Origin of the sequence: Hydrogenoanaerobacterium sp., from assembly GCF_032017025.1 — a bacterium.
GTDB lineage: Bacteria > Bacillota > Clostridia > Oscillospirales > Ruminococcaceae > Hydrogenoanaerobacterium.
In genome coordinates this window covers 71,677-126,700 of sequence record NZ_DALZQO010000007.1, presented here as the reverse complement: position 1 = coordinate 126,700, position 55,024 = coordinate 71,677, and the positions used below count along the sequence as shown (strand labels likewise).

Annotated in this window: 50 protein-coding genes and 2 pseudogenes; 33 read left to right on the top strand and 19 right to left on the bottom strand. The window is 44.4% G+C overall.

Translation table 11 applies throughout. From position 1 onward, the window contains the following. Window positions 1-55 precede the first annotated feature (55 nt). The 7 genes from RTV33_RS06435 to RTV33_RS06405 form a co-directional block, all read right to left on the bottom strand. Window positions 56-874, bottom strand: a complete 819-nt coding sequence (locus tag RTV33_RS06435) for an amidohydrolase family protein (RefSeq protein ID WP_312642671.1) — start codon at window positions 872-874, stop codon at window positions 56-58. Window positions 875-883: 9 nt separating this feature from the next. Further along, a complete protein-coding gene (mscL, locus tag RTV33_RS06430; RefSeq protein WP_312642670.1) occupies window positions 884-1,297 on the bottom strand; it encodes a large-conductance mechanosensitive channel protein MscL in 414 nt (137 codons plus the stop codon). Between the two features lie 73 nt (window positions 1,298-1,370). Continuing rightward, window positions 1,371-2,339: a D-2-hydroxyacid dehydrogenase gene (locus RTV33_RS06425; protein WP_312642669.1), complete on the bottom strand. Its 969-nt coding sequence runs from the start codon at window positions 2,337-2,339 to the stop codon at window positions 1,371-1,373. Window positions 2,340-2,360: 21 nt separating this feature from the next. Then, window positions 2,361-4,130: an ABC transporter ATP-binding protein gene (locus RTV33_RS06420; protein ID WP_312642668.1), complete on the bottom strand. Its 1,770-nt coding sequence runs from the start codon at window positions 4,128-4,130 to the stop codon at window positions 2,361-2,363. Between the two features lie 154 nt (window positions 4,131-4,284). Further along, the gene (locus tag RTV33_RS06415) at window positions 4,285-5,463 is read right to left on the bottom strand and encodes a DEAD/DEAH box helicase (protein WP_312642667.1); all 1,179 of its coding nucleotides are present in this window, start codon (window positions 5,461-5,463) and stop codon (window positions 4,285-4,287) included. A 134-nt stretch (window positions 5,464-5,597) separates the two neighbouring features. Next, window positions 5,598-6,983, bottom strand: a complete 1,386-nt coding sequence (locus RTV33_RS06410; RefSeq protein WP_312642665.1) for a response regulator — start codon at window positions 6,981-6,983, stop codon at window positions 5,598-5,600. Window positions 6,984-7,004: 21 nt separating this feature from the next. Further along, the gene (locus RTV33_RS06405; RefSeq protein ID WP_312642664.1) at window positions 7,005-8,783 is read right to left on the bottom strand and encodes a histidine kinase; all 1,779 of its coding nucleotides are present in this window, start codon (window positions 8,781-8,783) and stop codon (window positions 7,005-7,007) included. Window positions 8,784-9,050: 267 nt separating this feature from the next. On the opposite strand from RTV33_RS06405, the gene RTV33_RS06400 reads away from it, so the two are divergent. From RTV33_RS06400 to RTV33_RS06345, 12 genes are all read left to right on the top strand, one after another. Beyond that, on the top strand, window positions 9,051-9,992 hold the full coding sequence (locus RTV33_RS06400) for an ABC transporter permease subunit (protein WP_312642662.1): 942 nt from the start codon (window positions 9,051-9,053) through the stop codon (window positions 9,990-9,992). 16 nt (window positions 9,993-10,008) lie between these two features. Continuing rightward, a complete protein-coding gene (locus RTV33_RS06395) occupies window positions 10,009-10,908 on the top strand; it encodes a carbohydrate ABC transporter permease (protein WP_312642660.1) in 900 nt (299 codons plus the stop codon). Between the two features lie 35 nt (window positions 10,909-10,943). After that, window positions 10,944-12,554, top strand: a complete 1,611-nt coding sequence (locus RTV33_RS06390) for an extracellular solute-binding protein (RefSeq protein WP_312642658.1) — start codon at window positions 10,944-10,946, stop codon at window positions 12,552-12,554. Window positions 12,555-12,638: 84 nt separating this feature from the next. Continuing rightward, window positions 12,639-14,291: a DUF4091 domain-containing protein gene (locus RTV33_RS06385; RefSeq protein ID WP_312642656.1), complete on the top strand. Its 1,653-nt coding sequence runs from the start codon at window positions 12,639-12,641 to the stop codon at window positions 14,289-14,291. Between the two features lie 4 nt (window positions 14,292-14,295). Next, window positions 14,296-15,558, top strand: coding sequence for a Gfo/Idh/MocA family oxidoreductase (locus RTV33_RS06380; RefSeq protein WP_312642655.1), 1,263 nt, complete (start codon window positions 14,296-14,298; stop codon window positions 15,556-15,558). Window positions 15,559-15,568: 10 nt separating this feature from the next. Next, entirely contained in the window at window positions 15,569-16,567 is a 999-nt protein-coding gene (locus tag RTV33_RS06375) for a hypothetical protein (protein ID WP_312642653.1), read from the top strand. A 17-nt stretch (window positions 16,568-16,584) separates the two neighbouring features. Then, window positions 16,585-17,238, top strand: a complete 654-nt coding sequence (locus RTV33_RS06370) for a right-handed parallel beta-helix repeat-containing protein (RefSeq protein ID WP_312642651.1) — start codon at window positions 16,585-16,587, stop codon at window positions 17,236-17,238. 136 nt (window positions 17,239-17,374) lie between these two features. Continuing rightward, complete coding sequence (locus RTV33_RS06365) at window positions 17,375-18,865, top strand: glycoside hydrolase family 31 protein (protein ID WP_312642649.1); 1,491 nt, start codon at window positions 17,375-17,377, stop codon at window positions 18,863-18,865. A gap of 166 nt (window positions 18,866-19,031) precedes the next feature. Next, window positions 19,032-19,838 (top strand): acyltransferase domain-containing protein, encoded by an 807-nt coding sequence (locus tag RTV33_RS06360; protein ID WP_312642647.1) that lies wholly within the window; start codon window positions 19,032-19,034, stop codon window positions 19,836-19,838. A gap of 198 nt (window positions 19,839-20,036) precedes the next feature. Beyond that, window positions 20,037-20,909 (top strand): AraC family transcriptional regulator, encoded by an 873-nt coding sequence (locus RTV33_RS06355; RefSeq protein ID WP_312642646.1) that lies wholly within the window; start codon window positions 20,037-20,039, stop codon window positions 20,907-20,909. Window positions 20,910-21,094: 185 nt separating this feature from the next. After that, on the top strand, window positions 21,095-21,649 hold the full coding sequence (locus tag RTV33_RS06350; protein WP_312642645.1) for a TetR family transcriptional regulator: 555 nt from the start codon (window positions 21,095-21,097) through the stop codon (window positions 21,647-21,649). Window positions 21,650-21,662: 13 nt separating this feature from the next. After that, window positions 21,663-22,721 (top strand): radical SAM protein, encoded by a 1,059-nt coding sequence (locus RTV33_RS06345; protein WP_312642644.1) that lies wholly within the window; start codon window positions 21,663-21,665, stop codon window positions 22,719-22,721. A gap of 86 nt (window positions 22,722-22,807) precedes the next feature. On the opposite strand, the gene gnpA is transcribed toward RTV33_RS06345, so the two are convergent. The 5 genes from gnpA to RTV33_RS06320 all read right to left on the bottom strand — a co-directional run bounded on the left by gnpA (window position 22,808) and on the right by RTV33_RS06320 (window position 28,533). After that, complete coding sequence (gene gnpA, locus RTV33_RS06340) at window positions 22,808-24,982, bottom strand: 1,3-beta-galactosyl-N-acetylhexosamine phosphorylase (RefSeq protein ID WP_312642642.1); 2,175 nt, start codon at window positions 24,980-24,982, stop codon at window positions 22,808-22,810. An 11-nt stretch (window positions 24,983-24,993) separates the two neighbouring features. Next, window positions 24,994-25,173, bottom strand: a complete 180-nt coding sequence (locus RTV33_RS06335; protein ID WP_312642641.1) for a DUF6903 family protein — start codon at window positions 25,171-25,173, stop codon at window positions 24,994-24,996. A gap of 27 nt (window positions 25,174-25,200) precedes the next feature. Continuing rightward, a complete protein-coding gene (locus tag RTV33_RS06330; RefSeq protein ID WP_312642640.1) occupies window positions 25,201-26,088 on the bottom strand; it encodes a carbohydrate ABC transporter permease in 888 nt (295 codons plus the stop codon). Between the two features lie 13 nt (window positions 26,089-26,101). After that, window positions 26,102-26,995 (bottom strand): sugar ABC transporter permease, encoded by an 894-nt coding sequence (locus tag RTV33_RS06325; protein WP_312642639.1) that lies wholly within the window; start codon window positions 26,993-26,995, stop codon window positions 26,102-26,104. 179 nt (window positions 26,996-27,174) lie between these two features. After that, complete coding sequence (locus RTV33_RS06320; protein WP_312642638.1) at window positions 27,175-28,533, bottom strand: carbohydrate ABC transporter substrate-binding protein; 1,359 nt, start codon at window positions 28,531-28,533, stop codon at window positions 27,175-27,177. A gap of 323 nt (window positions 28,534-28,856) precedes the next feature. Here RTV33_RS06320 and RTV33_RS06315 point away from each other — a divergent pair, with 323 nt between their 5' ends. Beyond that, the gene (locus RTV33_RS06315) at window positions 28,857-29,702 is read left to right on the top strand and encodes a helix-turn-helix domain-containing protein (RefSeq protein WP_396327230.1); all 846 of its coding nucleotides are present in this window, start codon (window positions 28,857-28,859) and stop codon (window positions 29,700-29,702) included. Window positions 29,703-29,813: 111 nt separating this feature from the next. Here RTV33_RS06315 and RTV33_RS06310 read toward each other — a convergent pair whose 3' ends face one another. Next, window positions 29,814-30,692 (bottom strand): pirin family protein, encoded by an 879-nt coding sequence (locus tag RTV33_RS06310; protein WP_312642636.1) that lies wholly within the window; start codon window positions 30,690-30,692, stop codon window positions 29,814-29,816. A 431-nt stretch (window positions 30,693-31,123) separates the two neighbouring features. Here RTV33_RS06310 and RTV33_RS06305 point away from each other — a divergent pair, with 431 nt between their 5' ends. From RTV33_RS06305 to RTV33_RS06260, 10 genes and pseudogenes are all read left to right on the top strand, one after another. Continuing rightward, window positions 31,124-31,432 carry a hypothetical protein gene (locus RTV33_RS06305; protein WP_396327229.1) on the top strand — a complete coding sequence of 103 codons (309 nt, stop codon included), beginning with the start codon at window positions 31,124-31,126 and terminating at the stop codon, window positions 31,430-31,432. 269 nt (window positions 31,433-31,701) lie between these two features. Next, window positions 31,702-31,936 (top strand): annotated as a pseudogene (locus RTV33_RS06300) (single-stranded DNA-binding protein). After that, on the top strand, window positions 31,893-32,555 hold the full coding sequence (locus RTV33_RS06295; protein ID WP_312642679.1) for a hypothetical protein: 663 nt from the start codon (window positions 31,893-31,895) through the stop codon (window positions 32,553-32,555). Before RTV33_RS06300 ends, RTV33_RS06295 begins: the two are co-directional and overlap by 44 nt. A gap of 65 nt (window positions 32,556-32,620) precedes the next feature. Continuing rightward, the gene (locus tag RTV33_RS06290; RefSeq protein WP_312642634.1) at window positions 32,621-33,106 is read left to right on the top strand and encodes a hypothetical protein; all 486 of its coding nucleotides are present in this window, start codon (window positions 32,621-32,623) and stop codon (window positions 33,104-33,106) included. Next, entirely contained in the window at window positions 33,093-33,530 is a 438-nt protein-coding gene (locus RTV33_RS06285; protein ID WP_312642632.1) for a hypothetical protein, read from the top strand. The genes RTV33_RS06290 and RTV33_RS06285 overlap by 14 nt, the downstream gene beginning before the upstream one ends. Continuing rightward, window positions 33,523-34,083, top strand: a complete 561-nt coding sequence (locus RTV33_RS06280) for a hypothetical protein (protein WP_312642630.1) — start codon at window positions 33,523-33,525, stop codon at window positions 34,081-34,083. Before RTV33_RS06285 ends, RTV33_RS06280 begins: the two co-directional genes overlap by 8 nt. A gap of 59 nt (window positions 34,084-34,142) precedes the next feature. Next, complete coding sequence (locus tag RTV33_RS06275) at window positions 34,143-35,252, top strand: hypothetical protein (protein ID WP_312642628.1); 1,110 nt, start codon at window positions 34,143-34,145, stop codon at window positions 35,250-35,252. Window positions 35,253-35,331: 79 nt separating this feature from the next. Beyond that, window positions 35,332-35,925, top strand: a pseudogene (locus tag RTV33_RS06270) (ParA family protein); the annotation flags it as partial. 36 nt (window positions 35,926-35,961) lie between these two features. Next, a complete protein-coding gene (locus RTV33_RS06265; RefSeq protein WP_312642626.1) occupies window positions 35,962-36,240 on the top strand; it encodes a CD1845 family protein in 279 nt (92 codons plus the stop codon). Window positions 36,241-36,399: 159 nt separating this feature from the next. After that, a complete protein-coding gene (locus RTV33_RS06260) occupies window positions 36,400-37,461 on the top strand; it encodes a hypothetical protein (protein WP_312642625.1) in 1,062 nt (353 codons plus the stop codon). A gap of 55 nt (window positions 37,462-37,516) precedes the next feature. Here the strand turns inward: RTV33_RS06260 and RTV33_RS06255 are convergent, their stop codons facing one another. Together RTV33_RS06255 and RTV33_RS06250 are read right to left on the bottom strand one after the other, a co-directional pair. Next, the gene (locus tag RTV33_RS06255) at window positions 37,517-38,965 is read right to left on the bottom strand and encodes an ATP-binding protein (RefSeq protein ID WP_312642624.1); all 1,449 of its coding nucleotides are present in this window, start codon (window positions 38,963-38,965) and stop codon (window positions 37,517-37,519) included. Then, a complete protein-coding gene (locus tag RTV33_RS06250) occupies window positions 38,962-39,960 on the bottom strand; it encodes a hypothetical protein (protein ID WP_312642623.1) in 999 nt (332 codons plus the stop codon). Before RTV33_RS06250 ends, RTV33_RS06255 begins: the two co-directional genes overlap by 4 nt. Window positions 39,961-40,041: 81 nt before the next feature. Between RTV33_RS06250 and RTV33_RS06245 the strand changes: the two genes are divergently transcribed. The 5 genes from RTV33_RS06245 (at window position 40,042) to RTV33_RS06225 (ending at window position 45,091) form a co-directional block, all read left to right on the top strand. After that, window positions 40,042-41,454: a relaxase/mobilization nuclease domain-containing protein gene (locus tag RTV33_RS06245; protein ID WP_396327231.1), complete on the top strand. Its 1,413-nt coding sequence runs from the start codon at window positions 40,042-40,044 to the stop codon at window positions 41,452-41,454. Window positions 41,455-41,960: 506 nt separating this feature from the next. After that, window positions 41,961-42,224: a CD3324 family protein gene (locus RTV33_RS06240; RefSeq protein ID WP_312642620.1), complete on the top strand. Its 264-nt coding sequence runs from the start codon at window positions 41,961-41,963 to the stop codon at window positions 42,222-42,224. A 298-nt stretch (window positions 42,225-42,522) separates the two neighbouring features. Further along, window positions 42,523-43,044, top strand: a complete 522-nt coding sequence (locus RTV33_RS06235; protein WP_312642618.1) for an AAA family ATPase — start codon at window positions 42,523-42,525, stop codon at window positions 43,042-43,044. Window positions 43,045-43,059: 15 nt separating this feature from the next. Continuing rightward, on the top strand, window positions 43,060-43,299 hold the full coding sequence (locus RTV33_RS06230; RefSeq protein ID WP_312642616.1) for a nucleotidyltransferase domain-containing protein: 240 nt from the start codon (window positions 43,060-43,062) through the stop codon (window positions 43,297-43,299). Between the two features lie 94 nt (window positions 43,300-43,393). Then, complete coding sequence (locus RTV33_RS06225; RefSeq protein ID WP_312642614.1) at window positions 43,394-45,091, top strand: recombinase family protein; 1,698 nt, start codon at window positions 43,394-43,396, stop codon at window positions 45,089-45,091. On the opposite strand, the gene rlmD is transcribed toward RTV33_RS06225, so the two are convergent. From rlmD to RTV33_RS06205, 4 genes are all read right to left on the bottom strand, one after another. Beyond that, window positions 45,001-46,359, bottom strand: a complete 1,359-nt coding sequence (gene rlmD, locus RTV33_RS06220; protein ID WP_312642613.1) for a 23S rRNA (uracil(1939)-C(5))-methyltransferase RlmD — start codon at window positions 46,357-46,359, stop codon at window positions 45,001-45,003. The two genes, RTV33_RS06225 and rlmD, sit on opposite strands and share 91 nt — an antisense overlap. Before the next feature lie 159 nt (window positions 46,360-46,518). Next, window positions 46,519-46,968, bottom strand: coding sequence for a GNAT family N-acetyltransferase (locus tag RTV33_RS06215; protein ID WP_312642611.1), 450 nt, complete (start codon window positions 46,966-46,968; stop codon window positions 46,519-46,521). A gap of 54 nt (window positions 46,969-47,022) precedes the next feature. Beyond that, complete coding sequence (locus tag RTV33_RS06210) at window positions 47,023-48,243, bottom strand: ABC transporter permease (protein ID WP_312642609.1); 1,221 nt, start codon at window positions 48,241-48,243, stop codon at window positions 47,023-47,025. A gap of 14 nt (window positions 48,244-48,257) precedes the next feature. Then, a complete protein-coding gene (locus RTV33_RS06205) occupies window positions 48,258-49,685 on the bottom strand; it encodes an efflux RND transporter periplasmic adaptor subunit (RefSeq protein ID WP_312642607.1) in 1,428 nt (475 codons plus the stop codon). Window positions 49,686-50,139: 454 nt separating this feature from the next. Between RTV33_RS06205 and RTV33_RS06200 the strand changes: the two genes are divergently transcribed. The 5 genes from RTV33_RS06200 (at window position 50,140) to RTV33_RS06180 (ending at window position 54,944) form a co-directional block, all read left to right on the top strand. Next, on the top strand, window positions 50,140-50,946 hold the full coding sequence (locus RTV33_RS06200; RefSeq protein WP_396327228.1) for an ABC transporter ATP-binding protein: 807 nt from the start codon (window positions 50,140-50,142) through the stop codon (window positions 50,944-50,946). 4 nt (window positions 50,947-50,950) lie between these two features. Next, complete coding sequence (locus RTV33_RS06195; protein WP_312642605.1) at window positions 50,951-52,438, top strand: hypothetical protein; 1,488 nt, start codon at window positions 50,951-50,953, stop codon at window positions 52,436-52,438. Continuing rightward, entirely contained in the window at window positions 52,425-53,816 is a 1,392-nt protein-coding gene (locus RTV33_RS06190; RefSeq protein ID WP_312642603.1) for an ABC transporter permease, read from the top strand. Before RTV33_RS06195 ends, RTV33_RS06190 begins: the two co-directional genes overlap by 14 nt. A 143-nt stretch (window positions 53,817-53,959) precedes the next feature. Further along, window positions 53,960-54,712: an exodeoxyribonuclease III gene (locus RTV33_RS06185; RefSeq protein ID WP_312642602.1), complete on the top strand. Its 753-nt coding sequence runs from the start codon at window positions 53,960-53,962 to the stop codon at window positions 54,710-54,712. A 13-nt stretch (window positions 54,713-54,725) separates the two neighbouring features. Then, window positions 54,726-54,944, top strand: a complete 219-nt coding sequence (locus tag RTV33_RS06180) for a DUF1653 domain-containing protein (RefSeq protein ID WP_396327227.1) — start codon at window positions 54,726-54,728, stop codon at window positions 54,942-54,944. Window positions 54,945-55,024: the final 80 nt, after the last annotated feature.

Sequence of the window (55,024 nt, the reverse complement as noted above, 5' to 3'; positions counted from 1 at the left end):
TTAAGCCCTTATAGGGCTCGTGCAAGCCACCCCTTTTAGGGGTGGTCTTGACTGACTATACGGTAACTTGAAACAGACGCTCAAAGTTTTGATATAGAATCTGATCGTTCTCTTTATCGGTAAGGTTCAGCTTTAAAAAGCGGTCGAGCTCGGTTGCATGGTCCCACATGGGGAAATCGGTGCCAAACAACAGCTTCGCTGCGCCAAAATGGTGAATCAGCCCCACAGCCTCGTCGGGGGTAAGCTTCCAAAGACTGCTGGAGGTATCAAAATAGACATTGTCACACAGCAAATATTTTGCTGCATCGCTCCAGCGCTGGTAGCCGCCGAAATGTGCCGCAATGCAAACAAGGTCGGGCAGCTGCTGCATCACGTTGCAAAGGCGCTGTGGTGCAGAAAAATCGTAGCGGTCATCGCCCATATGGAACAGAATGGGCAGCCCTGCGTCACGAATTTTGCGGTAGACAGGAATCATGCGGGGGTCATCGATGTTAAATTTTTGAAAGTCGGGGTGTAGCTTGGCTCCGCGCAGCCCCATTTGGCATACGCGTTCTATTTCCTGTTCCCAATCGGTCTGCTGCGGGTGCAATGCCCCAAAGCCCAGAAACTGCGGGTATTTTTGGCACTTTTCAAAGATAAAATCATTGATGGAACGTACCTGCTCCGGCTTGGTGGCGACAGAACAAACCAGATATTTTGCTACGCCGATTTTACCGCCGCTTTGCACCAGCGCATGCGGAAACCCAATTCGCTCTATGCCTATGCCATAAAACTGCCCTACCGAAGCGGTGGCTTTTTCTGCAATTTTACCGGGATAGATGTGGGTGTGCGCATCTGTAATCTTCAGTATTCTTCCGTTGTGTATGATTTGCATGGTATCTCCCTACTTCTTATCCTTGAGCAGATCACGGATCTCGGCAAGCAGCTCTGTCTCGGTAGGGGCAGGGGCGGCGGGGATTTCCTCTTTTTTCTGCTTGTCTTTTTTTCGGTTGATGACCTTAATTGCTATAAAAATAGAGAATGCAATGATTAAAAAGTCGATAATATTTTGGATAAAGCTACCGTACAGGATTGCTGCCTCAGGTTTTACGATTTCACCGGCAACAATCTCCGCCGGGCTGAGGATATACTTCATCTTATTAAAGTCCATACCGGCGGTAATAAAGCCGAAAAACGGCATGATAATGTCGTTTACCAGCGAGCTTACAATTTTGCCGAATGCACCGCCGATGATAACACCGACAGCCATATCAAGTACATTACCTTTAAAGGCGAATTTTTTAAAGTCTTTCCACATGAGAAACCCTCCAAAGTTGATAGATTTGTTTTGTTTCTTTTATTATAAAACTGTTTCCCCCAAAAGCCAAATGTTATTTATTCGAAACTTTGTAGCCGGTTGTAAAATCGACGGGGTTCATCAGTTTTTCGCCTGCGAGATAAGCAGAAAGGTTTTGCTCGGCAATGCGCAGAATGCGTTGGTGGGTTTCGCCGTCGTGGTAGCCGCCCGATACATGCGGGGTGATGATAACGTTCTCCAACCCCCACATACGGTGGTCGGCAGGCAAAGGCTCAGGGTCGGTTACATCCACTGCAGCCCCTTTTAAATGACCGCTTTCCAGCGCGTTACAAAGCGCTTCGGTATCAACTGCACTGCCGCGCCCCACATTAATTAAAACCGCACCCTGTTTGCAGAGCGATAGGCGCTCTTGGTTCATCAACCCCTTGGTAGCGGGGGTTTCGGGCAGGCAAAGTGCTACTACGTCGGCACGGGGCAGCAGTGCGTCGAGCTGTTCGGTCAGGTACAATTCATCTATAAACTCAGGCTTTGCAGTACCGCTGCGGCGCAAGCCAATGGTATAGCCGCCGAATGCCTTGATGCGCCTTGCAAATTCACTGCCGATATCCCCAAGTCCCACAATCAGCACGGTAGAGCCATAGATAGATTTGGTGCTGCCAAGGTCCTTCCACAAACCTTTGTGCTGGTGGTCGCGGTAACGGTGCAGGTCTTTGTACAGCGTCAGCAGTACGCCAACCATATATTCCGAAATTGCAAGCCCATATGCCCCCGTTGCGTTGCATAGCTTTACGCCTGCCGGCAGCACGCCCTCGGGGATATAGCGGTTTGCACCCGCGCTGTTGAGCTGCAATAGCTCAAGATTCGGCGAATCTTTGAGCATAAAAGCAGGCGGAGAACCGAGAATGATGTTTGCTGCCTGCACCTGTTCTTTGGTAACGGTTCGTTCTTTCGCGTAGGTGAACTCAGCGTCCGGTGCTATTTGCTCCAGATGCTTTTTATGCGCATCATCCATCGGGATGAGAACCAATACTTGTTTTGACATGGGTAAAGCTCCTTTCGGTGATCAGCTGTTATTGCCGAGATCGGACATATTGTATAAATGAGAGTAAATGCCTTGCTTTGCGAGCAGCTCTTCGTGGCTGCCCTGTTCTTCAATGCCATTTTCGGTGAGCACCAATATGGTGGCGGCATTGCGGATGGTGGTGAGACGGTGCGCAATGGTAAAGGTGGTGCGCCCGTGCGCCAGTTTTTCCAGTGACTGCTGCACAAGGCGCTCGCTTTCGTTATCCAGTGCCGAGGTTGCTTCATCCAGAATCAAAATCGGTGGGTTTTTGAGGAATACCCGAGCAATGCTGATGCGCTGCTTCTGCCCGCCCGAAAGCTTCACTCCGCGTTCACCCACGTAGGAGCTGTAACCGCCGGAAAGCCCGAGGATAAACTCATGTGCACCCGCAAGCTTTGCCGCCTCAATAATCTCCTCTTCGGTAGCGCCCGGTCTGCCGTACGCAATGTTTTCGTACACAGTGCCTGAAAACAGGTAAACATCCTGCTGCACCACACCAATTTGTGAGCGCAGCGAGTGCAGCGAAAAATCGCGGATATCTTTGCCGTCAATGAGGATTCTGCCTGCGGTAACATCGTAAAAACGGGGGATGAGATTGCACAGCGTGGTTTTGCCACCGCCCGAAGGGCCTACCAGTGCGATGTTATCGCCCGGCTTTACGTGCAGGTGGATGTTTGAAAGCACGTTCTCCTGATCATTTTCATAGTGGAAATCGACATGCTCAAAGCGAATATCACCGGCGACGTCCTTCAGTTCCTGAGCATCGGGCGAATCGGTAATGTCCACAGGGGTATCCATTACCTCCAAAAAGCGCTCAATACCGGTCATGCCGCGCTGAAATTGTTCGGTAAATTCTACAATACGGCGGATGGTGGTGAGCAAAGTGGTCACATACAGCAGATAGGCGATGAGGTCAGCGGGGGTAATTTTACCTTTTATCATAAATAAAGCACCCGCCACCACCACGGTGATGTACATAATGCCGTCAAACAGGCGCGTGGTGCTGTGAAACCCTGCCATGTAGCGGTACATATCTTTTTTTATCCCGAGGAAATCACCGTTGCCCTGCTCGAACTTTTCCTCCTCAATCTCCTCGTTGGCAAACGATTTTACCACGCGCACACCCAGCAGGCTATCCTCCACCTGCGAGTTGAGCTCGCCGATCTGATGGCGCGATGCTTTAAACGCGCGGCGCATTTTTCGGTTAAAATGCGTGCAGCACACCAGCATAATGGGAATAACGGAGAAAATAATCAGCGTGAGTGGTAGGCTCATAGAAGAAAGAATGATGAAAGACACCACGATTTTTACGCCTGCAATAAAAAACTCCTCGGGGCAGTGGTGTGCAAACTCTGTAATTTCAAATAAATCGCTGGTGAGGCGCGCCATAATCTGCCCGATTTTGGTGTTGTCGTAATAGGAGTAGGGCAGGCGCTGCAAATGTGCAAACAGGTCGGTACGCATATCCGTTTCGATATGCGCGCCCATCATATGCCCTACGTTTGCCATGTAATAATAAGCCGCCGTATCGATGATACGCAGCACAAGGTACAGCGCACCGGTGGTGAGGATGAGCTGCACGGTAAGGCTTTGCGGGTCGTTTGCGCCCGTGTTGGTGATGTAGCGCACAATCAGCGGAAGAACCATTTCACAAACGGTGGTGAGCGCAGCGCAAACCAAGTCAAGGGCTAAAATACCGCTGTACTTTTTAAAGTAAGGGGCAAAGCGTCTAATCAAGGTACTTGTCTTCATACTTCTGGTGTTGTTCATGATAACCCGCTTCCCAAAGCTTTTAAAAACGACAAATTTTTGTTTGCCTTTGTTTTCTGAAAAGCTCTAACATAATTGATAAAATAAGTATACTATAAAATTGGGTAAAGGAAAAGATGAAAAGCATCAGCTCCTCATCTTTTTACGGTTGCATTTATCGGATAACGGTTGCTTCCAGCCCTGCAGGCTTTTGTACCGGCAGTTCCACAAGCTCCCGGTTTTCGCCGAATTTTAACGGAGTAACATCTGAGCCGGTGTATTTGAGCATGTCACGCAGACGGTTTTTTTCATCGGCCGAATAAAAGATATACGAAACCCCTTGGCGTTTCGCTCTGCCTGTACGCCCAATGCGGTGGGTGTAATACTCGTTTTCGTTGGGCATTTCAAAGTTAAACACAGCATCTACATCGTCCACGTCAATGCCGCGCGCTGCAACGTCGGTTGCAACGAGAAAATCAATCTTCCCCGATTTAAACTGAGCCATAATGCTGTTGCGTGCGGCTTGGTTCATATCGCCGTTTAGGCACTCGGCTTGCAGCCCCCGTTCCGACAACTGATTCCGCAGTGCCTCGGTGCCGTATTTGGTGTTGCAGAATAAAATAGCCTTTTTAATCTCCTTCAGCCGAATAATATCGATGACATCCTCCAGCTTTTGGCTGCCCTGTGTCTCCATGCTGTACTGGGCAATCATCGGCTTGCTCTCCTGCACCGGCAGCACCACCAGTTCCACTGCATCGCGCTGATACAACCAACCAATATCCATAACAGGGCGGGAGATGGTTGCCGAGAACATTGCCATAATTTTATTCTTGGGCAGCTTGTCCAAAATAAAACGTACATCTTTAAAAAAGCCCATGTCGAGCATTTCGTCTGCCTCATCAAGCACAATGTTCTGCACCTTGTTTAGGCGCAGCGTACCACGTTTGAAGTGGTCAATAAGCCTGCCGGGGGTGGCAACTACGATCTGGGGGTTGTTTTTTAGTGCCGCAAACTGTTTGCCAATCGGCTGCCCGCCGTATACTGCAACCACTTTGAGCCCTGCCTTAAACTGCGCCAGTTCACGCAGCTCATCTACAATTTGTGTGCACAGCTCACGTGTGGGGCAAAGCACTAATGCCTGCAGGCACTGCTGGCTCATATCAATTTTTTCAATGATGGGGATACCAAATGCGCAGGTTTTGCCTGTGCCGGTGGGGGCTTTTGCAATCACCTCGCGTCCATCGAGCATGACAGGAATTGCCTTCTGCTGAATTTCTGTCATTTGGGAGAAACCCATTTTCTCGACTGCTTTTAGTATCTCTGCCGAAACCGGAAGTTCGTTGTAGTTTATCATTCCGCCTTGTTTCCTCTCTAGTATCAAACAAAATCTATCTAATTAATATTAATTATACCACAGGCAAAGGCTTCTGCAAAGGGGGAACAATCTTTCGTCTAGCCGGTTGTAACATTTTACCAGAGGGGCTAATTTTATAACGAACCATTAAACCTACCCGGAGTTACACCGACAACTTTTTTAAATTTTTTGATAAAATAAAAGTAGTCGTTAAAGCCTACGGCTTCGCTGATTTCATTGAGGCTTAGGTTGGTGGTCTGCAAAAGCTGCTTTGCTTTTCCAATACGCAGCTCCGTCAGGTATTGAGAGTAGGTGAGGCCGGTCTCGTTTTTTACCAGCTGGCTTACATAGGAGGAGTTCATGTGGAACAGCTCTGAAAGCTTTTTTAACGAGATATCCTTCTCGTAATTTTCATTGAGGTATTTGATAATCTTCATAAAAGAGGACGCGGAGGAAGCATCTTGTGTTTCTCGCATGGGCGGTACGCACAGTGTATTCAACATTTCTGAAAGGATATCCTCGAAGCAGCCGTACTCCACAGCAAGCTGTTCATATCCGTACAGATAATACTCTTCCCCCTCCAGAATTGTGCCTAACAGTTTGCTGGAATAGATGTAATTATAAAACCGAAATGCAGAGCGCAGGTTAAACAACATCGAACAGTTTGCCGTCTGCAACTTTTCTAAAAAGGCTTTTAGCTGTTCCGGCGCGATTAGTGCCTGCTTCATCTGCGAGAACAGATCGTCTGTAAGCGGCCCCTCTACCAGTTTTTCACACACGGTAGGCGTGCTGCTAATAAAAAACTGGTATGCCATGATGGTGGTGTCTGAAATAGCATCTTTTAACTGGCTCGGCGCAACAGCAGCAGGCCAGATGCCGATTCCGCCTTTTTCGCCTGTATAGCAAATCAGTTCATTGGCGGCTTTTCTGTTTAGCGGACGTGAGGAGAAATATAGGTATTTGTGTTTGCCGAGTTTGAGGGTAAGCTCCGCACCGAGTTGTTTGGCAATATTATGTACCCTCACCGAAACTGCAATATAGTAACGCGGGGCAACCACCCCTAATTCCTCAAAAATCTCGGCAATTTGATGCTCGTTGCCTTCTTCAATGCTGTCCAGCAGGGAATCGCCGTTTAAAGTGGTTTCTTTGCGTATATTTTTTACCGCGATGCGCAAAAACGCAATCATTTCATTTTCTATAATCGGCTTAAGGCAATACCCCAGCACCTGCAATTGAATGGCTCGTTTTGCATAATCAAAATCGGCATAACCGCTTACAATAATAATTTGTATGTTCGGATTGATTTCATGGAGGCTTTGGCAAAGCTCCAATCCGTCGAGCCCCGGCATGCGGATATCGGTTACCACAATATCCACGCATTCCTCTTGGGCAAGGCGAAGCGCTTCGTTGCCATCTGTTGCGGTTGCGGCTACCTCCAGGCCAAGTTGTGTCCAGGGGATAGAGGTTTGTAAAAATTTTAAAATTCGGTTTTCATCATCAGCAAGCATTACCTTGAACATTGGTCAATTCTCCTTTGCGTATTATTGGAGCTTTTTTTCATAAGGAATACGGAGCAGAACCCTAGTGCCTATGCCTTCCTGGCTTTCCACAGTGATGCCATATTGCACCCCGTAGGTCAATAAAATGCGATGCTGTACATTCAGCAGCCCCACATGCTGCCCTGTAAAATCGTTCACCCGGGTCATGCCGGCTAATTGTTCCCGCAAGGTTTTTAACTGCCCCGCAGGTATACCTACGCCGTCATCCTGAATGGTAATGAGCAGAGCATCTTCCTGCAGACGTGCCCCGATAAACAGTGTACCTTTCTCTGATTTTGGCTCTAACCCGTGGTATACAGCGTTTTCTACCAGGGGCTGCAATAAAAACTTTATCATGGGCACGTCCTTCACATTTTCCCGTATGCTGTAGATGACGTTCAGTTTGTCGGGAAAGCGTGCCTGCTGGATATCCAGATATGCCTGCGTGATCTCAAATTCTTGCTTCAGGGGTACGATTGCGCTGCCTTTTACGTTATAACGGAACAGCTTGCCCATAGCGCCTGCGATGGAGGCGATTTCGGGTGTGTTTTGTTCAACCGCAATATCTCGGATGGATTCCAGCGCATTATACAAAAAGTGCGGGTTAATCTGGCTGCGTAAAAAATCAAGCTCGGCCTGTTTTTTCCCAAGCTTTGTTTCATACAAATTAACGGTAGCATCGTATAACTCGGCGGTGAGCCGTTCCTCCTCCTCCAGCAGCTCCGCAAAAGACTGGTTTAAGGTGCGTATCTCACTGCAGCCATCCAGAACAAGCTCTTTGTATTGGCCTGACAAAGGTGCTTCCTTTATCTGCTGAATATAGCGGGAGAACTGCTCCAGAGGAGTGACCATATTGCGTAAAATGGTGTACATCAGTGCAACCAGAATAGAAAATGCGGCCAGTACAACCATTACAATCCAGATTGTAGCCTGAATCACATCGTGGTTGAGTGCCTGCCGGTCAATGGCACTAATCATGTAATATCCTGCATCGGGTACGGGCGTGATATAAATCAAGTAATCCTGTGTTTCAAGAACACAGGTATCATCCTGACAAAATTCAGACAATTGTCCGCTCTGTGCCAAAATATCTGCACCGATTTCAGCAGAACAGTTAAACGGAAAGATATCACCGTCGGAGTCTGCAAGTACAAACGAGGTGGAGCCTCGCTCTGCCCGAGGCAGCGAGATGGGTGATTTTGCCGGATCGATGGAAAGGATAATACTGCCAAGATGCTCCCCGTAATGGGCAGAGTCGTGCATGCCGTATACATTGCGCCCAAAAACGAGCCGCTGTCCTTCCGGCGCGTTACTGATTTTAAGCGGGGTGCTTTGGATACCAAAACTCTGTGTTCCGTATTTGCCCTCTATTGTCTGGGCGAATTTCAGCAGGGTTTTGGAATCGAAAAAGTTGGACCAGCTCAGCTCGTCCGTAATGAGGGCAATATCACTGATATCCTGATTCATGATGGAGTAAGACGAGAACTGCACCAGCGTGCTGTTGATATATCTTTGAGTGTCCTCTGTGTAAGGCGAAAGCATCAGCCGTTCTATATTCTGGTCGAACAGAAGACTGGTGAAGATAGAATCGATGCGTTTAAAAAGATACTGCATTTCGCCATCAAATTTCTGGGCGGTATTTCGGGCATAGGCCGTAGCGTTTTTCACCATCAGATTATCCAATGCCATATAAGAAATCGTAGCCAAAGCAAAGCAGAGTACAAGCAGGCAGGCTAGAATAATTTTAAATTGTTTCTTGATAGAAAACTTGGAAAGTTTCACTGCAGTCCCTTCTTTCTGTTGATTTTATTATAACATGATCACCACTCGGTAAATATGGAGAAATGTTATATGGTGTCCTAATAAAATTCCATATTTCGCTCAAACTGAACAATTTACATAGAAAATATAAAATAATTACATTTTTTATAGGAAAAAGACCTTGAAAATGTCCATACCCATCCCAGTTGCCGTTTTGTATAATAAGGGTAAAAAGAGGGGCATCCATCCGGGAAGATGTAGGATGGCAATAGAGTGATAGGTGAGAAAATGAACAGACAAAAAACTACAACAACAACTTTACAACATTCAATCTGGAAACGAATGAAGAACGACTGGCTGCTTTATGCAATGCTGCTGCCCGTATTGGCTTGGTATTTGATCTTTTGTTATTTACCCATGGGCGGCGTGACCCTTGCTTTTAAAAACTATCGATATGATATGGGGCTTTGGGGCAGCCCTTGGGTAGGCTTTGAACACTTTAAAACCATGTTTCAGGATGCGGAATTCTGGCGCGCATTCAAAAACACACTGATATTCAGTTTCGGTAAGCTGTTGTTTCATTTCCCGGTTCCCATTGTGGTGGCAACCTTACTCAATGAAATACGGCACCCGCGTACAAAAAAGTTTTTTCAAACGGTATTTACGTTTCCTCACTTCATCTCATGGGTTGTGCTTTCCGGTATTCTGATCAATATGTTTGCATCAAACGGTATTGTCAACCAGCTGTTTGGTGTACTGGGTTTACCTGAGGTTTCGCCGCTGGTGTCGCTTACTTCTTTTCGTCCGTTTATTTGGGTTTCAAACATCTGGAAGGAGTTTGGTTGGGATTCAATCATTTATATGGCAGCACTTACGGGTATTGACCCTCAGCTGTACGAAGCCGCCAGCATAGACGGTGCAAACAGGCTGCAGAAAATGCGGCACATCACCTGGCCGGGTATTCGCGGAACGGTTTGTATTATGCTTATTTTGCAAATCGGCGGCATTATGGGTGGTGCCTCGTTTGACCAAGTATTCAATCTTTACTCCTCGCCCGTTTACCCGGTGGCAGATATCATCGACACCTATGTATTTCGCCAATCTTTCAGCGTAGGAACGAACTTTGGTTACACTACGGCAATCGGCCTTTTAAAATCGTTGATTGGCGTTATTATGATTACGGTTGCCAACAAGGTTGTGACCAAAGCGGGCGAAGAGGGCTTATACTAGAAAGAAGGTATTTTATATGCAAACTGCGAAATCGGTTGCGAAAAATCGTCGGCACATTTCACCCTTTGAAATTTCTCTTTACATATTCTTTGGTTTGCTGGCCGTGATTACCATTTACCCCTTTTATAATGTATTTATTGTTTCGCTTTCAAATACGATTGCCAACGCCACCCATACACCCTATTTGTATCCTCATGTCATCGACCTTACCGGTTACAAAACCATTATCAACGACCCATACTTTTTTAAATCATTGCGTACAACATTGTTTGTTACTATTGTAGGTACTGCGCTGAATATGCTTTTTTCGGTTACAGCAGCGTATGTTCTTTCCAAAAAGCGTCTTGTCGGACGCAATATTATCTTAAGTGTCATTTTGTTTACAATGCTGTTTTCGGGCGGTATGATACCGACCTACCTTGTAGTAAGCGGTTTAGGGTTGACGAATAGTATCTGGTCAATGATTTTACCGTGTTTGATTAACACCTACTACCTAATCATTATGAAAAACTACTTCGCCAGCCTGCCGCCCAGCCTAGAGGAAGCAGCACGTATTGACGGTGCGAACGAATTTGTGGTGCTTACACGCATTTATATTCCAATTTCAGCGCCTTTTATGGCTACTTTCGCATTGTTTTATGCCGTTGAACGCTGGAACGAATGGTGGAATGCGTTTTTGTATATCAACGACAAAAGCATTAAGCCTCTGCAAATCTACCTAAGGGATGTCTTGGTGAACTTTAACAGCCAGCTTGCCACACAGGCACAGTCCATTATGAGTTCGCAGGGTAAGGTGTTCGTCCAGTCCATCCAGATGGCTACGATCATCATCACCATGCTCCCCATTCTGTGTGTATATCCTTTTGTCCAAAAATATTTTGTCAAAGGAGTTATGGTCGGTTCTGTAAAGGAATAGGTCATTATGGTAAAATAATAAAAAGGAGAATCTACATGAAAAAAACAACAAGAGTATTATCACTGGCAATGGCACTTGTTCTGTCTGTTGGCATGCTCACAGGCTGTGGCGGAAAACCTGTTTCCAGCACACCTGCTGCGGGCGAAGCCGGAAGTGAAAGTTCTGCGGCGGTAGCCGAATCTTCAAAACCCGTAGAGATCAGCATTGCCATCTGGGGTGCAGAGGATGGTTTATCCGGCGGCGAAAATGACAAAGTTCTGAAAACACTCGAGGAAAAAACCGGTGTGCGCCTGGTTCCTCAGAACGTAACCTGGGACGATGCAGAGCAGAAAATTCAGCTGTGGGCCACCAATGGCCAGCTGCCCGATATTTTCAGCGGCGATTTTGTCGGCAAATCGTTTTTCTTCAACTGGGTGGAACAGGGTGTTATCCGCGCCCTGCCCGATGACCTGTCTGCATACCCGAATTTAAAAGAATATCTGACAATGGAACGTGCGGTAGCAGCAAAGCAGGACGGTAAATACTATATGGTTCCCCGCCAGACCTACGGCGATATCTCTTACAGCGTACAAGATCGCAACGTGGTTTACCGCTGGGACTTAGCGCAGAAAGCCGGTGTCACCAAAGAGCCGGAAACCTACGATGAATTCCACGATATGATCAAAAAAATTATTGCAGCCGACCCTGAGGGTAAAAAAGTCAGCGGTATGACGCAGGCTCTGCCTCAGCTTCTTGGAGGATTTATTTACCCTTACGGTGGCATCATCGATAAAAAATGGGTCGAAAAAGACGGCCAGTTTACACCAAGTTATTTTGCAGGCGACCTGAAAGCCTCAATGCAGCTTGCCCGCGATATGTACAAAGAAGGCACCATTGAAAAGGACATTGCCCTTGCCAAGCTGGATACCTCCAAAGAGAAGTTCCTGCAGGGGCAGAGCGCTGCTATGGTATTTGCCGGGTCGGGCCCTGCATGGCTGTATAACCAAATTGGGCGTGATTACGAGACCCTGTACGGGCGCAAATTCCTCGACGATATACGTATTGCAAAGTTGTACCCCGGTGCCGACGGTAAAAAATACTATTTTGTAGATACCGAGTCTTGGTCTGAAAGCTACATTTCCTCCAAGGTGGATGACGAGAAGATGGCCGCCATCTGCAAGCTGTTCGACTTCCTGTACTCCGAAGAGGGCATCCGCCTTATGTTCTGCGGAATTGAAGGCGAAGACTATGAGATTTCCGGCCGCATGACGGTTATGAAAGAAGGCGTAGTTTTGGCGGATAAGTACCCCTTCATGAATCCAAACTCCAACATCAACAGCATTGCAATGTGGAACCCTGGTGACTGGGATTCGAGATTCCCCTCGAACAACCCTGCCGAGTATCGCGCCCTGAACGACGCACGCCACGAGGATGCTATGAACAACGGTACTCTGCCCAAGTACTACGATGCTATCATGTTCCTTTCCACCCCGCTTAAGGATAAGTTTGTATATAACACCAACGATGACTTAATGCAGATTATGATGGGCACCGAGCCTGTGGATAAAATGGTGGATGACCTGATGGCTCAATACGAAACCAAGGGGCTGTCGAGCATGCTCAAAGAAGTCAACGAAGCTGCCGCAAAAGCCGGCATCAGCAAATAAGACCTAAACTATACTTAGCTATGGGTATGGCACGGGCCCTTTTCCGGGCTCGTGCCATATTTCTTTCAGAAAGGAAAAACAAAGATGGAGAACCATACATTTTACGGCGTCCTCACTTCGCGGGAGGAATTTCTATACCCGGACAGCAGCTGCTCAGTTCTTCCGACTTCGCTGTGTCTGGCTGCTGCACAAAACGGTCTGCGTGGCATTCAGGTTTTGCTCAAAACCAGTGGGGACACAGTAAAACTTCATCTGGAAAGCGAAAGCTTTGAGCCGCAATGGTATCGCATGGTTAAAGTTCCTGTGGAATACAACACCGGCGATGGGGTGGAGCAGGGCGGCGGCATGGTGCTGGAAAGCCGCCCAGCTGAGAAGCCGGCCTATGCCACCCGGCTGGCACCCTTTTGGGTGTATGACTGTCTGGCACCTGCCGCGGAGGGAATGGTGCAAACAGCAGACGGCCTTGCCGCTGTTTACTTCTGCCTTCACCCGAAAAGGGAGCTGGCGGCAGGGGAACACACCGCCCTGCTTTCTATCGAAACCGACGAGGGCAGATACACTTGTACCCTTACCATACAGGTGTATCCGGTAAACATCCCCGCAGAAACCTTTCCGGTAACCAACTGGTTCAGCCTGGACGCAATCTGCCGATTCCATCAAGTGGAGCGGGATACCCCGGAATTTTATGCTGTGTTAAAAGAATATGCACTGGCTATGCGCCGTGCCCGCCAGACGCTGTTTTACTTGGAGCTGGACGATACCTGCGTGATTGGCAGAGAACCCTACACCTTTGATTTTGAATACCTCCGCCCCATCATCGAGACATTTTTCAGTGCCGGAATGCAGCAGCTGGAGATTGGACCGCTGCTGTCGCGAGGCTTTTTACCCGACGGTATGCCAGATATGTATACCGACCGCTTCAAGTGCGCTATGGCCCCGCAGGTTCCTGTTGATACCCCCGAGGGCTACGCCATTACGGTGCGGTTTGTGCAGGCACTGGCAGCCTTTCTGACAAAATACAATTGGCACAACCGAGTTGTGTTTCATGTTCACGACGAGCCCGATATCCATGCGAAAAGCCCCGGAACCATCGAGGCACGTAAGCAGCAGTACTATCTGGCTGTAAACATTCTACGCAAATACCTGCCTGGTGTGCATACCATTGAGGCGGTTTCCTCCGCCGAATTTCGGGGCGGCGTAGATATTTGGGTACCCGGTACCCCCGGTTACGAGGAGCAGAAAGAAAAGTTTGACCACCTGATTGGATTAGGGGAAGAGGTTTGGACCTATGTGTGTTGTGGGCCTGAGGGGCATTGGCTCAACCGCTTTTTGGACTTTGCGGTACTGAAAAGCAGGCTGCTTTTTTGGGGCTGTGCCAAAAACCGCATTTCGGGCTTTTTGCATTGGGGCTTTAACCAATTCCCAATGGGGATGGATCCGTTCAAAGGCACGAGTTGCCCCAACCACACCGGAATTGGTACAAACTTCCCCTGCGGGGATTCCTTTATCGCCTATCCCGGCAAAAATGGCCCATGGATTGGAATGCGGCTGGAGGCACAGCGCCGGGGTGCGGAGGATGCCGAACTTTTGAAGCTGCTGCGGCAAAAGGACGAAGCCCGACATGACGAACTGGTGGGCAGAGTATTTACCAACAACTACACTTATAACGACGATCCTGTGTTTTTTGAAACTGTATATGAGGAGCTTTTGCAGGCTCTGAGCGACTGGAAGGAATGAGAGAATGAAACAGGTAACCGCCATTTTGCTGGGCGCCGGCGCCCGAGGGCAGATTTATGCCAACTACGCTATGGAGCATCCGGAGGAGCTTAAAATTGTAGCGGTAGCAGAGCCCAAGACAAGCCGCAGAATACAGTTTTGTGAAAAATACGGTATTTTACCTAAAAACCAATACGAGAGCTGGGAGCCGTTGCTAGCGCAGCACCGCCTTGCCGATGCGGCGCTGGTATGCACTCTGGATGATCTGCACACCGCCCCCACCTTGGCGGCACTGGATAAAGGTTATCACGTTTTACTCGAAAAGCCGATGAGCAACACCGAAGACGAATGCCGCGCCATTGAGGCGGCAGCCCGAAACACCGGGCGGGTGCTCAGCGTTTGCCATGTGTTGCGGTATACACCCTTTTATCAAAAACTGAAAGAGCTCATCACAGCCGGAGCTGTGGGCGAGCTGGCAGCCATAGACCAAATAGAGAACGTTGGTTATTGGCACCAGGCTCATAGCTTTGTTCGGGGTAATTGGCGAAATTCAGCCGAGACGAGCCCGATGATTTTACAAAAGAGCTGCCATGACCTCGACATTATTTTATGGCTTATGGGGCGTGACTGCGAGCGGATTGCCAGCTTTGGCAGCCTGCGGCATTTCACGCCGGAAAACGCCCCGAAAGGTGCGCCTGCCCGTTGTTTGGATGGCTGCCCACATAGTGAGAGCTGCCCCTACTATGCCCCAAAGCTATATCTTACCGACAACATCGGCTGGCCTACCGATATGATCAGCACCGATCTGTCATACGATGGTCGGGTCACAGCGCTGAAGGAGGGCCCTTACGGTCGGTGCGTCTACTACTGCGACAATAATGTGGTGGATCGTCAGATGGTGGGCATGGAGTTTGAGGGCGGGGCGGTGGCCAGCTTTACTATGACGGCCTTTACCACCGATTCTGCCCGACAGATTAAGATCATGGGCAGCAAAGGTCAAATTACAGCTGATATGGGGACAAACACCATAGTCCTGCACCGTTTTGGTGAAGATGAGCCCGAAACATTTCGTATTATACCGCCTAAAGCGAGCAACAACTACGGTCATGGAGGTGGGGACTACTGCCTCATGCGTGATTTTGTCCGATTGGTACAGGGACAAGGGCAGGGGGATGGCCTATCCTCAGCCCGGGCATCGCTGCAAAGCCACCTTATGTGTTTTGCAGCTGAGCGTTCCCGCCTAAGCCATACCGTAACGGAGATGAGTGAGTTTCTCTCCCATCCATGAGGTGAAGTGAGTGGAACATATTGTTTACTGCGCCGCAGATTACGGGATTTTACCCGGTGACTACCGTGAAACTGCATTGGCGCTTCGAAAATTTTTAGACAGCGTACGAAAAAACTCCAAAGTGACTTTAGAGTTTACCCCGGGCACCTACCATTTTTACCCCGATTATGCGTACGAAAAACTTCTTTGTATCTCCAACCACGATGAAGATACCCTAAAAAGGATTATCTTTGATCTGTCTGAAACCAAGGGGTTTCACTTAATAGGAAACGGGGCTGAATTTCTTTTTCATACCGACTGTATTCCGTTTTATGCTCACAAAGCAGAAAACCTTACGCTGGAAGGCTTTTCGGTGGATTATGTTCGCCCTTCCTACAGCGAGGCGGAGATTTTAGAGGTAACACCAAAAACCACGGTACTGCGCTTTGACCGTGACCTTTACCCTTATGAGATGCGGCACGGGCGGCTGTTTTTTCTGGGGGAGAATTTTGAGCATGAGCTTACCGAATGGCTGGAATTTGACCAAAAGCGTTGTGCGCCGGTCCATAACATTTTGGATATGAACTTTAACGGCGGCCGGGGAGAACACTTTGCATGGTATGAAGAAACCGGGGCAGACACTGTAGCAGTTCACATAAGGGATGAAAAGAGCTTTCTTCCGCAAAGTCGGCCGGGAAATCGTCTGGTTTTGCGTCACCATCCCCGCAGTCACCCGGGCTTTTACGTCACGCAGAGCGAGCATGTTACCCTGCTGAATGTGCAATGTCATCATGCCACTGGGATTGCTTTTATGGCACAACGGAGCCGCCACCTTACCCTAAGCCATTTCAATGTGTGCCTCAGTAAAAAAAGACCCCGTATCTTTACAGCCGCAGCCGACGCCACCCATTTTGTCTATTGCGGCGGCAAAATCACCATACAGAAATGCCTTTTCAGCTGGATGACGCAGTCAATATCCATGGTATCTACGCTCGTATTAAAAAGGTGCTGCAACCCGGTTGTTTTGTAGCAGAATTGGTTCATCCCATGCAAAAAGGGGTCTGCTTTGCAGAAACAGGTGAAATGCTCCGCTGCGTAGACTATCAAACCATGTTGGAGACCGGAAAGGCGGAAATAAAGAACTATTCTATGCTAAACCGAGATTACTTCTACATGGAACTGCAAGAACCAATCGATGGGCTCATAGAGGGCAACGTTATAGAAAATATCTCATGGGTGCCGAATGTAGAAATTTCCCGCTGCACCTTTCGAAACAACCGCGCGCGGGGGCTGCTGCTCACCAGCGCGGGGAATGTTCTGGTGGAGGAGAATCTCTTTCAGGTGCCGGGCGCAGCCATACTGCTGGAGGGAGACGCCAACAACTGGTTCGAGAGCGGGATGACACAGAATATCGTCATAAGCGGCAACACCTTTGACAATTGTTCTTATGTTCCTGATTGGGGGAATGCGCCCATTCAGGCGACTCCGCGCTATCAAAAAACAGTGCCAAACCGCTTTTACCATCAGTCCCTTACGCTCGATCGTAATCGTTTTCTCTGTTTTGATGACCGTTTGTTGCATCTGGAAAATGTGGGGCGATTCTGCTTCACTCACAACACAGTACAAAAGACAACAGCTTTTCCGCCCCGAGAAGGTACAGCTGTTTTGAGCAAAGACTGTGGGGAATTGGTGCAGCTGTAAGAATAGAGTTTTGACAGTACAGCATATTCCCTTAATTCAGCTTTCTCCTTCTACTATTCCAGACGGCTCCGAGCAGACAGTGCGAGGGGCCGTCTGGAATAGTAGAAGGAGTATTTAACAAGAAAGGATGACGGCAGTGGAATTGCGCTTTTTAGAAAAAGAATATTGGTATGGAGGCTATGTAACAGAGGGCGTTCACCAGCCGTATGGGAAGGAAAGTGATGCAGTGTTGGATCTTACGCAAAATTCAACTCCAAATCAGGCTGCACCATTGTTTTTATCTACCCGCGGTCGCTGGCTATGGCGAGACCATGGCTTTTCCATTCAGTTTAAAAAAGGGGTCATCCATTGCCCCGACGATGTGGAAATTGGAGAATCAGGAGACAGCCTGCGTACAGCATACATCGGTGCGATGAAAAAGCATTTCCCGTTTCATCCCTGTGAGTTGTCACCGCAGCTGTTTCAGGCACCTGTGTACAATACATGGATTGAGCTGACCTTTCACCAAACACAGCAAGCGGTATTAAACTATGCTGAAAATATTTTAAAAAACGGGTTGCCTGTGGGCGTACTGATGATTGATGATGGCTGGAGCGACCATTACGGAAAGTGGAGTTTTTCTAGGGAAAGCTTCGCTGCCCCAAAGCAGATGCTCCGGCAGCTACATGAATGGGGCTTTTCGGTTATGGTATGGGTTTGCCCGTTCATCACACCGGATACTCTGGCTTACCGCGAGCTGGAGGAACAGAACCTTCTCGTGAAAAACGGATGCGGTGAAGTGCACATTGCTCACTGGTGGAACGGATGGTCTGCTGTTCTTGATTTATCCAAGGCCGCAGCCCGCGGCTGGCTGGATAAGCAACTGGAAGAGCTGCGGGAATTGGGTGTGGACGGCTTCAAGTTTGATGCCGGAGACAGCATCTACTACCCGGCGGACGGTGAAATCGGTCCTGATGAACACTCCCGTCTTTGGGCGGCCTATGGGGAGCGCTTTCACTTGAATGAATTTCGCGTAACAGCCAAAGCAGGGGGCTGGTCGCTGATGCAGCGGCTTTGTGACAAAGACCATAGTTGGGGCGAAACAGGCTTGGCCGCACTAATTCCCGATACTTTAATACAAAACCTGACCGGGCACCCCTTTTGCTGCCCCGACATGATTGGCGGGGGTGAGTACCGCAACTTTCTAAGCCAGGCTTTGCTTGACCCGGAATTGTTTGTTCGGCATGCAGAGGTGGCTTGCCTGATGACGGTGATGCAGTTTTCCGCTGCGCCGTGGCGCGTGCTTCCTGCACCATACTTTGATAAAATTAAGAATCTGGTACAGCTACGAAATAAGTATTGGGAAGAAATCAACAGGGCAATACAGCTTTGCCGAGAGACTGGGGAACCCATTTTACGGCCGCTGGAATATGAATTTCCAAATCAGGGGTGGGCGCAGGTGATGGACGAGTTTATGTTAGGTGGTGACCTTTTGGTCGCCCCGATACTTGTCAAAAATGCAAATGCAAGACGGGTAGCAATTCCAAAAGGACGCTGGAGCTGGCAGGATTCTGTTATTGAGAGCACGGGTATTGTACTGGAAATAACCGTCGAACAAGGGGATTTAATCGTTCTAAGAAAGCTGTAGCCTAGAAATCTGGCACAAATTTTAATGGCAATAAATTGTATACGGTGGTATTCTATATCTGCAAAGCTATACCTATAAAGAAAAAATGTGATATTATGTAAGGAAAAAGCGCTCCGCCTTTAGCATGTTAAAAATCCATTTCATAAATGATAAGGGGCTATACAAAATGCAAGTAGATGAATTTTGCAGCAGGATAGGGCTTTCCTCCGATACAATTGCTGAGATAAGTACACTTTCTTTGTGTGAGAAGCTTTATCAAACAAAGAAGCATCAATTTTATTCGGATAAGAAAGCTTTTTACGAGGAGATTCTATCCCAGCCGGGAAACGAGCGCCTTTTCCTTCAATACTACATCCGCTTTGCAATGGATAGGAGAGAACGATACGCAGAACAGGATATTTCGGAACAGATATATTGGGATACCTTTTCGGATATTGCCCTATGGGAAAGAAAATGCTTTCAAAAAACTGGTATCCATGGGCTACAGGAATACGACTGGCTGTCATTGCATCTAGAGCTGAAATTGTTCCGTCTTGGCCGGCTGCAGTTTCAGCCCATGCCCTTTCCTTTTGAGATTGAAGATATTGCTTGCCCAAAGAAAGGTCAGCCCGTCTTAAACGTACATATTCCCGAGGGCGAAAAGCTGTCTTCCGAGCAGATAAAGCTATCCTATCGTAGAGCAGCAGATTTTTTTAAGCTGGAGCCCCTGTGGTTTATCTGCGGGTCTTGGCTGCTGAGCCCGGCACTGCCTCAGCTACTGGATTCAGGTTCAAATATCCTGAGTTTCCAAAAAGAATTCAAGATACTTACGGTTGATCCATTAGACCGCCAGGCCGAAGAACGAATTTTTGGATTTGTTTCAGAAAACATACAAAGTTATCCAGAAGATACCCGTTTGCAAAAAGCTGCAAAAAGCCTTTTACTGCAAGGGGGTAATATTCTTTTTGCATGGGGTATTCGTCAGGGAGTTTAACAAAACAGTAAAATATAGAAATAACTGTCGTTTGTCCAAATGGAGCAACAAGAAAAAAGCCGTGTCAGGCATATGCCTTGCACGGCTTTTGTGATATACTAAAATTAATAAATTTGAAAATTACCCTCGCTTTTTTGTGCAGAGAAGGCGAGGACAGCTTACCCCCAATTTGGTAAGATTAAGGCAGGAGATGATGGTATGGAATGGTTGGATCGGCTCAACGATGCGCTGAACTATATGGAGCAAAATCTGGATGGAGAAATCGATTACAACAAGGCGGCACAGCTTGCCTGCTGCTCGACCTTTCACTTTCAGCGGATGTTTTCATATATTGCAGGAGTTCCGCTTTCGGAATATATCCGGCGCAGGCGTATGACTATGGCAGCGTTTAATCTGCAAAACGGCGATAAGGTGCTTGATGTGGCGCTGCGGTACGGGTATGAATCACCCACCTCGTTCAACCGGGCGTTCCAGAGTGTGCACGGGGTTGCTCCTTCGGTCGCTCAAAGAGAGAACGCTATCCTCAAAGCCTTTCCGCGCATCAGCTTCAAAATAACCATTAAAGGAGAAGCGGAAATGGACTATCGTATTGTAAAAAAAGAAGCGTTTCGTGTTGTTGGCTTGAGCTCGCCACTGGAAAAAGAGATTGAGCAGAACTTTCAGGCGGTGCCTTTGCTTTGGCAGCGGGCGGCAGAAAGCGGGCTGATTCCTAAGCTGTGCGGCCTGATGAACCAGGAGCCTAGGGGTGTGCTGGGGGTAAGTGCCTGCATGAGCGGGGAAGACTGGGCGTACTACATTGCAGTGGCCAGCGACAAGCCGCTGCCTGCAGAGCTTTCTGAGCTGAGTGAATACAATGTCCCCGCCTGCACGTGGGCAGTCTTTCCCGGTGAGGGAACAATGCCGCTTTCGATTCAGGAACTGGAAAAACGGATTGTCACCGAGTGGCTTCCCACCTCCGGCTACGAATATGCGGATGCGCCAGATATTGAGGTGTATCTGGAGCCCGACCCCGCAAATGCAAAATTTGAGGTTTGGCTACCGGTAAGAAAGAAGAATGGTGGGGCAGAGTAGACCAAACATAAGTCATTCCAAGAAAAGTGGCGTTGATTAATAGGCAGCAAAGCAGTCATGGGCACCTAACGGATGCAATGACTGCTTTTTTATCGCATAATCTCGTAGAACTTATCTTGACAAGAAAAGAATTATGCAGTATATTAAACATGTTTAAATTCTGATTAATAAAAAGGAGGAATAGTGTGAAGCTGGAAGTGAAAGAAAAGCTTCTACAGGCAGCCGCCGAGCTGATGAAAATTGCAGAAAGGCCTGAAGCAATTACCTCTCGAGACATTGCCGCGAAAGCGGGTGTCAACCTCGCTATGATCAATTACTATTTTTCCTCCAAAGATGAGCTGATGTACCTTACCGCCGCAGAAATTATTAAAGAAGAGGCGGACGCATGGGCTCAGGGGAAAGATACCGACAGCTCGCCCTATCAGCGGCTGCGGCAGATGCTGATTGAACTCAGCGATATCACCATACAGTTTTCACGCTTTACTAAAATATCGGTGGAATACGAGCTTATAAAGGCAGATATCGTTTTGCCACAGTATATTTTACCGCTTATTCGCGAGATTTGCGGCAATAAGCGCAGCGAATTTGAAATGCGGTTAACCGCTTATGAAATCATGTCGTTTTTACAAGTATTGTTTTTGCGTTCGGATGCTTTTTTTCAATATGCCGGAACAGATATACACAACCGCGACCACCGCATACAAATGATCGATGCCATTTTATCATCTCACTTCTTATAAGGGGGCAATTGCCATGGGGGATTATCGAACGCTCTTTGACCAAAGCATGCATTCCATCTTGAATACCGGGTTAGGGCTGCTGCGGGAGTATCCGCAGAGCGCAGCCGCACTCACGCATGTTTTTGCACATCAAACTGAGGCCAAAAAGAAACGCAGCGCATGGCTAAAGCAAGGCGTGGTCGTTCCGCCCTTGCTGATAATCAGCACGACGGAGCAGTGCAATCTGCATTGTAAGGGCTGCTATGCGCAGGGGCATTGCCGCGACATACAACAAGAGATGACACGGCAGCAGATGGATGACCTGCTCAGTCAGGCGGTGGAAGCCGGCTGCTCGATGATTTTGCTGGCGGGGGGAGAGCCGCTTCTGCGCCATGAATGGCTGGAAGCTGTTGCGCAGCAGCCAAAGCTTTTGGGGCTTGTATTCACAAACGGTACACTCATGGATGATGCACAGGCCGACTGGTTTGCAGCAAATCGTAGTGTGGTGCCGCTGTTTAGCGTGGAGGGCAGCCCAGACCAGACAGATGAGCGCAGGGGAGATGGTGTTGCAAAGTGTATCGAAAACGCGATGCAGCGCCTATCAAGACGGCAGGTTCCGTTTGGCCTGTCCATCACTACCGGAGAGCATAATATTGCCGATGTAGCCAATCTGGATTTTCTTTCTCCCTATTTGCAATTGGGTTGCCGCCTGTCTATTTTTGTTGAGTATGTCCCCATGGAAACAACCACGCAGTTGCTTGTGTTGACACAGCAAAGCAAGCAAAAGCTGCAAGCCTTTTGCCATCAGGCATCTGCACGGGGGAAAGCGCTGCTCATTGCTTTTCCCGGTGATGAAAGCACGTATGACGGGTGCCTTGCGGCGGGGCGCGGGTTTGCGCACATCAGTGCGTCCGGTGCTTTGGAGCCCTGTCCCTTTGCCGCCTGCTCAGACCGGAATGTGATAAACGAGCCGCTATTAAAAGCGTTTTGTTCACCGCTCTTTCAAAAAATACGGCAGGAAAGCCATTTGTACCATGAGGGCGCGGGGGGATGCGCGCTGCGCGGTAAAGATGCAGCAACGATAAGCCGATAGATAGAAGTACAACCGGGGATTCCCACCATATGGTAGGAATCCCCGGTTGTTTTAAGGAAAAGAGAAAGAAAAGCAAACTATATTTCTTAGATCTCGTACCAAATAATTTCATTGGCAGCCAAATCAAGGTCAAAACAGGTGCCGTCGCCTTTGTAAACAGTGGTGGACTGCGGTTCATAGGTGTTATTGACAACACAATACTTGCCGTTTTTGACATAGGCATGAACTTCAACGTTATAGTTTGTCGAGAACCACTTCTTCAAGTTTTGTTCATCGCCCGACGCCCACATAATTGCCCTGTAAAGCAGGCGGCTGTTCTCAAAGCTATAGGGTAGGCCGCTGATGTACACACACCTGCCGCTGCCAAAGCTGTTGACCGCCATTTGAACTTCCTTGTGGTTTTGACGGATTACAGTTGCGCCCTCCAGTGCGAAGATATTCTTTTGCCCCTCGCCAAAATCGATGACGCCCTTGCAGTCGTCAATGATAAAGTGGTCATGCTCATGCCAGTTGTATTTATCTTGATTGAGGTTAAAGCCTCTTTCTTTTTCCACACCCATTACGCCTGCAAGTTGAAAGTATCTGCCTTGATGCTGGCAAGCTGTGGGCTCACCAATACCGATGAAGCCGCCTCCGTTATGAATAAACTCCTTCACCGCACTTGCAATTCGTTTGTCTTTCCAGTAGTCGCCGCCCGAATGCGCAGTGTAAGCATCGCCGACATTGATAATGATATCAAAGTCTTTCAGCATTTGGGGAAAATCCAGAATATCGTCAAAGCTGATGAATTGCACATCAAACGGGGCACCAGAAAGAGCCTCGATCACTCCTGCATAGGAGTAGTTTTGCTTTTGGTAAAGGGCATGGTGCACCATATGTGCGCCCCAAGCGCGCATTTTTCCCCAGCAGTTGAGCACCGCTACCTTCTTCACACAGTAGGGGGTGGCACCCGCCGCATTTTCATACAGAGTGCGGAACTCATCGCATACGCTTGTCACATACTCGACAAAGTCGGGGAAATCCAGCGCGAGCTTGAGGTAGCCGCCATAACCGATACGGTCGATAGGATTGCGCAAAATTGCGCGTCTTGCGGTCACCCAATTGAATCGGGCTTCCTTTACGGGGTCGCCGCCCTTGTGAAAAACATCGGGGAAAAAGTAAGGCAAAAAGCGCCCCTCGGTATATTTCACACCGGGAATATCACTGATTAGGCGCAGGGTAGAGCCGTTGCCCACGCTGCCCACAACGGAATCCAGCCCAATTGTGGAAAACTCCTCCATAAACGGTTCTGTACCAATCCAGTGGTCGCCCAGGAACATCATCGCTTCTTTACCCTCTTCATGGGTAATATCCACCAGCTCTTTTGCAAGCTTGGCAACCTCGCGGCGCTGAAAAGCTTGAAAGTCTTTAAATTGCTTGCTGGGCACGCGATATTGGTTGTTCATATAACCTTGGTCGATGATATATTCGGGCCGGAACCCGTAACCCACCTCTTGTTCAAACTGTGCCAAAATATAGGGGCTTACACTGGCGGAATAACCGTACCAGTCCACAAACTTTTCTCTTGCCAGCTCATCGAATATCAGGGTAAACTGGTGAAAAAAGGTGGTGTAGCGAATCACATCAACATGCGGGTTTTCACGGCAGAATTTACGCAGACGCTCCTTTGAAAACTCCTTGGTTTTTGGCTGCCGTACATCAAAGGTAATCTGTTTTTCAATACCCTGCCAGTCGTTTACTACCGCATTGTACATATGGACAGGGTCCCACATAATATAGGCCAAAAAGCTCACGGTGTAGTCGTGGAAAGGTACAGCGTTTTTAATGGTTACGTCGCCTGTCTCCTCGCAGTAACTCCAATTGCTGATGGGCACAACTTCTCCTGTAGTCCGGTCGATTACCTCCCACCAGCGGGTGATGTCGTCGGCAGAGTTGACCTTAAGCATTTCGGGGTAGATGCCTGCCATCAGGTGGATGCTGAGTGTACCTGAGACGGCAGTGTAAAAATTCGTCATGATGTACATCTGCTGTACTTCATCGAGATTAGCCTTTGCCCATTCATTGTCTTTTCTTGTTGTATAGTAGGTTTTGTATATTTTTGCGTTTGCTTGTTTCAGCTCTTGCGGAAAGTCCGTGCCGTCACAGTCACGTAATGCATCCGCGCCCCAAATTTTCATAATCTCTAGGGTTTCGGGTACTACGTCCACGTCGGTGGGGATGGTAACGCGGCCGGATGATTTCGTCTTTTGCTCTGAATTCATAATATCACCACTTACTTAGTATATTGTCTGTTATAAATAAATAACAAGGCTAAGATCCCTGCCAGTCCCGCGGTCATTAACCCAAGGCCGGAGTAACCGATTGCTCTATGGCCGATAATCACAAGCCATGTAAAAAAAACCAGAGCAACCAATCCTGCCAGAACCAACAGTTTTTTTCTCATATACTCCATCGATCAAATCCTCCTGTCAGCTTGCGGTTAGCCCTTGAGGCCGCCTAAAGTCATGCCCTGCGTCAGTTTTTTCTGAACACAGATATATAAAATCAATGTGGGGAGCATGACGAGCACAAGCCCCGCGTACATTTGTCCGTACTGTGCTGCGGCATTTTGCGCCTTCATAAGGTTCATTAATCCTACCGGAAGGGTTTTTGCGCCTTTGGGGTCGCTCAGCAATGTCATAGCAATGATGTACTCGTTCCAAAAAGACAGAAAATTAAAAAGTAAAACAGTTATGATGCTGGGCTTTGCCATTGGAAGTATTATTTTTATCATAGTGGAAAAGTAGCCGGCTCCATCAACATAGGCTGCCTCCTCATAGGCTTTCGGTAGAGTGGAAAAGTACCCCGAAAGCAGATAAATTGTAAACGGAAGCGCAGTGGAAGCATAAACAACCGACAGCATAAAAATATTGTTGAGTAGAAACCCGTTGCCGAAAATGCTTCGCGCAAGCTTATCACCATCTACAAACATTAAAAAGATTGGCACCACAATGTAACTGACGTTGATAAATAGCCCACCCATAAACATGGTGTTTAAAAACTTTTTACCGGTAAATTGAAAGCGGCTTAGTACATATGCGGCAGGCAGGGCGACAGCAAGCAGTATAATCAGCCCCAAGCCGGTTGCAAGCACCGAGTTGAGCATATATTCACCCATGCGAGCCTTGCCCCATGCATCGATAAAGTTTTGAACATGCAGCCCCTGAGGCAACACCCAAGGGTTACCGTAGAATTCGCTGTTTTGTTTTACCGAAGCCATGAACACCCAGGCAACCGGTATAATAATAGATACCGCGAGGGTGATGAGGGCTACATAGATAAAGATTTTATATAGGATGTCGGTTTTGTTACCTTTTGTGCTTACCATAGTTGCCCTCCTTTTAAAATTCAATCGTTTCGCGTTTGGTCACAAGGTTTACAATTGCCGAAAGGGCAAACGAAAACAGGAATACCACCACGCCCACAGCCATACCGTACCCGTAGGTTGAGTTTGTGTATGCTTGCCTGTACATATAGCTTAGGAATACTTCTGTGGCACCATCCGGCCCGCCGCTTGTCATAGCCTTTACCAAAAGAAAGCTCATATTGATGCTGCTGATGATAAAGAAGGTAAGTGTGGTTCGAATATTCGTCCAGATAAGCGGTATGGTGATTGAAAAAAACTGTTTTATTCTCCCCGCGCCCTCAAGGTTGGCACATTCATACAGGCTTTCGGGGACGCTGGACATGCTCGCCATATACATCACCATATAGTAGCCGACTGCCTGCCACACCAGAGCACCGACAAGGCTGAATATAACAATTTTGGGGTCACCCAGCCAATATACAGGCTCATAAGTTTCACCGCGGAATAGGGCGAGCAAAGAGTTGAGCATACCGTTTGCCGGGTCGTAAATAGCGCTAAAAATAGCTGATATTACAACAACAGATAAAATATTAGGTATGTAAAACACAATACGGAAAAAGTTTTGTCCCCGGATTTTCTCTCTTGACAAAATACCAGCGAACACCAATGCTAAACTTATTGTTATTAGCGTCACAATAACAATAAGCAGTATTGAGTTTTGAAAAGACTGCAAAAACTTTTGGTCTTGAAACAGCTTTATAAAATTATCAAACCCAACAAAGGTCTTTTTGGCGGAGTAGCCGCCCCATTTGTAAAATGACATTCTGAATATATTGATAGTTGGTATCACCATAAAAATGGTAAACAGCACAACCGCGGGTGAAACGCAAAGCAGAATAAATCTTCCGCGGCCTTTTTGTTTGTCCATACGGGCACCTCCTGTGGCTTTTCAAAATTAACGGTGGTCGGAAATACCACTTTAAAAACAAAACAGTTTTTAAAGTGCGGCTTGGCCGCTTCTCCGGCAAGCTAACCTATCTGCTTGCCGGGCTTTCGGTATAACCTACCCACCGTTAAAGGGAATTAAATGATTACTCTTTGATTGCTTTACTTAAGAGCTCCACGCAGAGTGTTGCTGTCTTTGATGATTCCATCAACCCACTCCTGTTGAGTTTTAGATCCGTTTACAAGAGAGTTAACAGCGGTAAATACCGTATCGGCAAAGTTTACACCTTCAACAGGCTCTGTTGCTGCAAATGCACCAAGGGCTGCCTTGGCGCCATTGTCGTAAATGCTGTAGAACAGCTTGTTGTCGCCCTCCAGTGTATTGGCAAAACCGACGATTGGCTGAATAGCGCCTGCCTTTGCAAAGATAACAGCAGCTGTATCGGTATACAGAAATGCTACAAATTGTTTTGCAAGGTCTTTGTTCTGAGCAGCTTCTGGAATCCAGCACTGCTCGAACCATGTGTAGGAGTATGCATCTCCGCCTTCTTTTACAGCGGGAAGAGCGGTGAATCCCCATTTAAAGCCGTCAGCGCGGGGTGCATCCTTCATTTCGCCAACTACCCAAGTGCCATTTGGCATAAAGAGTGCCTTATTGTCAAGAATCAGCTGCTGGTTCTTGGTAAAGTTATCGTTGTTTGCGTTTGCGGGTACAGATTTCTCTGTGTAGGTAGCCAGTTTGGCCACAATGTCAAACGCTGCTTGTGCTTCCGGTGTTTCCCAAATGCCCTCGTCATAGCGGGTAGCCTTGGTGAAGAAATCGGGGCCGCCTACTTCGTAAAGAAGGGAATAGAAGAAAGCATCAAAGTAGCCTGCTGTTGGGTAGCTGAACAGGGCAATACCCTCTGCCTTTGCTTTGTCGCCAAGTGCCCACATTTCATCCCATGTTTTTGGAACTGACCAGCCCTTTTGCTCAAACAGGCCGGAATTATAGAAAAGTCCGCATGGGCTGTAGAACATTGGCGCCATATAGGTTTTACCGTCGTTGTACGGGTTGGTCAAAGAAGAATCGGTAAAGCCGCCGGCAATTTTTTCTTTTACCTTTTTGCCTTCTCCGGGTACGGTCATATCAAGTACATCTGTAATGTCCGAAAGGCCGTTCTCTTTGATCAGTGTCTCGGTAAGGGCATCCGGTCTGCCGGTTGCGAGGTGTACCACATCCGGGTAATCACCCGATTTCATGCTTGGCCCGATGACATCCTCAAGCTTTTTGTCTGTTACCAGTTCTACGGTAACGCCGGGATTTGCAGCTTCAAAGGCAGCGGCAACTTCCTTCCACATGTCTGAGCCATAAGCTGTTTCAATGGCGGCAACCTTTAAAGTCTGGGCTGCAGGAGCAATGCTTTCCGACGGTGATGCAGAACCATCCGGTGCGGCAGATGATGCCGGAGCTTTGCCACAGGCTGTAAAGGCAGTAAGAGTTAGCGCTAAAGTTAATAAGATAGCGACGAGTTTTTTCATACGAAACCCTCCCATGTTTAAAATAATCATTCTTGCAGAAGGTGGTAAAACCCCTTCGTTATAATCAAGTATAGCTGATACGGCCGCTGAATCAATCTAATTGTTGCTTGATAATTTAGATATCTTGCTTTTTATAAAAATTTAAGTTAATATGTAATAAATTGAAATGTGAAATTTTATTGATATTGTATATCCGAATTTAATAAATAGTCCTTATTTTTTGCAAAAAATTTAGCCGTATTTGTTTTAAACGGTTGGATGATAGACTGTTGAGTACTGCTTATTGAGCAATAAATATAAAATTATTTAAGGGGATGAGTGGTTTGAGTAACCTAAGATACGATTTTAAAGAAGGCGATGTTGAGCGCATTAATGCAAACCTTATGTATGTAAGTTCTTCAAAATATGAAGGCGATTGGAACAGCATCCCCCACATACATCCTTTTGCGGAGCTTTTTTATGTAATCAACGGTACGGGCAGCTTTTTGGTAGAAAACAAGAGTTTTGAGGTTCGGGCAGATGATTTTATAATTGTTAACCCCAATGTGCTGCATACAGAAATGAGCCTTAATGCTGCGCCTCTTGAATACATTGTAATTGGCGTAAGCGGGCTGTCTTTTTTATTTGGGGACAAACAGGACATAGGTACGTTTAGCGTTCAAAACTATAAGAGCCACAGAAAAGATTTTTTATTCTATCTAAACATTTTGCTTACGGAGCTTGCAGCCGAAACGGAGTACAGCCAGATTGTCTGCCAGAATTTATTCGAGGTTCTTCTGGTTAACATGGTGCGCCAATCCCATTTTTCTTTTGCTGCGGTTGGTACACAAAAATCCGACCGCGAATGCAGTATTGCAAAAAGATATATAGATGCCAATTTTAAAGAGAACATATCTCTTGATGACCTCGCAAAGCTGACGCATACCAACAAATATTATCTTGCACATTCGTTTTCCAAGAGTTTTGGAGTTTCTCCCATAAACTATCTGCTCAAAAAACGTATTGACGAGAGCAAGATGCTGCTTTCAACCACCAACCATTCTGTTTCGCAAATTGCTCAGATTGTTGGTTTTTCTTCACCATCATATTTTTCACAAGCCTTTGTGAAAGCGGCAGGGCAGCCCCCCAGCCAGTACCGCAAAGAGCTTCGCACCGCAAATAAAAAATAACAAAACCTCCGGTTTAACCGGAGGTTTTGTTTGCTTGTAGAGAAAACAACGATTTGCTGACAGGTTATACTTGAATAGGCGCGTGAATAAGAAAGTGTTATACATAACTTATTAAAAATCATGTGTCCCGAATTTCCCGTTGTTGAAGTCCTCGTTTGCCTGCATTAGTTCTTCTCTTGTGTTCATCACAAATGGTCCGCCTGCGGCGATTGGTTCATCAATTGGTTCTCCGCTTAAAACGAAGATCTTGACATCATCGCTTTCGGCATGAATCACTACTTCACCTTCCTCATTTTTCAAGAGAATGAAGTCCTTTGTCTTGCATGCCTCGCCGTTTACTTTTGCTTCTCCGCCGAGAATCAACATACCCATGTTAAAGTTTCCCGGCTCATTCAGTGTGATCGTTCCACCTTTTTGCAGGTCAATAATATAAATATTCATAGGAGTGAACGACTTTGCCGGCCCTTTAACCCCATCGTAGGCTCCTGCTACAACCGTTACAGTTCCCTTTCCATCAGGAAGTGCCACTTTCCCCATTTGTTCCTTAGTGATTGCCTGATATCCGGGATCGTCCATTTTATGTTTCTTGGGGAGATTTACCCAAAGCTGAATCATGTGGAAAATCCCGCCGTTTTTGCTAAATTCCTTTTCATGATACTCTTTGTGCATGATCCCTGATGCAGCCGTCATCCACTGCACATCACCCGGATAGATGATGCCATGGTTTCCTTTGTTGTCATGGTGCTCAACGGCACCCTCAAAAGCAAAAGTGACCGTTTCAAAGCCCCTGTGTGGATGTTGCCCAACACCTTTCGGAGTTTCGCTCGGAGGAAACTCCCGCGGGGCATTGTAATCCAAAAGAATGAATGGAGTAAATCGTTCAAGCAGGTTTTTTCCTGACGGAAAATAATTGCTAACCTCAAACCCATTTCCAACCCAGTGTGTAGGCGGCCCTGCAAAAATCATTTCTACCGTTCTTGTACGTGACATCTCAATCGCTCCTTATCGTATTTTATTTTTTACAATAGGGTAACTTCTTTAAAACCTTTTTTCAAAAACAGACATACAATCCTGTAAGGGATCAGTTGTATTTCTATCTGCCCCTTTTACTCTAACACCCAACCTACGCTCTTAACCACGGCTTTTTCAAAAAATATTTATTCTGATTTGACGAAGCAGCGGCATCTAAACCGTTCTATCACAAGGAAAAACGCTTGCCTTGATTTTTTAGAATCGAAATTGATGAATTTTCAAGCAATAGTTTTCTATCGGTAAAACCTAAAAAACTTGTTACAAGGCGTTTTTACACCTATGTTTCCACCCTTGTCATCAATACCACGCACTCAACGGTATTACCAAAAACCCACAAAGCTCCAGACAGCTACATTAACGTAACCGTAAGCTTTGGACACGGCGATGGATTGATACCATTAGATGATATCGACACTATTCATAATAAGCTTACCCTTAATAATATAGCTCAAAGGGCAGAAGCATACAAGCCAAAACCACGAACTACTTACAAAATGCTTCAAGAATATATCCTTGAAAAATATAGATTCAAAGTCCACACGGCATATATTGCCGAAGTAAAACGTGGATTAGGTTTGCAAATGTACGATGCTCCCAATGCTGTTGAAACACTAAAGCAACCACGAAAACACCCCACTCCTATTCAAGTAAATGCTATCAAAGATGCGCTAACGTATTTTGAAGTAATTCCAAACTAAATATGGATATAAAAATTGCTTCTTATTTCAAAAGAGGCAATTTTTATTCAGTTTTCTTTTCAATTAAGGATGCGCAAAGTGCATAATCCTCTTTATATTTGTCAGATGATACTTGCTTTTAGCTAATTGTATTTTGTCATAATTGATAATTAAAGATAAACTTATATACATATTTTATTGAAAATTACATTGGTGTGTTGAATTTAAAGTGGAAAAGATATACAATAATAACAACATTGTTTATATTGTTATTTGATAGGAGGTATATCATGTCTACTGCAAATCAACTTTTAGAAATAGCTAAAAACGAAATAATCAATTTAAAACCAGGAGAGGTATTTTTAGTTCGTGACCTTTTTAAAGGTTATGAGTGGAATCGTATATCTCGCAGTGATAGACCTTCTTTTAGGAACTCTTTTTCTAAATTATATAAAAAATGCTGATACCAGAGTAGAAATTATTGAAAAAACTACTTCAGGGCAGCAAAAATATAAAATCTTATGAAAGAGAGGTGCTTGTAATGAATTATCAAATGGATTCAAGTGGAATAAATAGTTTAGCTGAATTTGCATATCAAATCAAAGTCTTTGCATTATATGCCTTTGATTTGCATGAAAATATGTCATTAGAATTTGAAACTATCGAAGATGTTAATTTAAAGTCTATTAAGCCGGATCAGATTGATAAATTAAGCTCGAATTTTATATGCAAGTCCATTGCTCAAACTACTAATTTAGCAATACAGGTTAAGCATACGACTGTAGATGATTCTACTGCACAAAAAATAATACTCAATTGGCTATTACTTGAAAATTCAGAACACACAATTAATCAATATGTGCTATTCACAGATAAAATCTACCAGAATTCTGAAGCAATATTTAAAAAGGATGCTAATCTTCTCTTTGAAGAAATATCAGCATCTAAAAGTCGATCTGATGCAATTATTTCTAAAGTGAAAAATGCCTATGATGGACGTTTTGATGATTTTGAAGCCGCTTATCAGTCTATACAAACAAAATACCAATTTAAAAATATTGAGGATATAGACCTATCAATTCAGCAGGCTGCTTGTATACATTTTAGAAAATCGGCAAACCCAATTTATTTTATCAAAGGCTAGAGGGGTTTTTACAACACGTAACCTATGAAATTTTAGGTGCCATTAACAAAAAGGTACCTTACAAAATGAATTTTGAACATTTCATAGCGATTGTAGAAGAAATATCCAATCGCTTTACAGCCGAATTAACCGCTCCATCATATGCTGACTTTAAAAAAATCAATCCAATTGACTTAGATGAAAGCAAAATCTCAACTTCAAGGGAATTTGTTCAATTAAAAGCTTGTAACTTATCAGAGCCTGTTATTAAAAGGCATTTATCTTATGGCTTATACTACCATGCAACAGCAATAAAGTATCTGGAAAATAACAGAATGAAAAAAGTTGAAGATATTTTAGAAACAACTTTTGAAAACTTTGAGGATGCTAAATTAGATTTACAAAACCAGAGTAAAGACACCCCTTACAATCGCCTAAGTACAACAAAAGATAAAAGTAATTCTAATGCTGATAACGAGCAGATTAAATTTGGATCTGCCATTTATCTAACTAAAGATGATATTGATGAAAAACAAATTTCTTGGGAGGATGAGGAAAATGAAAAGCATTAGAGAACAAGCCGAAGTACTTCAGTTAAGTATTTTCAGTAGCATAATATGTCAATTGTTAAAAAACCATAATCAATTGAGTGTTTGCAAATTAGTTACGTTTACATATATTATAAAACAAAATAAGTTTTTAGGGGGAAATATATATACAGCAAAAAATACGCAAGATGTAATCTACAAAGGTATTTCTCTTTTATCCGGTGATTTTGACAGATATTGCGATAGTTTAATTTATATTTTTAAGGCTATCCATTTGTTAGCAACACAAAATGTAATTACTTTAGAAAATGATATGATAACTCTCTCTGACACAAACATTCAGAGCGATACAACATTTGTTGAAAGCAACTTTTTGAACAAAGTGATTAGAGAGAGTAAAACAATGACTGATATACAGTTTATGAAGGAGGTGACTTACAATGTTTAAAATAAGACAACTTACTTTGTTTAGTATCCAAGATCAGCAATTCACATATCAGTTTTCTGAAGGAATAAATTATTTTAAAGGGAAAAACGATTCTGGGAAAACTGAGTTTTATTCTTTTATTGATTTTATGTTTGGTTCTTCATTAGATATTTCAAAAAAACGTTGGTATAAAGATTCATTGCATAAGGCAACTATGGAACTCGAGTATAATGGTATTGGGTTTTTATTAACAAGAACCATGAATCCAAATCAAAATTATTTCTCATATGTCAATGAGGATATTAGTGAATCAATTGACTTGAGAACATATAAAGACAAACTTAATTCAATGTTTTGTCAAGATGAAAGTCTATTAAAAGAAATAAGAAATTTTACCAATGAGGATTTAACTTATAGAACTTTTACAATGTTTAATTTTTTCGGTGAAAATGGTCAAGGGAAAATACAAGATTTTTTAGACAAGTGCAGCGATATCAAATATTCTGTGAAGCTTAATCCTATTTTGAATTTTATTTTTAATAATCACTTAGATAAAATTTTTGCCCTCAGCTAAAAGAATTGGAAGTAAGTCGTCAGCGTTATGATTTTATTATCAATCAGGTTAATTCAAATTTGTTAAAGCTTGGGGGTAGTGTTACTTATACTGGTAGAAATGCCGAGGACATAAAAAGATTTATCAACTCTGTAAGAGAAATGCAGCATCCTGATAACAAAGGAGACAAACGAAATATTGCTGACCTTGAAGTTATGTATAATAATATTTTTGAACAAATTAAAGTGCACGAAAACAGTATTTCTGATGCAAAGCAATTTGAAAAAGACAGTAATAGTAGAAAAAAACTGTTATCCAAACTGCAAGAACTCGTGTCCGATAATACTGAATTTGACTACTTAATATCCCCAATGCAAAAATTAATTGAAGATATCGACAGCACCATATTTTTCAGTAATTATATCATTACTGATAACACAGTTAAGGAATTAAGAAAGCAACTTGAACAGATTAAAATTGAAATCAGAAGAAATGATTCGAAATTCAAATGTTACACAGTTGAACAAAAGGTAAAATCTATTGCACTTATAGAAGACTATTTATCGGTGGTAATTACAAATAACGAGGAGGACTTAAATAATCTCCGAAGAAGAATTAAGGAAATAAAAGAGGAAATTAAGGTTCTTCAAAATTCTGATGATATGAAGAAAATTAATGAGATGTCCCGATTCGTCACTGACCTTTATTGTGCTGCAAAAGACATCTCAACAGTGGTGTCCGACGATATACATCAAACAGGATTTGAAATTAAGTATCTTAAAAAAGGTAACATACTTCAACCAATGGTACTATCCGATGATACCGAGAACATTAATTCAAACAAAAAAGTCAATTTTTATATTGGTAGTATGGCGAGACACACGTTAATTCAATTATGTGGATATCTTTCGTTTATGAATTTAATGCTCAGCAATGGAAAATATCCCTTAGTACCAATTCTAGTTATAGATCATATTTCAAAACCATTTGATGAAAAAAATTCAAAGGCTATTGGACTTGTTCTTGATGAGGCATATAAACTAATTGGAAAAGAAAATATGCAGACATTTATCTTTGATGACGAAGATAATGAGAAATTAAACATAAATCCAGATCATGTGGAAGATTTAGTTACTGATGAAAAGACTGGATTTAACCCCTTCTACTTTCCAACAAATACAGGAGATTAATAATAAAACACTAATCAAACCGTTTACCAATTAAGGTAAGCGGTTTTTTTATACCCCAAAATCGAAAGGAGGAACAAAATTGAACGCAAAGACAATCGCCATCGCCAACCAAAAAGGTGGCGTAGGCAAAACAACCACCTGTGCCAACTTAGGCATCGGATTGGCACTTGAGGGCAAGAAAGTCCTGCTGATAGATACTGACCCACAGGGCAGCTTATCAATCAGTTTAGGATACGCTCAGCCTGACAAGCTGGATACCACCCTTGCCACTGTAATGGGTAAAATGATAACCGACACCCCTACCCAACACAAGAAAGGTGTTTTGAGCCACCATGAGGGCGTGGACTTGATGCCCGCCAATATAGAACTGTCAGGTATGGAAGTCTCCCTCGTAAATGCCATGAGCCGTGAAACTGTTCTAAAGCAGTATCTTGATACGGTCAAAAAACAATATGACTTTATTCTTTTAGATTGTATGCCCTCTCTCGGTATGCTCACTGTCAATGCACTTGCGGCGGCAGACAGCGTAATTATTCCTGTGCAGGCTCAGTATCTACCTGCAAAGGGATTGGAACAGCTTTTACAGACCATAAACAAGGTACGTAAGCAGATAAACCCCAAGCTAACTATAGACGGTATTCTGCTGACAATGGTGGATAACCGCACCAACTTTATGGGCTATGGACTTATGAATTAAGGAGGAAACTATTTGAACGCAAAACTAAAAAAGGTATTGTCCGATATGAATAAAATCGAGGACAAAATGGTGCTTTTGCAAGAGAAATGGGACGAGCTGAACAAGCAAAAGACCGAGTTTGAAAACCTTGAAATTATCGGGCTTGCCATAATGGTGCTATTGGGGGAAGTCGAGGAAGGATTAAAGGCACTGCTTGCCGCCTACCTCATCAGCCCATACGGAATACCAATGTTTGCAACTTGGCTTGTCGGTGCTGTGGACGGACTAAACCAACGGCTGAAATCTATTTAATACTACAAAGATGGGCGATAGCATTTGTGTGCTATCGCCCCCCTTAATTGCCACATAGCAGGAGTGCCACTATTAAAGCAAGGGCGGCGAAGCCGTTCATCTTGACCCTTGTTTTGTAGCGGGGCTTTTGTTTTTGTTTGTAAAGGGAGGATAGAAGTTTTGGATGATATGCGGTATAATAAAACAAAAAATGACTGGAGGATAGAAATGGGATATTCAAACAGTGCCAGATTGGGATATGAATTTGAAAGTATCATTGCTGATATTTTTCGCTCTTATGGATTTACTGCTACGCTTACTGATGGAAAATATCACGATATAGACGTCATAAAAGGTGAAATCAAACTGGCTGTTGAGGTTAAATTATTTAGAGATATTAAAGCAAATAATAATGCTGTTTTATCAGCAGCTGAAAAGGTATGTCACTCTGCAAAAGAATCTGATTTCATTCCGGTCATTGTATCAGGGAATGTAGTTGATGAGCGCATCCGTGTACGCTTAAAAGAATACCCTACATTATTTATTGTGGATATTCAAAATCTGCTTTATCTTGTTGACAATGATGAAGTTTTAAGAAGCAGGCTTTTATCAGTTCTAAGTTTTTCTACTGATGACTTACTTCCGCAAGAGTCCACAGAATTAAAAAAATACAACTTGAACAAATTGCCACCTCAAAAAGCTTTACATGAAGATTTAATTGAGAGAATTAAGAAATGGGAACCAAGTTTAAAAGAAAATACACTATACGAAAAGCTGTGTACGGATGTTATAAAGTACCTTTTTGATAGCGACTTAGCATTATGGAAAGAACAGCAAAAATCAAATGACGATTTGTTTAGATTTGACTTGATTTGTAAAATCAAAGATGGCACTAACAAAGAGTTTTGGACAATGGCAGAAAAACATTTTGGAACAAAATATATAATTTTTGAGTTCAAAAATTATACTGAGCAGATAACCCAGAAAGAGATATTTACAACTGAAAAATATCTTTATTTGAAAGCTTTACGAGGTATTGCAATTATTATTTCAACAAAAGGTTCCGATAAAAATGCGGATAAGGCTATTCGAGGAACTTTACGTGAAAACGGGAAACTGATTATCAGCCTAACAAATGAAGATTTGATTGAGATGATTGAACGAAAAGCTATTGATGACAATTTGCCCGCAGAATTCTTAAGCGAAAAACTGGACAATATGTTAGTTAATTTAGAAAAATAACAATATTAACAAAAAAGAGTTGCCATATGGCAACTCTTTTTTGTTATCCTATTTATTACTGTTGACGCAACTCATTGATAAGTCGGTCTTCTATCTCAATAACATTTATGTTGTCAATATCATATTGAAAAATTGATGCAATTATAATTTGGTTATCCGAAAAGTCACGATTTAAAATATCAATCATAGCTTTAACATTTTCCTTCGTAATTTCTCTCCCACTTGGTGAGTCAAGAATGATTGGTAAAGTCATATTTAATTTTTTTTGAACTTCAACTATATAGGCAAGTTTAAAAGAAAAGACAATTTTGTGCAGTATGGTTCCAGACAAAGACTTCAAATCATCTGTAAAAATGTAGTCTGATGAAGGTATAATATATTGTTCAAAATCTAATTCCTTTGCATACTTCATGATAGTATTGTGGATTCTTGTAACAACATCATTGTTATGCTTGGTTAAAAGGGTAATTTGCTTTTTCAATTTGCTTTTTTCCTTTTCTAAACTCGAAATCACTCTGGATACCGCCATTTGGTCAACTTCGATTTTGGAAATATTCCGGTCAAAGCTTTCGATAAGCGTTTCCGTTTTAACCAGTTGTAACTGCTCAGTCTGTTTTCGTTCATATTTTTCAGCTTTGCTTTTCAAGGTGGAAATCTTAGACGAAATCATTTTTCTCTTTGCCAACAAAAACTCTACAGAAAAATCGAAACCAATAATGGTATCCCGATTGACCGGAATTGGATTTCCATCAGAGCCTTTAACTGCAATCTTCATTTTTTCGATAAAATTTTTAAATGAATTATTTTCAGCGATAACAGCGTTAACACGCTTGAGTTCTGTTTCCAATGATGAAATTTCAGAGTTTAGCATTTCGAGAAGCTTTTGTTCTTCTTCATCTTTAGTCTCAAAGACAATATTATTTTCAGCTTCGTTTATCTCTTGCTGATATTCAGCGACACTAAACATTTGCTTGTATTTACTTAATTGTTGCTCTACTGAACGCAGCTCTTTAGTTAGGTCATCACAGCTTCTATCAGATAAGCCTCGAACTAGCTGCTCAATATTAAAACGTATTTTTCCGATAATTATTCCTCGGTTCAGTAATGTCCAACCCTTTTCTTGGTCAACATAAAATACGCCCAAAATATTATTTAGCAGGTCATTATTTTCAGTGCCATATACTTTTGCATGAAAAGCATTCTGGTCAGTGGGAAGAACAAAGTGTTCTTTACTACCGTTTTCAAAACCAACTTCCAAATACTCGTCATTTCGTAAAATAGTAATTTTACCCATAGAACAAGTTATTGTAGTTTCTGTTACGCATTTTTCAAAGCGTATATTCTTAGTACTTGGTACGGGGTAGCCCAAAGAGTACAGCAGAAAACGCATCAAAGTGGTTTTTCCCGTGCTATTTTTCTTGCTATATATTAAGTTGGATTTATCTGAAAGGTCAATGTATCTTTCAAATAGACCTTCAGTTATTTTAAGAGAATGAAATATCATAAATTCACCTTCTTTGCGATGTCATTTACTAAAAACCTGTTTGTTATAATTTTTTGAAGTATAATTTTAACTACTATATCCTGGACTTCTTCGCAGATTTCATTTAGCTCAAAAACACATTTGTAATCATCACATTTTGCGGCAATGAATTCAGCGACTTTCTTATTGCCTTTTTCATCAGACTTAAAGTTTTGAAAGTCAAACAAAACTTGAGATATAAACTCGAATTTTTCGCAGCGGTTATTGATTAAATAGCGGTAAGAGCGAATAATTTCTTCCACTTCACCATCATCATATTCTTCTAAGAGCGTATTCTCAGGGTGAAGCTGCGATTGTAAAACAATTATTGACCACATAAGGTCTTTCTTCTTTATAACTAAGTCTAAATCGCCTTGAGTACAATTTTGAAAAAATTCATGCTGCCATATTTCCAACAATTCATCTGCCATCCCCCGAGTATTGTTGTTAAGCTCAAAAAGGAACTTATCAACACTATCTTTAATCACATGGTATCGTTGCTGAAAATCATCTGTAAAAAATGGGATAACGTGAATTTCTAAATTTGATGTATCAATATATTGTAAAGGCTTGTTCGCAATTTCAAGGTCAATTATGTCTTTACAAGACTGTGGCAAATCAGCATAAGATAAGCGTGAATGCCCATAAAAAGCACTCATTGTATTATCAAGGTTAAAAGGATTAGGCGAGTTCGTAACATAGATGAGCTTATGATAGTCTCGATGTGCTGCATCGTCATTTAGGGTTGCTAACCCCGCATTTAATTTGCTTCGCACATTTCTGTAATCATCAATTCTCATTACGGATTTTGCTTGTGCATATATATTTTTTTCATTTTCCAAAAGAAGCTCAATATCTTCTTTTTTGCCCTCAACTCGAACACTTTTAATTGCTCTAACATTTTCAAGCATCAAAACAATCGCTGCATTAACTTGAAAATCCCAACCAAAAGATGAAGGGGTTGCATTTCTACTCATCGAATGCACCTCCAAACTTATAATTATCCATGTTAATTATACCAAATTCAAACACGAAATTCAACACAAGGAGGTATTATTATCGCTACCACACGCTTAATTTCCATGCACCAAAACAAAGGGAAATCCATCGCAGATTGTCTTGCTGACCGCACCGATTATGCGAAAAATCCCGACAAAACAAATGACGGAGAACTGCTATCCTCTTACCAGTGCGACCCACGAACAGTGCAAGCAGAATTTATGCTCTCTAAGCGGCAATATGATGATATTACAGGCAGAAAACAAGCAAGCAATGTCATTGCCTATCAGATACGGCAAGCCTTTAAGCCGGGAGAAATCTCGCCGGAGCTTGCAAATAAAATCGGCTATGAACTTGGTATGAGCTTCACCAAAGGCAACCATGCCTTTATCGTTACTACCCATGTAGACAAAGCCCATATTCATAATCACATTATCTTCAATTCAACTACTCTTGACTGCAAGAAAAAGTTTCGGGATTTTCTTGGCAGCGGTCGGGCGATTGCCAAAATATCTGACCGAATTTGTCTTGAAAATAACCTTTCAATCATTGAAAAGCCTAAACGCTCTAAAGGACATTACGGCAAATGGCTTGGCGATAATAAGCCCCTCTCACACTCTGATAAACTAAGGCAAACAATAGATGAAGTGCTTGCCCAAAAGCCAAAAACCTTTGATAAGTTTTTACAACTTATGAAGTCGGCAGGCTATGAAATTAAAGTCGGTAAGTATTATGCTTTTAAGGGTGCAGAGCAGAAAAAATTTATCCGATTGCGTTCTCTTGGTGAGGGCTATTCAGGAGATGAAATCAAGGCAATCATTGAGGGTAAAGTTCCACAAAGAGAGGTTAAAAAATCAACCGCCAAACAACCGAAATGGAAAGAAAAATCGGTCAATCTGCTTGTGGACATACAGGCAAAATTGCAGCAAGGTAAGGGCAAAGGCTATGAGCAATGGGCAAAGATTTTCAACCTAAAACAGATGGCTCAGACGGTCAATTTTTTGCAGGAACACAAGCTCCTTGCCTATTCTGATTTAGAGCAGAAAGCAAAGAAATGCACTGCTACCTTTGACGATATTAACGCACAAATTAAGACCGATGAAAAGCGTATTGCAGAAATACAATCTCTCAAAAAACACATCTTCAACTACGCAAAGACCAAAGATGTTTATGCCCAATATCGCAAGGCACGTTACTCCAAAAAGTTTTACGAGGAGCACCGTGCCGAGCTTACTTTACACAAAGCTGCAAAGGCTGCTTTTGATGCACTTAATACAAAAAAGCTGCCTACAATTAAATCTCTACAAGCTGAATGCGATGCCTTGTATTCCGAGAAAAACAAGGCTTACAGTAAGTATCATTCAGCGAAAAAAGAAATGCAGGATATTCTGACCGCAAAGGCGAATATCGACCACCTTTTAGGACTGGAACAGGTGCAAAAGGCAAAAGAAAAATCACAGGATCAGCGTTAGCTACCCTGTGATTTCATTAGCTCCCAAAGGGAGCGTAGCCACACAATTTATTGTGTGTTCAGTGGGGATTGGGGATACTCCCCAACAAGCAAAAACATACGGTGGTCACCCGTATGCCCTGCTTGCCGCCGATTAGTGCAACTCCAGAAAACGAATGAATATTAAGAGAGCTAACTTATCTATATCACAGTCGAAAATCCATTGAATATTAAAAAACTAACTTTCAATAACTGTTTACATATATATTAGATATAAGATTCACAATTTATATTTAACTGACTTTACTTGTGTGAGATTTAACACTAAAATATAATAAAAAGAAAGGCTTCATAATTAGGCCTTTTGGTATAAGGTGGTGAGAATTTATGAGTGTGAATAAAAGCACGGAAGCCCATGTTATACTCCATGCAAAGCCAGTTCTTTTAAGTGCCGCTTGCATGGAGTAAATAGGTACTTATATATGCTGGCTTTGCAACTTGACTATTAAGATCAAGGAGTAATGCCGCATGAAGTATATTAATGCTTTTTCAGTTCTTCCCGATTATTTAGTTGAAGAACTACAAAAACATGTTCAAAGTAGCTATATATACGTCCCATCGAAAAAAGGCCAGCGTAAAAATTGGGGAGAACTTTCTGGTTATAGAGAGAAAATTGAAAAGCGTAATGATAAAATACGCCAAGACTTTGCTTCCGGTATTTCTATTGAAATGTTGGCAGATACCTATTTTCTTTCTGAACATACAATTAAAAAAATTGTTTATAGCAGATAATTTTGGGGAGGTCGCCTTTTGTGCGACCTCTCTTTATGTAAAAAATACTACTGTAGTGTTTGCTACATTGATATAAATTCATAGTTATGTTACCATCAATTCAAGAAGATGTAAAAAATCTTATACAATAGTTTTACACTTTTTATTTAGAATGCTTGGATTAGTAGATTCTATTGCAGAATATAAATGGCTAAATTTAAAGGTTTGTTATGAAAACTGCAAAACTACAGAAAGATACTTTTTTTGTAACAAAAAAGAGCTTTAATGTGAAAAATTATTAATGAGGAGGTGCTCTACGTTGGAAAGAGCTATATATTTAATCACTGGCGTTATGGCATCTGGAAAATCAACAATTGCGGGACTGCTTGCCTCGAAAATGGAAAAGGGAGTACACCTGCGTGGTGATGTGTTTCGCCAAATGATTGTATCAGGACGAGCCGATATGTCCACATTACCGTCTGATGAAGCTCTCCGACAGTTGCACCTGCGATATCGCCTATCCGCAGATACGGCAATAACCTATTATAACTACGGATTTTCCGTTGTTTTGCAGGATAACTACTACGGAGAAGAACTATCCCGAATATTGGATATGTTGAAGGACTATCCTGTTCAAATAATAGTACTCTGCCCAAATGTGGAAACTGTAAAAAAACGTGAAAAAATGCGGGGAAAGATCGGTTATACTGGCTTTACGGTAGAGGCTTTGTATGCGGATTTCATGAGGGAGACTCCAAAAATCGGCTTTTGGCTGGATACCTCGAAACAGTCCCCCGAACAATCCGTACAAAAAATTTTGTTACACTTTGAAGAGCAATAGAATGGAGAGAATTATATGACTAATAAAGATAAAATAGAAAACATACTTACACAAGTAGTTCACTCCTTTTCCGGAGTTGTCGGTATTGACGCCATTGTTTTAGGTGGTTCCCACGCGACAGGTACTGCAAATAATGATTCCGACATAGATATAGGAATTTATTACGACAGGGAGTTGTTCGACCTTTCATTATTCAAGCAAAAAGCTGTCTCACTTGATGATGAACACCGAAAAAATGTAATAACCAATTATTGAAAAACACGGTGCTGAAGTTTTAGGCGAAATAAAGCGTGCTAACTAAAAACATTTGCGCCTTGATGTTTTCCAATAATATATTGGAGGAATGACTATGAATAGGAGTGGAAAAAAATGTGTACTTTACCCTCGTGTAAGTACCGAAATGCAGGTTGACGGCTTCAGCTTGGACGGACAAAAAAACAGCTTAAAGCGATTTGCAGATAGAGAAGAAATGGAAATCGTAAGTATTTATGAAGATGCAGGCAAATCCGGCAAGTCCATTGAGGGCAGACCTGCCTTTAAGCAGATGCTTGGTGATATTGAAAATGGTTTAGGCATTGATTATGTTTTAGTTTACAAGCTCTCTCGTTTTGGACGAAATGCCGCCGACATTCTTAATTCTTTGGAGCAAATTCAATCCTTTGGTGTGAATTTGATTTGCATTGAGGAAGGAATTGACTCATCACAGACAAGTGGAAAACTTTTAATCTCCGTGCTGTCTGCTGTTGCTGAAATAGAGCGTGAAAATATCATTGAGCAGACTATGAACGGGCGAAAAGAAAAAGCTCGTCAAGGTGGTTGGAATGGTGGTTTTGCTCCCTACGGTTACTTTCTCAAAGATAAGCAGCTTTTTATCCAAGAAGATGAAGCTGAAGCTGTACGCATTATTTTTGATAAATATGTGAATGGGAATGTGGGGTTTTATAAAATTGCCAATTACCTTAATTTGCAGGGAATTCAAAAAGTTAAACGGGATAACGGTACGTTAATGCAATGGAGTACCCATTTCGTCAGAATGATAATCGACAATCCTGTATACTATGGAAAAATCGCTTTTGGCAGACGCATAAGGGAAAAGGTCAAAGGCACTAAAAATGAATACCGCCAAGTACACCAAGATGATTACATTCTTGCAGACGGTCAACACGATGCTATCATCAATGAGGAGCTATGGAACAAGGCACATGAAAAAAGAGAAATAACAGGTGTGAAATCTCCATCTAAAATTGGTCGGGACAGAACACATTTGTTAAGCGGCATCTTAAAATGCCCTAAATGTGGCGGACCGATGTATACCAATAAACATGCATGGACAAACAAAGATGGTACATATAAAGAAATTTACTATTATGTATGCAGTAAAGCTCGCACCGCCAGAGGAAAAAGCTGTGACTACAAAGCGATGCTCAAAAAGACCGATATTGAGCCGCTTGTCATTGGAGCAATCAGAGAGCTGATTAAGAATGAGGATTTTGCAACCGAAATAAAATCAAAGATAGGGAAACAGATTGACACCTCTACTCTTGATAGAGAGCTGAAAAATTACGAAGGTAAACTTAGAGAAGTAGATTTAAATAAAACTCGCCTTGAAAATGAAATTGACAGCTTGCCGGAGGATACCCGTTTTAGAGAACGCAAGCTCCATGATATGACCCTCCGCCTTGATGGACTGTACGATGTTATCGTTGAGCTTGAAGAAAAAATCGAAGATGTAAAGCTCCGCCGCAAGGCTGTTGAGCAGGATGCCATTACCTTAGAGAACATCTACACCTTGTTGGCAAACTTTGAAAAGGTGTATGACAAAATAAGCGATGAAGAGAAAAAATCCCTAATTTCTTCGTTAATCAAAGAAATAGAGATTTTCCCATGTGATGACTCAGAGCTACCCCTAAAGTCCATTTTATTCAATTTTCCGGTGTATAAGGACGGTGGAGATGTTTACGAATTTTTGTGGGACAAAAGTACGCACGTTTCAACGTGGCTCGTACGCGGGAACATATCGACAGGTTGTGCATTAACAGTCTGGTAGCCCAAAGTTTGCAGCACAGCCAAGTCGCGCGCCAGGGTAGCGCTGTTGCACGAAACCATTACAATGCGCTGTGGGCACATATCTGCCACCAGCTGCAGCACCTCAGGCTCACAACCTTTGCGGGGTGGATCAAGTACAATTACATCGGGGGTAAGCCCCTGCTGCTTCAACATAGCTGCGGCACCCTTTGCGTCATCGCAGATAAAATGTGCGTTGGTAATGCCGTTGTTTTTTGCATTCTGCTTTGCGTTTTCAATTGCTGCGGGGATAATCTCTACGCCAATCAGCTCGCGTACCTTGTGTGCCATCGAAAGCCCAATGGTACCCGCACCGCAATAAAGGTCGAGCAGCAGCTCGTTTCCGGTCAGCCCTGCAAACTCCGCGGCAATACTGTAAAGCTGCTCTGCGCCCTCGCGGTTTACCTGATAAAACGAAAGGGGAGAGATATCAATTTTTACGCCGCACAGAATATCGGTGATGTGGTCTTTCCCCCACAGGGTCTTACAGGTCTTTCCAAGGATAATATTGGTTTTAGCTGTATTGCTGTTGAGCACAATGGATTTTACCGAAGGGCAGCAGGCAGTCAGGCGTTTTATCAAGATATCACTGTGAGGCAATTCATTGCCGTTTACAACAAGGCAAACCATGGTTTCTCCGGTCGCCTGAGCTTCTCGGATATATACATGTCGTAATAACCCTGTGTGATTTTGCTCGTTGTAGATAGAAATATGCTGTTCTTTGCAGAAATCCTGCACAGTTTGCAGAATCTGCTCAAAATGTGCAGGCTGTAGTTTGCAGTCTGTGCACTGAATAACGCGGTGACTGCGTTTTCCGAACATGCCAAGGCGCACGCCCTGTCCGTCATCTCGGATGGGGCATTGTGTTTTATTGCGGTAGCCGTTTTGCCGCGGGGAGCCGATAATTGGTAGAACAGGTGCGGTGATACCGCCGATGCGGCGCAGATGCTGCACCACCCAGTTCTCTTTTATGGCAAGCTCCGCCTCATAGGAGATATGGCGCAGCGAGCAGCCTCCGCACTGGCGGTATACGCTGCAATCGGGGTCGATACGGTCGGGCGAAGGGGAGAGCAGCTCCTCCACAATGCCATAGCCAAAGTTTTTTTGCAGTTTTACAAGGCGTGCGCGCAGCTTGTCCCCAACAGCGGTGCCGGGCACAAACACTGTAAAGCCATCTACCTTGCCAACGCCGTTGCCCTCATCGGTGATATCGGTAATTTCTATGTTTACAATTTCGTTTTTTAATAACATTATCGGATTCCTTCCAAATTGTTTCGATTCTATTATTTTAACATAATGCGTTTTAAATTCCAATGGCTGCAAAAAATAACGCCGCGCCCTGTGCCTAACGGCAAGAGTGCGGCGTAAATTTTAGAGATAATATCCCGATTGCCTGTAGATAAGAAACGGCTAGTGATCCTCTTTATCCCACACCAGCTGCTCATAGTCGAGCAGCTTAAAGCCGAAACGCTCATACAGGCGGCGTGCGCCGTCATTGCAGCGGCAAACTTCAAGGCGGATACGCGAAATGTCCTTGTACTCCTCCATCATCCAGTCCATAAACTGGGTGCCCAGACGAAGTCCGCGAAACGCGGGGAGCACACACAGCTCCTCCAGCCACAGCACCAATCCGCCGCTTTCATTGCTCCATGTAAAGCTAAACAACGCAAAGCCTGCGGTTTTGCCGTCTTCCTCAATAATAAACGCTTTCGCATAAGGCGAACCTTTTACACATTCATCAAAGGTGCGGTTTATATGGTCGAGGTTCGCGGGGTGCAAGGTAGCCTCACCAGAGTAAAACTCTTTTGAAAGCTCGATGTAGAGCTCGCGGTCGGCCGGGGTAATGCTTCTGACGGTCATTTTTGAATAATCCTCCATTTAGTAGATTGATTGTTAACAGGCAGATATCTGCCTTTATTCATGACGCAATGCGTCGATTGGGTTGAGCTTAGCGGCTTTTTTCGCGGGATAGATGCCAAAGAAGAGACCCACCGAGCACGAAAAACCGAGTGCAAGCGTAATGTGCCCCATTGTAATGGCAGGCACAATTTTGCCGCCCGCCAAGCCGCTGACAATACTGGAGATACCATGTGCACCCAAAATGCCCAAAATCAAACCGATGGCACCGCCGATAAGTGAAAGAATAGCCGATTCGGTTAAAAACTGGAACATAATGGAGCCCGTTTTAGCCCCAAGCGACTTGCGTATGCCAATTTCGCGGGTACGTTCGGTAACCGCAACCAGCATGATATTCATAACGCCGATACCGCCTACCAGCAGCGAAATTGCCGCCACGGCACTGATAAAGCCGGTGATGATATTGAGCATATTGTTAATCATATCCACCTGACCCATCAAGCTCTGCACCTGGTAAACATCTCGGCCGCGGTTGCTGTGACGTGCTTCCAGAACATTTCTGGCTGAGTTACCCATAGATTCCGTAAACGCGGGGTCATCCGCCATAACGTAAACCGAGCTGAGAGACTCCTCCATGCTGCCAATGTTCATCATAGTGGTAACCGGCATATACAAAAAGAACGGCATTCCATCCATATAAAAGCCCCCGGTCTGGCTTTTTGCGACACCGACAATCTTCAACTTGGCGCGCTCACCAAAAAGGTTTACGTCAATTGTCATACCCGCTATATTAGTATTGCCAAAAAATTTCATCGCAGCCATTTCATCAATAACGACTACATTGCGGGCAGAGAGGTAATCCTCCTCGCTGAAGAAGCGGCCCGAAACCATATCGGTTTGTGCAAGGTAAATAAAGTCGTTGCTGCCGCCATAAATCATCGCATCATTTTCTTTGGTTTTAAAACTGACAGAGCCAAATACGTTCCATTGCGGCGAAATATACTTCACATGGTCTACCTTTTGCTTGATGGCTTCAATATCGTCAAGGCTCAGGTAATCCGAATCAGTCGCGTTCTTGCTGTTGACGGATATGGTGACGGTGGAGTTGCCAAGCTGTTCCATCGAGCCCATCATATAGGCTTTTGCTCCGCCGCCCACACCGAGAATCATAATAACGGAGCTGATACCGATGATGATGCCAAGCATGGTGAGAAACGAACGCATTTTATTGCTTCGGATGCTGAATATCGCCATCTTCAGGTTATCTATTATATTCATTGTTCACCACTCCCTTACGCAGCCGAAGCTGTTGATTCGGTAGCGGAGACTGCCTGTTCGGGCGCGTCTACTTTAACAACGGGCAGCATTTCAATCGTTGTGGGCGGGTTAAGAACAACCTGATCGCCCTCGTTGATACCGCTCAAAACTTCAATATAAACGTCGGAGGCGTTGCCTGTGGTGATATAGATTTTTTCATAGGTATACACTCCGGATTTTTCACTGGCAATCAGCTTGTAGCAGAAGTCGCCGTTGCGGTCGGTCAAAACAGCTTCAACAGGTACTGCAAGTGCATTGCCGTTGGAGAAGGTTTCGATTTCTGCATCAAAATCCAGTCCGATGATCAGATTCGAATCAGGGTTGCTGATGGTAATCTCGGCGGGAACCTGAGCCGAAGTAGCGTTACCGCTGGCGTTCATGCCTTTTATCGCCGCAGCGCCAATTTTAGTAACCTTACCTTCATATTTCAGGTCGCCGAGCGATAATGTTACGGTTTGCCCAAGCTTAACGGTTCCGACATCGTATTTACCAATTTTAAAATCGGCCTTCAAATTATCGGTGGTTTGAATGACACATGCAGTGGTGGTGTTGGTAGCCATACCGCCCGCCACAAGGTTTAGTTCGGTGACAATGCCGTCGAATTCGGCGATAATGCCTTTATCCTTCTGATATTTTTGCAGTGAGGCGATATTAATAGAAGCACTTTCCATAGCGTTTGCAGCGGAGGTGAGTGCGTTTTTCGCCTTGGAAAGATCTGCCTCGGAGGTTTTTTGTGCGTCAAGCGCGTCGCGCTCAATCTCTGCCTGTGTCAGCTTTTGCTGGTAACGGGTGTACGCTTCATACCCTTCTTCTCCAGGCGTGGGGTAACCGCCGTTATTCTCTCTTAGCTTACGAATACGGCTGTTGTATTGCTGAATTTCCAAGGTGAGCTCATCAATCTCTTCCTGACGATCAGCTTCGCCGTTATTGACTTCGTCAAAGTTAATTTTAGCGTTTTCGTGGCTGAGCTTAGCGTCGGCGTAAGAAATTTGCGACAGACGAATTTGGTTTTCGAGATCGGTCAGGTCAAATGAGGCAATCATATCGCCTGCTTTTACAACATCGCCAACCTTAAAATTTACATCGATTGCCTTGCTTTGCGGGGGGGCAAAGTAAGCCTTACTGTCGGAGGAGCTGATGGTTGCCGTGGTGCTCAAGTAGGAGTTGATGCTCTGGTAGGAGACTTCCCCCGCCTTGACCGAGGGTATGTAGTTGGATACCGCATAAATGCTGTAACCGATATACCCTGCAACAAGCAGCAAAACCACCGACCAAATGATAACTTTTTTCTTCTTTTTCTTATTCTTCGGCTTCTTTTGCTTTTTTGGTTTCGTCGTTTCGATTTCCGCTGTTGGCACAGTGGCTGTCTCAGACGTGGTTTGTTCAATGGTTGGATGGTCCATAAAATTATACACCGCTTTCTTTGAGTTGCCCTAAACAAAGTAATTATACCGAATAGATAAATTATTGTCAAAAGGTGACATGTAAAATTATAATGAACAAACTAAGTACAAAGGGGGTTTTTACCAGCAATGAGATGCCGTCATTGCATAATTCTTCTTTCAGCACACAAAACCTCTTAATACGGCTGCGCAAGCATGTTATTAGAAAGTTTACAATTTACGGTGGTAAAAAAGGCGAATAGCGTCGCACTTTGGTTGCGCCCTCTGTTTCAATATGGTAAGATAAATTCTGGATTAAGGAAAAAGTACAGTATAACTTTTCTTTTAGCCTGTGCAATAATTCCCTGTAAAAAACATACTATGTTAAAGGAAAACCTGCCACGCACGGTTTGCAGCACGAATTGTGTAAAGTGCAGGTTTATGCATAAATCATGAGATTGAAGAGGGATTACCATTGAAAAAAGCAATGATTACGGTAAACAATCTTCGTAAGGTGTATAAGCTGGGCAGTGAAAAAGTTGTCGCTTTGGAGAATATCAACGTGACAATCGGCGAAGGTGAAATCTGCTGCATTCTTGGCACGTCGGGCTCCGGTAAATCTACGCTGCTGAACATGCTGGCAGGGCTTGAAAAGCCTACGCATGGGCAGGTGCTGATTGGAAAGCGCGACATTGCCAAAATGGATGAAGCGGCCCTTGCGAAGTTTCGACAAAAATACGTGGGGTTTGTGTTTCAGTCCTACAACCTGTTGTCGGCGCTTACGGCGCTTGAAAATGTAAGCATGCCGCTTATGTTTCGCGGAGTGAGCAAAGGGGTGCGCAACAAAGCCGCTAAGCTTATGCTCAAGAATGTGGGATTGGGTAACCGTTACGAGCACAAGCCCTCGCAAATGTCGGGCGGACAGCAGCAGCGTGTTGGCATTGCGCGCGCGTTTGTAAGTAAACCCCGCATTGTGTTTGCGGACGAGCCGACCGGAAACCTCGATACCAAAACCACCATTGAGGTTATGGAGCTGATGGTGCAGATGTCGCGAGATAACAACCAAACACTGATTATCGTCACGCATGATCCGGAAATAGCAGAATATGCCGACCGCATTTTAACGCTGATTGACGGCAAGGTTGTGTCGGATGTTCGGAATGAATCGATAGCATTCAAAGGTGTTCACGCGGCACGAGAGGCCGCTGCCGAAGATGCAGCCGCCCAAGAGCTTGCAGCGCAATTAGCAACTAACACCGCAGCGCAGGAGGAAAAGGAGTAAAACCATGAAAACATCAACAAGAATTATTTGTATCTGCCTTGCAGCTCTTATGCTGCTTACCACATTCGGCATGCTGTTCTCGCAGCTTGCATTTGCGGCAACCACCGACAGCAATAGCAGCAGTTCATCCAGTAAGGATGACGATGAACTGCCTGTTTCTTCAGGGTCGTTCCGTGTTATCAGCAAACCGCAATTTTATAGGGTGGGCAGCGATGGTGTACCAAGCGGAGACCCGGTAAAAACTGTAAAAGAGGGCTACCGCTATCAGGTTGTGTTTACCGTACTCGATAAAAGCGTAAACGAGAGTGATATTTCAAATGTAACTGGTGGTTTTGTGGCTTCCAGTGGTGGCTATTTTGATACCATTGTCGGCTCGGACGGGTTTCCCGAAAGCAGTGTAACTCAAGGTGGCAGTTCCAGCGGATATGTGGAATTGGATATTGAGGCCTATGTGAAGTTTAACGGCAAGGGCAGAACAATGAGCTTGGATGTCGGTTACACTTACTCTAAAAACACTTCCGACTCAAGCGACCGCTCTTACGGCGAAAGCAACGGCACGGTTGTAGTAAAAATTCCCGAGGCGGTTGTCACAAGCGGCTCCGAGTCAGATGAAGACAGCTACCTGCTTGCCACCCCCAACATCATTGTAACCTCCTATAACTACGGCGGGCAGGATGTTATGGCGGGCAATAATTTCCCTTTAACCATTAAATTCGAAAACACCAGCAAAGATTTTAACCTCGAGAACATCATTATGGAGATTACCACGAGCACCGATCTTTCGATTGCAAACGGCTCCAACTCCACCTATATCGAAAAGCTGGGCAAGGGCGAATCGCAGACGAAAACCTTACAGATTGCTGCGAGCAGTGCCATTGAGCCCAAGCCGCAGCAGGTCACGGTGAAATTTACGTATGAATACATACTCGATAAAGTCAGAAAAACCGGTGAGAGAACCGAAACTTTGGCGATTCCCGTAACACAGCTTGACCGTTTCAGCATTGGTGAACTGAGTGTACCCGATCAGCTGTGGCCGGGCGATAACACTTACATGAGCATCGAATATGTCAATAAGGGCAAAACCGAGATTGCGAACCTTTCGGCTCACCTCGAAAGCGATGTCCCCGGAATCAGTCAGAGCCAGACGGTGGGTAACATAAAAGCGGGCGATTCCGGCACGATTGACTTTACCTTCACCGCAAACGATTCCGGCACCATTAACGGCAAGGTGATTGTTACTTATGAGGATGCAAAGGGCAATGAAAAATCAGTGGAGCGTCCGTTCTCTGCAACTGTTATGGATATGGGCGGCATGTTCCCGGGTGAGGACCCCACCGATATGCCTCTGCCAATGCCGGGAGAAACAGGGCCGAATGTAGCTACCATTGTTATGGCAGTTATCGGCGGGCTTATGGTAGCGGGGCTGACGGGTATTATTATTGTTAAAAAAGTGAAAATGAAGAGGGAAGAGGAAGACGATGAAGACATTTGATTTAATCTCAATGTGCTTCCGCAATCTCTTTCGTCGTAAAATGCGTACGGTGCTCACCGTGCTGGGCGTGGTGATTGGCACCTGTGCCATTATTGTTACAGTGTCTCTTGGCCTTGGCATGACCAAGATTCAGGAGGACGCTCTGGCACAGATGGGTGACCTCACCAAGATTGATATTTACAACCGCGGCGGCGGTGGTAAAGATGCCCCTGTGCTGGATGACAAGGTGCTCAAACAGATTTCAGAGATGGAAGGTGTGGAGGTTGCCACCCCGCTGGCTCGTGCCGACTGGAGCGCAATGGAGTTTTGGGTGGGCGATAAGTTTCAGTTCAGCGGACAGGTGATGGGCATCTACCCGGAAGCAATGGAAAAGCTGGGTTATACCATGAAGGAAGGCGGCTTCCTCACCAGCGGCAACGGCAAAAAAATCCCCATTGTTATGGGCGAGCAGGCAGCTTACCAGTTTTACAACACCAAAAAAAGAGATGGCTGGGTTTATCCGTATCCCGATCAGAATGGTAAAATCCCCGACCCTTATGTCAATGTGATGAAGGATGAAATCATGCTTCGTCTGGGCAGAAGCGACGAGGAAAAAACCAAGCTTGTTGAGTATGAGGTACAAGTACAGGGTGTATTGGTCGCCGATTACAGCAAAGGCTGGGAGACGCAGGATTCTATCTTTATGCCAATTGACGAAATGAACCGTATGGTTGCGGAATATAAAAAGCTAAACAAAATCAAAGAAAGCCAGAATAACGAAAAGGGCTATCAAAGTGCCGTGGTAAAAACCACCGACATTAAATATGTCGAGAGCGTCGAAAGTTATATCTCCGAAACGCTTGGCTTCAGCACGAACAGTATGGAGAGCATCCGTAAGCCAATGCAGCAGCAGATCAAGCAGCAGAGCATGGTGCTTGGCGGGCTTGGGCTTATCTCCCTCATTGTTGCGGCCATCGGCATCACCAATACTATGGTCATGTCCATTTACGAGCGCACCCGCGAAATCGGTATTATGAAAGTGCTGGGCTGTGAGGTACCAAATATTCGTACAATGTTCCTTACCGAGTCGGGTATTATCGGCCTGATGGGCGGTATCGCCGGCACCATTTTCAGCTTTGGCATCAGCTGGGTCATCAACAACTGGGAAACCATAAAGATGGCACTCGGCATTGCCGGGGGCAATAGCGGTATGGGCGGCGGTTTCGGCATGGGCATGGGCGGTATGATGGGTATGGGCGGCGGGAAGGTTTCGCTCATCCCCCCGTGGCTTGTTGCCGTGGCAGTAATTTTTGGTATTTTAATTGGTCTGGTATCGGGCTTTACGCCTGCAAACAGGGCAGTAAAAATCAGTGCACTAGAGGCAATTAAGCATGATTAAAAAAGAAAGGATACCGAAAAGGTATCCTTTCTTTTTTTAGCGGTATGGGTTATAATAGAATAAAATAGTAGAGTGCAAAAAACTGCTGCGAAAGCGAGTGAATAAAAACTCGCGTTCGCTGTATAAAAGGAGGAATACTATTAATGAAGTTGATTTCATGGAATGTTAATGGCTTACGCGCCTGCATGGGCAAGGGCTTTTCAGATTTTTTTAAAGAGATAGATGCGGATATTTTTTGCGTTCAAGAAACCAAGATGCAGCAGGATCAGGCTGATTTTGTTTTTGATGGTTATACCCAGTATTGGAACAGCGCGGTGAAAAAAGGCTATTCCGGCACGGCTGTATTTACGCGCATACCCCCGCTTTCGGTAAGCTACGGCATCGGAATTGAGGAGCACGGGCAGGAGGGGCGGGTGATTACACTGGAGTTTGAGCGCTTTTATCTTGTCAATGTGTATACACCCAATGCGCAGCGCGGGCTTACCCGCCTGGACTACCGCATGCAGTGGGAGGACGATTTCCGCGCTTATGTGTGCAAACTGGACAAGGAAAAGCCGGTGATTATCTGCGGTGATCTCAACGTGGCGCACAATGAAATTGATATTAAAAATGCAAAATCCAACCGCGGAAATGCCGGGTTTTCCGATGAGGAACGCGAAAAGATGACCGAGCTGCTCGACGCAGGCTTTGTTGATTCTTTTCGCAGCCTGAACCCTGAGCGGACGGATGCATACACTTGGTGGTCGTACATGTTCAATGCGCGCGCCAACAACACAGGCTGGCGGATCGACTATTTTTTAGTATCCCAGCAGCTTAAAGATGAGATTCGGGATGCGAAAATTCACCCACAGGTGTTGGGCAGTGATCATTGCCCGGTAGAATTGGGTATTTTTTAGGGGGATGGAAAACATGCAGTATGAGATTCCGGCAGGGCGCTACCGCCACTTTAAAGGCAACGAGTACCGCGTACTTTATACGGCACGCCACTCCGAAACGCTGGAGGAATATGTGGTGTATCAGGCACTGTATGGCGAGCGGGGCATTTGGGTGCGTCCTGCGAGTATGTGGAACGAAACCGTTGAGCGCGACGGCAAAACCTACCGTCGTTTTACCAAGATAGAAGAATAGGCAATTTGACTGAGTAAAAAACAGGAACGCATTTGCGTTCCTGTTTTTTAGTTGAATAATCGGATAATTTGCTCTGCCAG

What these genes read in the sequence shown, in the direction of transcription:
- RTV33_RS06325 (WP_312642639.1), bottom strand. Translation starts at nt 26,995, where the DNA reads ATGGACAAACAAAAAGGCCGCGGAAGATTTATTCTGCTTTGCGTTTCA.
- RTV33_RS06425 (WP_312642669.1), bottom strand. Translation starts at nt 2,339, where the DNA reads ATGTCAAAACAAGTATTGGTTCTCATCCCGATGGATGATGCGCATAAA.
- RTV33_RS06240 (WP_312642620.1), top strand. Translation starts at nt 41,961, where the DNA reads ATGAAGTATATTAATGCTTTTTCAGTTCTTCCCGATTATTTAGTTGAA.
- RTV33_RS06390 (WP_312642658.1), top strand. Translation starts at nt 10,944, where the DNA reads ATGAAAAAAACAACAAGAGTATTATCACTGGCAATGGCACTTGTTCTG.
- RTV33_RS06215 (WP_312642611.1), bottom strand. Translation starts at nt 46,968, where the DNA reads ATGACCGTCAGAAGCATTACCCCGGCCGACCGCGAGCTCTACATCGAG.
- RTV33_RS06380 (WP_312642655.1), top strand. Translation starts at nt 14,296, where the DNA reads ATGAAACAGGTAACCGCCATTTTGCTGGGCGCCGGCGCCCGAGGGCAG.
- RTV33_RS06370 (WP_312642651.1), top strand. Translation starts at nt 16,585, where the DNA reads ATGCAAAAAGGGGTCTGCTTTGCAGAAACAGGTGAAATGCTCCGCTGC.
- RTV33_RS06400 (WP_312642662.1), top strand. Translation starts at nt 9,051, where the DNA reads ATGAACAGACAAAAAACTACAACAACAACTTTACAACATTCAATCTGG.
- RTV33_RS06285 (WP_312642632.1), top strand. Translation starts at nt 33,093, where the DNA reads ATGAAAAGCATTAGAGAACAAGCCGAAGTACTTCAGTTAAGTATTTTC.
- RTV33_RS06335 (WP_312642641.1), bottom strand. Translation starts at nt 25,173, where the DNA reads ATGGAGTATATGAGAAAAAAACTGTTGGTTCTGGCAGGATTGGTTGCT.
- RTV33_RS06395 (WP_312642660.1), top strand. Translation starts at nt 10,009, where the DNA reads ATGCAAACTGCGAAATCGGTTGCGAAAAATCGTCGGCACATTTCACCC.
- RTV33_RS06280 (WP_312642630.1), top strand. Translation starts at nt 33,523, where the DNA reads ATGTTTAAAATAAGACAACTTACTTTGTTTAGTATCCAAGATCAGCAA.
- RTV33_RS06225 (WP_312642614.1), top strand. Translation starts at nt 43,394, where the DNA reads ATGAATAGGAGTGGAAAAAAATGTGTACTTTACCCTCGTGTAAGTACC.
- RTV33_RS06205 (WP_312642607.1), bottom strand. Translation starts at nt 49,685, where the DNA reads ATGGACCATCCAACCATTGAACAAACCACGTCTGAGACAGCCACTGTG.
- RTV33_RS06180 (WP_396327227.1), top strand. Translation starts at nt 54,726, where the DNA reads ATGCAGTATGAGATTCCGGCAGGGCGCTACCGCCACTTTAAAGGCAAC.
- RTV33_RS06195 (WP_312642605.1), top strand. Translation starts at nt 50,951, where the DNA reads ATGAAAACATCAACAAGAATTATTTGTATCTGCCTTGCAGCTCTTATG.
- RTV33_RS06210 (WP_312642609.1), bottom strand. Translation starts at nt 48,243, where the DNA reads ATGAATATAATAGATAACCTGAAGATGGCGATATTCAGCATCCGAAGC.
- RTV33_RS06230 (WP_312642616.1), top strand. Translation starts at nt 43,060, where the DNA reads ATGACTAATAAAGATAAAATAGAAAACATACTTACACAAGTAGTTCAC.
- RTV33_RS06250 (WP_312642623.1), bottom strand. Translation starts at nt 39,960, where the DNA reads ATGAGTAGAAATGCAACCCCTTCATCTTTTGGTTGGGATTTTCAAGTT.
- RTV33_RS06185 (WP_312642602.1), top strand. Translation starts at nt 53,960, where the DNA reads ATGAAGTTGATTTCATGGAATGTTAATGGCTTACGCGCCTGCATGGGC.
- RTV33_RS06330 (WP_312642640.1), bottom strand. Translation starts at nt 26,088, where the DNA reads ATGGTAAGCACAAAAGGTAACAAAACCGACATCCTATATAAAATCTTT.
- RTV33_RS06385 (WP_312642656.1), top strand. Translation starts at nt 12,639, where the DNA reads ATGGAGAACCATACATTTTACGGCGTCCTCACTTCGCGGGAGGAATTT.
- RTV33_RS06320 (WP_312642638.1), bottom strand. Translation starts at nt 28,533, where the DNA reads ATGAAAAAACTCGTCGCTATCTTATTAACTTTAGCGCTAACTCTTACT.
- RTV33_RS06355 (WP_312642646.1), top strand. Translation starts at nt 20,037, where the DNA reads ATGGAATGGTTGGATCGGCTCAACGATGCGCTGAACTATATGGAGCAA.
- gnpA (WP_312642642.1), bottom strand. Translation starts at nt 24,982, where the DNA reads ATGAATTCAGAGCAAAAGACGAAATCATCCGGCCGCGTTACCATCCCC.
- RTV33_RS06310 (WP_312642636.1), bottom strand. Translation starts at nt 30,692, where the DNA reads ATGTCACGTACAAGAACGGTAGAAATGATTTTTGCAGGGCCGCCTACA.
- RTV33_RS06360 (WP_312642647.1), top strand. Translation starts at nt 19,032, where the DNA reads ATGCAAGTAGATGAATTTTGCAGCAGGATAGGGCTTTCCTCCGATACA.
- RTV33_RS06255 (WP_312642624.1), bottom strand. Translation starts at nt 38,965, where the DNA reads ATGATATTTCATTCTCTTAAAATAACTGAAGGTCTATTTGAAAGATAC.
- RTV33_RS06420 (WP_312642668.1), bottom strand. Translation starts at nt 4,130, where the DNA reads ATGAACAACACCAGAAGTATGAAGACAAGTACCTTGATTAGACGCTTT.
- RTV33_RS06190 (WP_312642603.1), top strand. Translation starts at nt 52,425, where the DNA reads ATGAAGACATTTGATTTAATCTCAATGTGCTTCCGCAATCTCTTTCGT.
- rlmD (WP_312642613.1), bottom strand. Translation starts at nt 46,359, where the DNA reads ATGTTATTAAAAAACGAAATTGTAAACATAGAAATTACCGATATCACC.
- RTV33_RS06415 (WP_312642667.1), bottom strand. Translation starts at nt 5,463, where the DNA reads ATGATAAACTACAACGAACTTCCGGTTTCGGCAGAGATACTAAAAGCA.
- RTV33_RS06410 (WP_312642665.1), bottom strand. Translation starts at nt 6,983, where the DNA reads ATGTTCAAGGTAATGCTTGCTGATGATGAAAACCGAATTTTAAAATTT.
- RTV33_RS06290 (WP_312642634.1), top strand. Translation starts at nt 32,621, where the DNA reads ATGAATTTTGAACATTTCATAGCGATTGTAGAAGAAATATCCAATCGC.
- RTV33_RS06345 (WP_312642644.1), top strand. Translation starts at nt 21,663, where the DNA reads ATGGGGGATTATCGAACGCTCTTTGACCAAAGCATGCATTCCATCTTG.
- mscL (WP_312642670.1), bottom strand. Translation starts at nt 1,297, where the DNA reads ATGTGGAAAGACTTTAAAAAATTCGCCTTTAAAGGTAATGTACTTGAT.
- RTV33_RS06435 (WP_312642671.1), bottom strand. Translation starts at nt 874, where the DNA reads ATGCAAATCATACACAACGGAAGAATACTGAAGATTACAGATGCGCAC.